The following is a 57,671-nucleotide window of genomic DNA, read 5'->3' as shown; positions in this document are numbered from 1 at the left end:
TTTCCGGGCGCGGCGGGCGTGTCCGCCAGCGGCATCCACAGGAATTTGCCGCGGCGGACCACGTCCAGGACCCGTGCGCCTTCAAGGTTGCCGGCAAAGTCTTCCGGTCCCAGGGCGTGCCGGCGCAGGGAGCGCGGGTCCAGGACCTCGACGGAGGTGATGGTCCGGCCGCGCACCCAGCTCACCAGGCCGCGCCGGACCACCTCGACCTCGGGCAGTTCAGGCAACGCCGGCCTAGCTGCCGGTCTGGGACTGCAGCTGCTGCGGATCCGGCGCGGCCGGGGCGGTCAGCCGGCGCCAGGCGTCGGCGGCGGCTTCCTGTTCGGCCTCTTTCTTGGAGTTGCCGGTGCCGGTGCCGTAGTCCGTGCCGCCGATCCGCAGCACGGCCTCGAACGTCCGGGCGTGGTCCGGCCCGGAGCCGTCGACCGCGTAGTTGATGGTCCCAAGCTGCCGGCTGGCGGCGAGCTCCTGGATGGAAGTCTTCCAGTCGGTGCCCGCGCCGAGGGCGGCGGCGTCCTTCAACAGCGGGCCGACCAGCCGCATGACCAGCTGCCGGGCCGTCTCGATGTCGTTGGAGAGGTAGGTGGCGCCGATCAGCGCCTCCATGGTGTCCGCCAGGATGGAGGCCTTGTTCTTGCCTTCGGTGAGCTTTTCGCCCTGTCCAAGGTAGATGAACTCCCCCAGCCCGATGCTGCGGCCGATGCCGGCCAGCGCCCGGGTGCTGACGACGGCGGAGCGGCGCTTGGCCAGGTCGCCTTCGGGCAGCGTGGGGTTGTCACGGTACAGCGCGTCCGTTACGGAGAACCCCAGGATGGAGTCGCCCAGGAACTCGAGCCGTTCGTTGGTGGGGATGCCGCCGTTTTCGTAGGCGTAGGAACGGTGTGTGAGCGCAAGACGAAGCGTCCCGGCGTCAATAGTGACACCGAGACGCTTCAGAAGCTCTTCAGTTGAAGACATCTTTTTCAGCCTGTTGGCGGATTAGACGTCTGCGACCTTGCGGCCCTTGTACTCAAGGAACAGCGCAGTGCCAGCCGAGTCGGTAACGACCTTTGCCTGGTGCGGCAGGCTGTACGTGACCTGGCCGTTCTCGACAGTCTTCACCAGGTGGGGGGCAGTTGCCTTCCACTGGGAGCGGCGGGCGCGGGTATTCGAGCGAGACATTTTCCGCTTCGGGACAGCCACGGCTAACTCATTTCTCTCTAGAAAAACACTTACAAATCAGTTTTGCCGGTCAGGCTTAGCCAAGTCAGCCAGGGCGGCCCAGCGAGGATCTACGACCTCGTGGTGATGCCCCGGCTCGTCTTCCAGGCGCACTCCACATTCGGAGCAAAGGCCCTGGCAGTCTTCCCGGCACACCGGCTGGAACGGCAGTATGGTGACAACTGCGTCCCGCAACACCGGCTCAAGATCGATCAGATCGTGCTCGACTCGACGTTGCTCTTCTTCGTCTTCTTCGTCGGAGAACACAGCATCCTCGTAGAAGAAAAGTTCTTGCACATCAACCTCTTGGTCATACGCAAGGGGATCCAGGCATCGGCCGCATTCGCCAGTAACTTCGACGTGCGCGGTTCCTGATACCAGAATTCCTTCGTGTACGGCCTCAAGCCGCAGGTCCAGCTCGACATCCGAGCCTTCCTGCACGCCAATGAGCGCCACGCCAAGATCACTTGGCGCGGGTACATGTTCCGTCAGCGTCCGCATGCTTCCCGGACTGCGTCCGAGGTCCTTGACGTCGAACGCCAAGGGCGAACTAGCATCTCGTTTAATGAGAACTCCTGTTGAACATATGACCGACGTACTATCTTAGCCTGAACTTCCGGACGGACTCAAACCGGGGGGCACGCCGGCGGTTCACACCACAAGCGGCCTCGGATTCGGGCCACGCAACCGGCAGCAGACCGCCGAGTACCGGTCAAGCTTACACTTTGCGCGCCCTGTTCGGGACCGGCTCGCCCGGGGCCAGCCGTTTCAGCACAGAGCGGGGAACAAAGTCCGAGACGTCCCCGCCGAGGGCGAAGACCTCTTTGATGAGGGTGGAGGACAGGTGCAGGTAGTGGCCTTCCGCCGGCAGGAACACCGTCTCGACGCCGGTCAGCTGCCGGTTCATCGTGGCCATCGGCAGCTCGTAGTCGAAGTCCGAGGACGAACGCAGGCCCTTGACGATCGCCGACACACCGCGCTGCCGGCAGTACTCGGCCAGGAGACCCTCCCCCACGGGTTCAACCACGATCCCGCGCAAGGACGCGAACGTTTCCCTGGCCATGTCGATCCGCTCCTCCAGGCTGAAGCGGTACTTCTTGGAATAGTTCGTGGACACGGCCACGATCACCTCGTCGAAGAGGCCCGCGGCACGCGCAATGACTTCCAGGTGTCCGTTGTGGATGGGGTCAAAAGAGCCAGGGCAAACAGCGCGTCTCATGCTCCGAACCTACCGTATCCGCGCCGCAGCCCGGGATAACATGACTGAATGTCAGCATCGAACAATCGCGCGACTTCTCCTTTCACTGTGCGGCCTGTCACTGTGTGGCCCGTCACTGCGCCGCCTTTCACCGTGGACGGCGGCGTGGTCCTGGTCACCGGTGCCGCCAGCGGCATGGGCCGGCTCTACGCCCTCCGCGCCGCCCGGGAAGGCGCCGAGGTAGTGATCCTCTGGGACGTCGACGCCGATGCCCTGGCCGGCACCGCCGTTGAAGTCGCCGCTTTGGGCGCCCGCGCCGTCCCCCGCACGGTGGACCTGGCGGATCGCGCCGCGATTGCCGACGCCGCCCGGGAGGCCAGGGCTGAGGGACCGCTGGCGCTGCTGGTCAATAACGCCGGGATTGTCCGCGGCGCGTACTTCTGGGACCACGCCCCGGACCGTGACATCGCCCTGACCATGGACATCAACGCCCTCGCCCCCATGTACGTCACCCTGGAGTTCCTGCCGGACATGATGGCCGGCGCCGGCCGCCCGCGCCGGATCCTCAACGTTGCCTCCGCCGCCGGCACGGTCTCGAATCCGCGGATGAGCGTTTACGCGGCCTCAAAATGGGCCGTCATCGGCTGGAGCGACTCGCTCCGGCTCGAGCTTGAGCAGCAGGGCTACGGCCACCTGAAAGTCACCACCTTCTGCCCCAGCTACATTTCCACCGGCATGTTCGAGGGAGCCCGGGGTCCCCTGCTGACCCCGCTCATGACACCGGAGGATGCCGTGGACAGGGCATGGCGTGCTACGGCCGCCGGGCGGCCGCAGCTGATCGCCCCCGCCATGGCCATGCTGGGGAAAGTACTCAAGGGCATCCTGCCGGTGCGGGCGTGGGACTTCGTGGGCGGAAAGGTCTTTGGGATCTACACCACCATGGACAGCTTCACCGGCCGGGACGAGAAGGCGGGCACCCGATGAGCCCCCGCATGCCGCTGCCGTGGCAGCGCGCCGCAACCGGCGCCAACCTGCTCTCCCCCGATGGCTCTCTGGGCGTGACGATCTTCGAGGAGATGACCACCCTGGCCCTGAGCACGGGCGCCATCAACCTTGGCCAGGGCTTCCCGGACGAGGACGGCCCCGTGGAGATCAAGGAGGCCGCCCAGGCAGCGATCGCCGCCGGAGCCAACCAGTATGCGCCCGGCAAGGGCATCCTGCCGCTGCGGGAGGCGATCTCGGTGCACCAGCAGCGGTTCTACGGGCTGGCCGCGGATCCGCAGACCGAAATTATCGTCACTACCGGCGCCACGGAGGCCATTGCCGCTGCCCTGCTCGCGCTGGTAGGTCCGGGAGATGAAGTGCTCACCTTCGAACCGTTCTACGACTCCTATGGCGCCATCATCGGGCTCTCCGGCGCCACGCACGTCACCGCCCCGCTCCTGGCCCCGGATTTCATGCCGGATCTGGCCGCACTCGAGGCCGCGTTCAGCAACCGCACCAAGGTGGTGCTGATCAACAATCCGCACAACCCGACCGGGGCGGTGTTTCCCCGCGAGGTGCTCGAGCGCGTCGTCGAACTGGCCGCGAAATACGACGCCGTCATCGTCACCGACGAAGTGTACGAGCACCTGACCTTCGGTGTGCGGCACATCCCGGTCGCGACGCTGCCCGGGGCGGCGGAGCGCACGCTGACCATTTCCTCGGCCGGCAAGACGTTCTCCTTCACCGGCTGGAAGATCGGCTGGCTCTCCGGGCCGGAGGTGCTCGTGGCCGCCGCCCGGACGGTCAAGCAGTTCCTTAGCTACAGTTCCGGCACGCCCTTCCAGGCCGCCATCGCGGTGGGCCTGGGGCTTCCGGACGAGTTTTACGCCGGCATCGCCGACACCCTCCGGTACAAGCGCGACATCCTCAGCGAGGGACTGCGCGCGGCCTGCCTCGACGTGCTGACCCCGCAGGGGACCTACTTCGTCAACGTGGACACCTCACCGCTGGGGATCACCGATTCCGTGGAGCTGGCCCGCAGGCTGCCGGCACTCGTGGGCGTCGCCGCGATCCCTGTGCCCGTCTTCTGCCACGCCGACGGCGCCGAACGCACCCGCAGCCTGCTCCGCTTCGCGTTCTGCAAGCAGCTGCACGTGCTGGAGGAGGCCGCCGAGCGGCTGGCGACCTTGCGCGACAGGCTGTGAACATGGCCGGGCAGCAATTCGGGGCCTCGCGGTTCCTGCGAACCACCGGGCACCACGCCGTGATCGAACCGGATGCCTTTACCGACGGCGGCTTCGTGCTGAGCATCGGCGGCGCCGAGCAGTCCCACGTCAACCTGGCCGACCCCGCGGACATCTTCTACGAATACCTGCGCAGGATCGGGCACGTGGTGGACCTCGCCGCCCCGTGGGGCGAGCCGATCACGGCGCTGCACTTGGGCGCCGGGGCCCTGACCCTGGCCCGCTACATCCAGGCCACCCGGCCCGGCTCGGTTCAGTACGCGGTGGAGCTGGAGCGGGAACTGCTGGACTTTGTGCTCGCTCAGCTGCCCCTGCCGGAGGGGACCGAGCTGCACACGGTGATCGGCGATGCCCGCGACGCCCTCGCCGGGCTTCCGGCGGGCCTGCGGTTCGACGTCGTGATCCTGGACATCTTCTCCGGGCCGGAGGCGCCGGAACACATCGCGTGTACCGGGTTCTACCAGGAGGCGGCGGCCCGGCTGACGCCGCGCGGCGTGTTGATCGTCAACGTGGGCGACGAACCCGGGCTGACCCTGGTCCGGAGCCAGATCGCGGCCATGGGCCGGGCCATGGCCGACGTCTCGGCCTTCGCGGAGGCCGGAATGTTCACTGGCCGGTACCCCGGGAACATCATCCTGACCGGGACGCAGGGGCCGTGGCCGGAGGTCTGGACGGCGGCGCTCACGGCGCGCGGTCCGCATCCGGCCCGGCTGCTCACCGGCGTCGATTTGGACGCGCTGGCCGGCTAGTCCCCTGCTTCCAGGTCCGCTGCTTCCACAGCGTCCACTGCCGCCAGGTCCGCTGCTTCCACAGCGTCCGCGGCTTCCACGCCGGGCTCGGTGAACCACAGCCGGGTTTCGCCGTACTTCTTCTCGGCAAACCGTTCCATGCCCTGGGGCCATACCGGCTCGGGGCTCCGGGACGAGCGTTCCACCACCACGACCGCTCCCTCGCCCAGGTGCGGCACCAGCTTGGCCAGCACGGCAGCGAGGGCCGGCTCGTCCAGGGGGTAGGGCGGGTCCAGGAACACCAGGTCCCAGATCGCGGAGTCGGCGGCCCGGTCGAGGAAGGATTCGACCTTGGAGCGGTGCACGGAGACCACCTTGCGGCCCGTGACAGTGTTGACAAGATCGGCGTTCCGCTGGCAGACGGCGCTTGCCTTGGCGTCGAATTCGACCAGGTCCACGGAGTCCGCGCCGCGGCTGCCGCTCTCCACCCCCAGCGAGCCGGATCCCGCGTACAGATCGAGGACGCGGGCGCCGGCGATGACGTTGAAGGCGTCCAGCCGGGAGAACAGGGCCTCCTTGACGCGGTCGGTGGTGGGCCGTGTCAGGTTCCCGGGCACGCTGTTCAGCGTGCTGCCGCCGGCCGCACCGGCAATGATCCGGCTCATGCGCGGACCCCCGCGGACGTGTTTGCCTGGCTCGTGGTCCTAGCCGCGTTCAAGGAACGCCTCCTTCTCGGGGTTCAGGTATTCATCGATCGCGGCCGCAAGCCGGGGCTGGCCCGCCAGCGCGGGATCGGCGGCCACGATCCGCTGGGCGTCCTGCCGGGCCCGGGCGATCACGTCCTCGTGTTCGAGCACGCGCAGCAGCTTCAGCGTGGAGCGCCCGCCGGACTGCGAGGCGCCCAGGATGTCGCCCTCCCTGCGGAGCTTGAGGTCCTCCTGGGACAGTTCGAAGCCGTCCGTGGTGGCGGCGACGGCATCCAGGCGGCGCCGGCTCGGATGGCCCGGCTCCAGGGTGGTGACCAGCAGGCAGGTTCCGGGCAGCCCGCCGCGGCCCACCCTGCCGCGCAGCTGGTGGAGCTGGGAGATGCCAAAACGGTCCGCGTCCAGGATCACCATGAGCGTGGCGTTGTGGACGTCCACGCCGACTTCGATCACGGTGGTGGAGACCAGCAGCTTGGTCTGGTTGGCCGTGAAGGAGGCCATGGTCTCGGACTTCAGCACCGGGTCCTGCCTGCCGTGCAGCGGCGCCACAGCCACCCCGGCCAGGGCCGGTTCGTCCTGGAGATGTTCCACGACGCCGGTGACCGAGGCGAGTTCCCGGGAACCGTTCTCGCCTTCGAGGTCCGCGGCGGACGGTTCGGCCTCGCCCGGGGTGAAGTCGCCGTCGTCGTCCGTGCCGATCTTGGGGCAAACGACGTAGACCTGGTGGCCGGCGTCGATCTCCTCCCGCGACCGGGACCAGATCCGGGTGGCCCACCCCGGGTGTTCCGCGAGCCCCACCACGTGGGTGGAGATCGGGGCGCGGCCGGCGGGCAGCTCATCGAGCACGGAGGTTTCGAGGTCGCCGAACACGGTCATGGCCACGGTCCGGGGAATCGGGGTGGCGGTCATGACCAGCAGGTGCGGCGGTTTGCTGGCCTTGGCCCGGAGGGCGTCGCGCTGTTCCACGCCGAAGCGGTGCTGTTCGTCCACCACGATCAGGCCAAGGTCGTAGAAGGAGACGTTGTCGCTGAGCAGGGCATGGGTGCCGATCACGATTCCGGCCGTTCCGGAGGCGGCGTCGAGCATGGCCTGCTTCCGCGCCGCGGTGGGCATGGAGCCGGTGAGCAGGGTGACCTGGACGGCGTCCGGTCCGAACCCGCCGAGCATCCCGTCCCGGGAGAGCGGTCCGAGCGTGCGCCGGATGGATTCATAGTGCTGGGCAGCGAGGACTTCGGTGGGGGCCAGCAGGGCAGCCTGTCCCCCGGCGTCCACCACCTGCAGCATGGCGCGCAGCGCAACGATCGTCTTGCCGGAGCCCACTTCGCCCTGCAGCAGCCGGTTCATGGGCGAGTCCTGGGCGAGCTCGTCGGAGAGCGTCTTGCCGACGGCGGCCTGGCCGGCGGTCAGCGTGAACGGGAGCTGGCGGTCGAAGGCGGGCAGCAGCCCGTCCGGTGCCGGGCGGCGGGCCGTCGCTTCCTCGGCGGCGAGTTGGGCGCGGCGGCGGGCCAGGGCCGACTGGAGCACCAGGGCTTCCTGGTAGCGGAACCGGTCCCGGGCGCGCTGGTAGTCCGCCGGGGTTTGCGGGGCGTGGATCAGCCGGTAGGCGTCCGCGACCGGCAGGAACTTCTCCCGCGCCGCGATCTCCGCCGGCAGCGGGTCGCCGAGGGTTTCGAGCTCCACGGTGTCCAGCAGCGTCGAGATGACCTTCTGGATGGACCAGCTGGTCAGTTTCGCCGTGGCCGGGTACACCGGGATCGGCATGGCGGCGAGCTTCTCCGGGTCGATGCCCGGCGTTTCGGGGTCCTCGTCCAGCAGCAGGAAATCCGGGTTGGTCAGGCCGAGGGATCCGGCGTAGCGCGTAACCTTGCCGGAGAACATGGCACGCCGGCCCGGCTGCAGCTCGGCCTTGGCCCGGAACCCGTTGAAGAAGCTGACCTTGAGCGTGCCCGGCAGTGCGCCGGCCGCCCGCGTGGAAGCGGTACCGCCGGCGTCGTCGGAGATCACGACGTCGGTGAGGGAACCGCGCCGGGCGCGCATGGGCCGGGTGCTGTTGGAGACCACCCGGGCGATCAGGGTCACTTCCTCGTCCAGCGGGACCTCGCTGATGGGCGTGAGCTCGCCGCGGCTGAGGTAGCGGCGGGGAAAATAGTTCAGGAGCCCGCCGACAGTGGTGATGCCAAGGTGTTTTTCGATGACGGCCGCGGAGCGCTTGCCGATGCGGCGCTCCAGGCCCAGTTCAAGTTCAGCGTGCATGTCCGTCGGGGTTTCGGGTTTCGGCGGCACGCGCCGGGGCAGCAGCAGCAGCGACGGTAGCGTCAACAGGTGCGCCTGCGGTGGCGGCAACCGTGGCGGCCGGTGCCTCCGGGTCGCGCGGGACTGCGAGCTCGCTCACGGAAATGTCCGTGGGCTCGCCCAGGGAACGGATCAGCGCGACGGCGAGGTCCCCATCCAGGACGTGGACGTGGACGCGCCAGCGGTAGAGCCCGGCGGCGTCGGCGCCGCCACCGACCTGGCTCATGATCACCGAGTCGCCCATTTCGTCGAGCCGTTGGCGCATCATGGCGGCGTCCAGCGGGGACAGGGAAATGGTGCACATGACTTCGACACCTTCGTCTCGCGGCATGCCGACGTGGATATGCGGATCCTGGACGTCGTAGCCGTGCAGTCCGTCCAGCAGTTCGCTCTGGAGCTCCTCGCCCAGCACGGCCGAGCGGAGGCAGTCCAGGATCAGCAGCATGCCCACGCCGCCGGCGTCCACCACGTGGGCGGCCTGCAGGGCATCGAGCTGCTCTTCCGTGCGGACCACGGCGGCCAGGGCCGCCTCGACGGCGGCGTCCAGGGCCAGGCCCAGGGTCTGGTTGCTGTCATCGCCGTCGTGTGCGGAGTCCACGGCGGCCGCGGCCCTGGCGGCAGCCTCCATGACGGAGAGCATGGTGCCGGGCACGGGATCACTCAGCGCGGACCAGGCCCGGATCTGGGCCCGGTTCAGGGCCGCGGCCAGCAGGGGTGAGCTGATCCGGGTGTGCCCGGCCAGGGGTTCGGCAGCAGCGCAGAGGAAGACGGCGAACAGGGTTCCCGAGTTGCCGCGGGCCTGTTCCATGGCAACCTGGCCGGCCTGCGCAAGGACGGCGCCAACGTCATGCAGGGTCGGGTCCGGTGCCGCGTGCGCCGCCCCGTCCGGGTGTCCCGGCACGGCGGCGTCCGCGGCGTGGGCCGCGGCGCGGACGGTCAGGTAGAGGTTGGTGCCGGTGTCGCCGTCGGCTACCGGAAAGATGTTGATGGCGTTCAGGCGGTCGCTGTGGTTGCCGAGCGTGGTTTCCGCCTTGCCCAACCACCGCTTCATCGCTTGCGCGTTGGCGGCAATCTTAGTCTGCAAAGTGATCCCATCCCACAGCGTCAGCGGGCCTGCCCGCGATCGTTACTCCCGTGCTTTCGGTTGGTGCAGGGGCCTCTACCGAGCCTATCGCAGTGAACCCGGGAGGGAGCGGAACCCCTGCCGGGAAAGTGGCGAGCAGCCCATGGTCTTCACCGCCGCCGAGGACCCACGCCATCGGGTCTGCCCCCAACAGCTCCGACGCCGGCAGCAGCGGGGCGGCCAGCTCCTTCAGGGCGGCGGCGTCCAGGTTCAGCACCGCGCGGCTGGCGGCCGCCATGCGGTTTCCGTCCCGGACCAGGCCGTCCGAGATGTCCATCATGGCGGACGCCCCCGCCTCACGGGCCAGCGGTCCGGCGGCGAGCGGCGGCTGCGGCCTGCACTGGGTGTCCAGGAGGGAACGCTGCCCGGCGGTCAGGGCGCCCACCGGGACGTTCGACTCCAGCAGCGCCAGCCCGGCGGCGGCCCGGCCCACTGTTCCCGCCAGGGCCACGGTGTCCCCCGGCCGGGCCCCGGAGCGCAGGACGGGCGCCTTGCCGTCAAGAGTCCCCAGGATCGCCACACTGACCGCCAGTTCGCGGCCGCGGCCGAGGTCGCCGCCGGCCACCGTGCAGGCCGAAGCCCCCAGCCCCCTGATGCCGGCCACGAGGCCGTCCGCGAAATCCTCCACCCAGGAGACGGGGGTCTCCGGCGGCATGGTCAGGCTGACCACAACGGACGTGGCCCGGGCGCCCATGGCGTTGATGTCGCTGAGGTTTTGCGCCGCGGCCTTCCAGCCGACGTCGTACCCGGTGGTCCGGTAGCCGTTGTTCCATTCGAGCCGGAAATCCTGGTCCGCCACTTGGGTGTCGATGCTCACCACGGTCCGCCCGTCCGGCGCGGCGACAATCGCGGCGTCGTCCCCCGGCCCCAGCAGCAAGTACGACGCCGCCGCCGGTCCGCCATTGGGCTGCGGAATCGTGAGCCGCGGAAAGATGCGTCCCAGCAGCTGGGACTCCGAGAGGCCGCCAACGGTCAGTGCGGCGTCCGCGGGCAGGGCATCGGGCACAGCGGCTTCAGGCACAGCGGTTTCAGGGACAGCGGTTTCGGGCACAGCGGTTTCGGGCACAGGTTCGGGCACAGTTTCAGGCACAGCCCTACGCTACCGCGAGGGACTGACCGTGCCGGGCCGTGGCTTCACGTGCTGAGTATTTCCTCCAGCCAGGCCTCGCCCGTGGACCGCATATCGAACCGCCCGACGTATTCGGCGGCGGCCCGGGACTCCTCTGCATACGCCTGGGGCGAGCCGTTGAGGGCCGAGACCAGGGCCCGGACCTGGGACGTTGTCCCCCGAGTCCAGCGGTTGCTGAATATTTCATCCGCTCCGGGCCTTTGCCAGAACAGCGGTACGGCGCCTGATGCCATGCCCTCAGCGGGGGCGAGGTGAAAGCTCTCGTCCGAGCTGGGCGATAGGACATATCCGATCTTGCGCAGCCAGGACGCCATGTCGGGGCCAAACGGTTCGAAGACCACGGCATCCCGCAGCGCCGGGGACCTGCCGATACGGTCAAAAATCTCCAGGTACGCCTCGCGTTGGAACGGCTTCTTCCATTCGTACGGATACTCCCACGGCATTCTTCCGCGGACATGCAGGGTGTACCTGGGGTCCTCATCCAACAGCTCCTCGAGCAGGTCAAGGGCGCGGTCCAGGCGCTTGCGCATGGGGACGATGCCCACCAGCCCCAGCCGGAAGCGATGATCCGGTTCCTTGGATCTGCGGAGGTCCATGACGTCCACGGCGTTCGGGATGACCCGGATGGCGGTGACGGTCCAGCCGGTACTTGCACGAGTGCGATCCACGTAGAGCTGCGAGACGCAGATCAGGGAGTCAATGTTTTCGGCGGCCACGTCGCTCATCCAGGGGCCGTTGAGCTCGAACATGTGAAGACGCACAATGAGCTTCTGCCTCCGCCGTTTGTTGTTCGAGTACCAGACGGCGTTGGGCCCGCACCATTCACAGATGATCACGTCGGCCCAGTCCCTGAGCCGCTCGGACTCCTTGACGTCGTGCTGATGAAGTGAGGTCCAGTGGTCGAAGGCGAGTTCGATGTCGTCCCGCATCTCGAGGACGGACACCAGCTCGCCCGCAAACTTTAGGTCGTGACCGGCAATCAGCACCCGCGTCTTTTGCCTGGACCGCGGGCTGCGGGCGTAGTCGCCCTCGGACCGTTCGAAATAGGCTTTCAGCCGGGCCGCCGATGCTGAAATCGAGTAGTACCGGACACGATTGGACACTTCCTCCTTCAGCCCGGCAACGGTTTCCCTCGCCGCCAGAAGGGTGCTGAGAACGCCCTCCGCCGAATCGTCGTCGACATACAGCGGATAGTCCGCGCCGAAAAGCTCCAGGTGCTGCGCATTCCGGTTCACCATCGGCGGCACCCCAAGGGCCGCGTACTCGAGCACCTTGGTCGAAATTTCGAGGCTGGCGTCCATGCTTCGATCCCGCCAGCTCAACCCGACGTCGTGCCGGCTGACTTCCTTTGCGGCCTCATCACGGGACATCCCGCCCAGCCAGTCGATCCCCGGCGAGCTCACCGCCGTCTCCATCGTGGCCGACCACTGCGGGTCCTGGAGGTCGTGCTGGAACTTGTCGCCGATCATCGTCAACGCCAGGGGAAGGTTGTGTTCCCCGGCCGTCGCCGGGAGGGAGCACATTTCCAGGGTCCGCCATTTCCTGGCGAACTTGCCGGAGTAGACCGCACTCAGTTTCCGCCCGGTGCCAGATGAGCCTCCCCGCAGGTCAAAGTATTCATCGGGCACCATGGGCGTGAGGACCAGGGTCTTTCCCGCGGCCTCGGGAATCGTCGCCTCAACGTAGGAGCGTGCGGCCTCAGTCTGCACGAAGAAGCGCCGGCATTGTCCGACGGTCCTTCTGAGCACCGCGCGGTCTTTTTCGGAAAGCCGGGAGCCGGGATGGGCGATGTCCGTGATGTAGAGCCACGACTTGGGGCCCAGGACTTTGGAGTTTGCGACGTGCGCCGCGACCTGGGTGCCGCGGGCGATCACGACGTCGAACGGCCGCTGCGCGTCAAGCTGGGCCATGCGCTGGGCTGCGGTTCGGGGCTGCAGCGCCTCGATGTCCGCGCTCTCGCCAGGTTGGGCGATTTCCACGCCGGGCATGTCAGCTATCCGGTCAAGCAGCCGCGTCTTCGTGACGTGGGTCTTGAGAAGTACGCAGACTTCGGAGCCCGTTCGGGATAACGCCTCGGCCATGGAGACGAGCCAGACGGCGGACCCGTCGATGATGTTGAGGTCGACGTCCCCGTAGAGGAGGATCTTCCGCATGGACCCGGTGGTATCAGGGCGAGCCAATGAGCGCTCCTCTGTTCATTTTGGCAAAAGCTTCCAGCGAAGTGAGCAATCCGAACCGGTAGTCTTCGGTCCACTCCGCCAGGGATGAACGCTCCGAAAACACAACATCCGACGCTGCTTCGAAATCCGTGGTGTAGATATCGGTCTCCAACCGTGTTCTCACAAAATAGGCCGGCATCCCTTGGGACCTGCACTCAGCGAGGGCACGGAGTATTTCGTTGGCAAGCAGCGTCCCTGCAGCGGAATCGGCTCCGAACCAGATTCCGGCCGTGAAGGCGCTGTCATCGATCACCAGCGCGAAGCCCCGGCCGTTCGCGATCTGGGCAGCGATGGTGCTCGGCCGCAGTGGTTCCAGGGCGTGGGCATCGCCCAAGTACCGGTAAAGCTCCTGGCCCATGATTGAGTAGACAACCCGTCCGCCCCACGGCGCCGTTACAGGCGCTCCGAGGTAGCGGAGGATTTTGGCCTGGCGGTCCCGGTCATCTGTCACAGCGGCCGCGAGCCGGCCGACTGCCCGTCCGGCAGTCGGAGCCGCGGTGGGAGCGGACTTTGTGCGCTCCGCCGCGGGATTTGTGCGCTCCGCCGCGGGATTTGTGCGCTCTGCCGCGGGGGCACTGGCCTTCGCCGCCGGTGCGGACAGTCCGCGTACCAGCTCGCGCAGTTCCCTGTTGCGCGAGTGGGCCTTCCGGGCTTCGGTTTCCTGTAGCCACCGCATACTGACCAGCTGCGAGACGGCCATCACCGCCATGAGTGCGAACAGTGCCAGGGGCAGAACCGCGAGCGCCGGCTGCCTGAGCACGAGGCAGAGGATTCCACTGAGTACTGCGGCCGCGCCGCAGAAGGCCATCGCCATGACCACCCGGCTTTTGAAGGCTGTGCGCAATGTCTGAACGAGCCGATCGATCATGAGCTGAAGACTCCCCGGGTATCGACGAGGAGCTTGCCGGCCAAGGCTTCGGCGGGCAGCGCCCGGACGGCGTCGTGGTCGACAAGCACCACCACGAGCGAGGAACGGCTCACTGCTTCCTCAAAGGGCACCAGCCGGACGTTCTCCCGGTGCTGCAGGCGCCCGGGCAGGCTGTCGATGTGGGGCTCGGCGACGTTGATCCGGGTGGCCGGCATCGATTCGGCGATGCCATGGGCAATGTCAATGGCGGGAGACTCACGCAGGTCGTCAATGTTTGCCTTGAACGCGAGCCCCAGGACGGCAATCTCTGCGTTCCTGGGCAAGCCGGCAAACGCGTCACGCACCTGGTCCAGGACCCAGCGCGGCTTCTCGTCGTTGACGGTCCGGGCCGCTCTGATCAAGCGCGACTCGGCAGGTGCTGCAGCGACGATGAACCAGGGATCGACGGCAATGCAGTGACCCCCGACGCCGGGTCCCGGCTGCAGGATGTCGACGCGCGGGTGATGGTTTGCCAGCCGGATCAGTTCCCAGACGTTGATGCCCAACTTTTCGCTGATGACCGAAAGCTCATTCGCAAACGCTATGTTGACGTCGCGGTAGGAGTTTTCCACCAGCTTGGCCATTTCCGCCGTCACGTCGTCGGTGATCAGGATCTCGCCCTGGCAAAACACCGCATACAGGTCTTTCGCGAGATCGGCGGCGCGCCGGGTGATCCCGCCAACAATCCTGTCGTTGGTGACAAGCTCGATCATGACTTTGCCGGGCAAGACGCGCTCGGGGCAATGGGCCAGGAGAATCGCGGGCCTGCCGTCGGCGCCGTCCAGCGATAGGTCCGGCCGGAGCGAGACGATGTACTCGCCCAGATGGCGGGTTGCCCCCGGGGGCGACGTGGACTCAAGGATGATCAGTTCGCCACCTTGCAACACCGGCGCGATCCCGCGTGCGGCCGCCTCGATGTAGCTCAGGTCAGCCCTCTTGTCCGCCGTGAACGGCGTCGGAACGGCGACAATAAACGCATCAGCGGCGGGCGTCCCGGTGGTTGCCTTGAGCCGGCCCTGGCTGACGGCACCGGCGACGTGGATCCCCAGGTCTGGCTCGACGAAGGGCACACGCCCCTCGTTGACTGCGTCCACCGTCCGCTGATTGACGTCAACGCCGATGACGTCAAGGCCGTTGGTCGCCAGTATCGCGGCTGTGGGCAGCCCGATGTACCCCAGTCCAATGACGGCGATGGTCCGAAAGTCAGTCAATCTGGTAACCCCTATCAAAGCGTGATGAATTCACGTGGATTTTCGAGAATGTGAATTTCGCCGTCCGTTGCGGGCTCCCCGGCCGGTACGCCCGGCCCGTTCCCCGCGCCGGGGCGGATCTGGCAGTAGTTGAACCTGTCGGCTGCGTAGATGGAGCCCTGGGACGCCGCGACGGACGCCAGGAAGGCGGTGTCCTCGCCCCGGTCCAGCGCCTCAAACGGGTGCGCCTCGAAGACCTCCCTGTGTGCAGTGATGGTTGGTCCCATCACCCGCCGGCCGAACCGGTGCTCCTGGTGTGCGGCGCGGAGCATGGTGGTCCGGCTGGAACGCAGGTGCGTGTAGTGGGACTGCTTCCCCACCACGTCCGCCCCGGAATAGCTGAGCGCGTACAGCAGATCGGCGACGTAGTTTGGCGCGTAATAGTCGGCGTCGTCCATCCTGGTGAGCACCGCACCCGTCGATGCTTCAACGCACCGGTTGAGGCACTCGCCGAGGGTCAGTGCGGCCGGGGCGGCGAGCACCTGGTACTTCGCCACGCCGTGGGCGTGCGCCAGTTCGGCGCAGAGACCCTCGGCGGCCGCAAAGCCGCGGGTCAGCACGATGAGCTCCAGGTCGACGTCGGCCTGGCCGCCGGCGGTCTGAAATATTTGGTCCAGCTGTTCCGGACGGGTTGTGCTCACCAGCGCACTGACGGAGGGAAGGACGACGGGCCGGCATCGCTCCGGCCCGACCGCCCGGACAATGGATTCTGCCCGGTGCGCGTACGTATGGGCTCCCCAGATCCGGCGCTGGGCCTTGTGGACCACCCGTTCGTTGAACTCCGGGTTGGACGTCAGCTTGCGCAGCATGATTTCCGCCTCCGGCTGGGCTGCGGCGACCAGAACCTCATCGTCCTCGAAGAACTGCGCTATGGCCGCGCTGGGAGCGGAGACGACCGGTGTGCCCGAGGCGGAGATCTCGAAGATCCGGCGGGCGCACATGCTGGGCGATTCGATCACCGAGTTGACGTTCAGGAACGCCTTGTACGCCCGGTATGCCGTCAGCATCTGGGCGTAATTCAATGAGCCGACTACGTGCTGGTCGAACGGCTCCGGGAACTGGTAGTTCTGGTCCCCGCCCAGCTGGCGGGAGAATATTTCCAGTTCGGCGCCGCCGGTTCCGGCTTCGGTCCTGGCCGCGCCCAGGAGCATGTCCATCTGGGCGCGGCGTTGAGGATACTTGTGGGCGAAATACATTCCGGCGAAAGCCACGCCGCGCGAGTGCCATCCGTGTCCTGGCCGGACGGGGTTGTGGAGGGCGGGCTGCGCGGCAAAGGGAAGGGTGCCCACCCCGTGGTGGCCCAAGTCCCTCACGTAATCAGGAATGCGGTCCGAATCACTGGTGAAGACGTGGTCAAACAACTTTGCTGCCGGAAGAAAGTCGTCGTAATGCGGTGGGTCCTCCTTGTTCCAGAAGACGGTCGGAATGCCGCGGGCACGGCACCACTCAACAAGCCGGACCAGCTCGACCCCCGGCCCCTTGGAACCGGTGAGCTGGTATTGCCAGGAGCCGGAATTTCCGTTCCAGGCAGATTCCACGAACAGGAAATCGATGCGGGTCTCCCCCAGTTGGTCACGCCACAGTTCCTTGCGCAGTTCGAGCAGGTTCCATTCGAACGCAAAGGACGTACGGGTGAAATCGTCCAGGATCACGCCCACGCTCAGGTCCGGGCGCCGCGGTCCCGGACCGGAAGCTTCGTATGGGGTGAACTGCAACTGCCGGTTTGGCCCCCGCCCCGCCCACTGGCCCGCTGAACCATTCGTCCCGGGCGGAACGGCGGGGGTCCGTTCTGTTCTCCGGTGTGGCCTCCGCCTTTGAAGATGGGCCTTGCCTCGAATTTTCAACTGCCGCAGGGCTCGTTCTGCGTCCGCCGGGATGCCCATCAGTTCCGGTCCTCCTCCATGATGCGTCCAATACGGCGTTGCGTCAGCGCAGGGGCACCACCGTCGGGCAGCCAACAGGAAGTCCGTCTAAGGGCCAAGAAGCCGCTGAGCCCCCTACCTTCATCGAAGGTAGGGGGCTCAGGTAAAGGGAATGGCGGTCCGAGGTGAACGATGGCCAAACAGCGCCGGGCCAGTCAGCCCGTCAGTAGCTAAGGGACTGGCACCCCAGCGCGGACACCCCGGTCCGCAGGACGCCGGCCCCGGCGCTGGAGACACAGACGGTGTACTTGCCCCGCGCCTTGATGGGAATGGCGGCACGGTAGCCGTGGTTTCCCGGCACGCCCAGCGCGCTATTTACATCCGGCCGGGCCAGGTTGGCCGTGACGCTGTAGCTCTTGGAGCTCGAATCCGGTGACTTCACGGTGACGCGGACCGGAACACTCTGGCTCGTGAAGCCCGGATCCATGGCCCAGCCGGTCGCCACGATCGATTTATTCGTGCTGGTCCCGGACAGGCGGGCGGTGTCGAGGTAACCCCGCACCGGGGCGGCGGGCTGCGCAACCACATCCCGGCAGCCCAGCAGTGTGTTGCCCGCACTCAGCGGGCTCACGGAGATGCCGTAAGCGCACACGCGGTAGCGGCCGGACAGGGTGATCGGGATGCTGTTCTGGAATCCGTGGCTTCCGGTCAGCGAAAACGCGGCATTGACGTCCGGCCGGGTCCCGTTCGCGGTGAAGGGGTAGCCCTTGGTCTTGCCGTCCGGGCCCGTGACGTAGATATGCACGGCGTTGGAGCCCGCCGGTGTACCGGGTTCGTACGTCCAGCCTGACGCCGTGATAACCGCCGACGGCGTCCTGGTCTGCACCACAATGGAGTCCACGTAGCCGACCGGCCGCGCAGCAGGGGTCGCCGTAGCGTTCACGCAGCCCAGGAAGCCGTTGCCCTTGGTCAGGGTCGCGACCGCGATTCCGGTGGCGCAGACGCGGTACGTACCGGCCTTCGTCACGCTCACGGATGTCTGGTACCCGTGCGAACCGGCGATCCCCATGGCGGCATTGACATCGCTCCGGGCAGCGTTGGCGGTGGTGGTCACTGACTTGGTGCTGCCGTCGGGCGCCGTGACACTCAGCTGGACGGGGATCGACGCCGACGGGACGCCGGCGTCGAAGGACCAGCCTGCGACGTCCAGCCGCGCCGAGGCCCCGGCGTTGATGAACGCCACGGAATCCAGGTATCCGGTGGGCGGGTCACTGACGGCCACCGGGACGTTGCGGCAGCCCAGGGTGGTGTTACCGGCAGCAAACGGGGCGACGGGGATGGCGTAGGCACAGACCCGATACGTGCCGGTCTCGGTCGCCGGGACGGTGACCGCAAACCCGTGCGCGCCGCTGACCCCCAAGGCCTGGTTGACGTCCGGGCGCTGCAGGTTTGCGGTGAAGGCCTGGCCGGTGGTGGCCCCTGCGGGGGTGGTCACGTAGACGTGGACCGGGATGGACGCGCCTGCCTGGCCGCGGTCCACGGCCCAGCCCCGCAACTTGATGGACGGTTTGCCAGACACCATGGCGGTGGTGACCTCATCGAGGGATCCCTCGGGAGCGGGAGTGCCGGCCAGGGTGAGGGTCCGGCAGCCCAGCGCTGTGTTGTTGAAGATGCCGATCGCATAGGCGCAGGCCTGATACTGTCCGGCCGCTTTGACGGTGATCGACTCCTGGAAGCCGTGGTTTCCGCTGATGCCCAGCGCCGCGTTGACGTCGGCGCGCGGCTTGTCCGCGGTGAAGGCGTGGCCCGTCGTCGTCCCGTCAGGTGCTGTGACGTAAACGTGCGTCTGGGTGGAGGTGGAGGCCGCCGCCGGATCCACCGACCATCCGCGGACGTTGATGGTGGCGCCGGACGAGGTGACCGCGAGGGCTGCGCTGTCGAAGGAGCCCTTCGCGGGCGCACCCGGCGGACGGATCGTCACGGTGGCCGCGGTGTTGCTGACAGCGTCAATGGAGACCTTGGTGCCCGCGTGCGTTGTAAAAGCCTGACCGGCCTGCCAGGCCTGGGTGTTGCTGTAGTAGCCGTTGAATGCGGTCGCCCGGGTGTTGGGAGGAAGCAGGATCGAGGAGTTGCCGCCGCCCTGCTGGGTGATCTTCACGCCGCGGTTTCCGTCCTGCGCAATGACGGAGTCGTAGCCGACCGGGGTGCGGAGTTCCAGGAAGTACACCTCGCCGGATTTCGGGTCCGTGAACTTCGCCGCGCGGTTGGCACCTGCTCCGGCCCAAGGCTTGAGGTTCACCGTGCGGGGGGCGGATACCGTGCCCAGGTTGGCGATCTCGTTGCCGTTGCCGAACCGGCCCATTTCCCAGAAGCTGGCGCTGATTTCCGGCATGAGGTCGAAGTGCGAAATACCCATGAGATCCAGGTTGTCGCCGTAGGTCTTGATGCTGCAGGTGGCATCCGCAAACCCGGCGAACGGCCCGGAGGCCACGTCCATGGCGCCGCTGCCGCACAGCAGGCTGTTGGCATGGTCCATGCCGAGGGCGTGCCCGAATTCATGTGCCAGGACCGGCGTGGAGAGCCGGCTGTTCTGCGGCATCAGGATGCGGCCGCCAATGTTGCCGTTGCTGTAGGTCATTCCCGCGGCGCCGTTGGTGAGGTAGGCGCCGGGGATGAACATGACCAGCGCCGTGTAGGAACTCTGCGTCCAGCCCAGCTCCTGGGAGACGATGTCCACGATCTGCGCCGGCGACTGCTTGGAGGTCGCGGCGGACTTGTGCAGCTGGCGCGAGGAGGCCAGCGCAATGTCCACCCGGCCCGCGGTGGCGTAGGCCCAGTAGCGGTTAGCGGCGCTGAGCGAGGCCTTCGCCGCGGCCATGGGGACGGCCGCGTCCGTTTCGGCTGCAGTCTTGTCGGCCAGCTGCACCGTCACCAATGTGGTCTTCAACGTGCCGGCCAGCGGCGCGCTGACGTAGGTGTACTCGGACTTTGCCCTGCCTGAGGGAGGTTCCGGGCGCACAAAGTCATCCACCTGCGGCTGCGGGCTCGGGTCCGACACCGCCGGCACCGCACCAGTCTGCATGCCAGCCGACGGCGCCAGTGCGCCGGCGGACACCTGTCCGGCGGGCGGCACCTCGACAGCGGCCTCGGCGGCCTGCGGCAAGGTTGCTGCCAGCATCACGGCGGCAATCACGGTTGCCGCTATGTTTAGTTTTCGCAAGATTGCTCGCTTAGGGGTGAGACCGAAGGTGGAGACCTGTGGTGGGAGCGACGTAAGTTGCCTATAGCATAAACGGCAATCCACATCTGTCACCCCAGTAACTTTGATCTCCAAAATCACAACTGCATCACGCATTCTTTTGTGCAAGTTTTGGCGCAGAACCGGCGCACCATTTCGCCACCTGAAAACCGCGTGCCAAACTCTTAGCCGTGCCTCCTTCCGTCGCCGCGGTGAATACCGCCACCCGCAGGGTGCTCGCCGTCGCCGTCGGAGGCCTCCTGCTGTGGCTGATCATCGCCCTCCAACTGTTCGTCAACGTGGACCCGCTCAGCCTGCACCGGACGGACGCCGTCATCATGCTGGGCGGCGCGGCGTCCGAGCGCCTGCCGGTGGCGCGCCAGTTCCAGGCCGATTTCCACGTTCCGGTCCTCGTGATCTCGCACACGGACACGTTCGGCAACCGGGCGGCGGATGAGGCATGCAATTCAGCCGCCTTCCCCAACGCGGCCGTCATCTGCTTCCGCCCCCCGGACCTGGACACCCGCGGCGAAGCACTGGCAATCTCCGGCCTGGTCAAGGCCAACGGCTGGAAGTCCGTCACCGTAGTGACGTCCAGTTATCACCTCACCCGCGCGGGGCGCCTGATTGGCCAGTGCACGACGGCGGACGTACAGATGGTTGCCTCACATCCGGACCTGGATTTGGGCCAATGGCTGCGGCGGTTTGTGATCGAAACCGGAGGACTGATCGACGCTTCCCTGCGGCCGGAATGCGCCAATCAGTGAGCGAAAATGTAAGAATTGAAGCCGTCAGGTCGAAGCCGGACGATTCATTGAACTGAGGAGGACGATACGTTGGAGAACCCTGCCGACGGCGCTCCCCCACTGACCGCAGCACCGCGGCACTTGCGCCGGCGCCGCCTGCACGAGGACATACCAGATACACTCCTGGTCCCGGACGCCGAGCCGCTTCCGCTGCCCGCAGGCCGCGCAGCGCGTGAACAGGCGGCCGAAGAACCAACGCCCCGGGATCGACCAGCCTCGGCCAAGCGGGCCGCCGAACTGGACCCCACCGACGAAGAAATGGCCTACCGCCGCAAGCGCCTTGCGGCACTGATCGCCGTTCTGGTCGTAGTGGTCAGCGTCCCGGCCCTCGTGATCGCCTTGTTGCTGCTGGGCTGAACCCGCCCGGCCTAGCCGTTACAGCACAACCAACCTTCTGGGGGATAGTCCATGCACAGCATCATGCCGATCTTTGGAACCAGGCCGGAAGCCATCAAGATGGCCCCGATCGTCAGCGCCCTGCAGGAGTCTGCGCACTTCGACTGCATCGTGACTGTCACCGGGCAGCACCGCGAGATGCTGGACCAAGTCAACGAACTGTTCGGCATCGTCCCGGACCACGACCTCAATATCCTGCGGCAGGGCCAGACCTTATCCGCCATCATGACGCGCACCATCGACGGCCTGGAGACACTCTTTGCCGGGTCGAGGCCGGACGCCGTCGTGGTCCAGGGCGATACCACCACGTCCACGGCCGCCGCCATCGCGGCCTTCTACCACGGCATCCCCGTGGTGCACGTCGAAGCCGGGCTGCGCAGCGGCGACCTGCTCTCGCCGTTTCCCGAAGAAGCCAACCGCAAGATCACCAGCCAGATCGCCCGCCTGCATCTGGCCCCCACCTCCACCAGCAGGGAAAACCTGCTGCGGGAAGGCGTCAGCCCCGAGGACATCGTCGTGACCGGCAACACGGTGATTGATGCCCTTCTGGCCACAGTGGACAAACAGCTCCCCTTCACGGACCCCAGGCTGGAAGAGCTGGCCACCAGCGGCCGCCGAATCCTGCTGGTGACCACCCACCGCCGCGAAAACCAGGGCGATGCCATGCGCAATATGGGACGCGCGCTGGCCCGGATCGCCGACGCCGAGCCGGAACTGACGATTGTCCTTCCCGCGCACAAGAACCCGGTGGTGCGCGAGGCGGTGCTGCCCGCGCTGGACGGCAAACCCAACGTGCTCGTCACCGAACCGCTGGCCTACGGCGAGTTCACCCGCCTGCTGTCCGTTGCCCACCTCGTGTTGACGGATTCGGGCGGCGTCCAGGAAGAAGCCCCAAGCCTGGGCAAGCCGGTCCTGGTGATGCGGGAAAACACCGAGCGGCCCGAGGCTGTGCATGCAGGGACGGTGCTGCTGATCGGCACCGACGAGGAACGGATTGTGTCCGAAGTGTCCCGGCTGATCCACGATCAGGGGCACTTCGCCGCAATGGCCAACGCCGTCAACCCGTATGGGGACGGCAAGGCCGCCGCGCGCACCGTCGCAGCCATCGAAGAACTGGTAGGCGTGGGATCCCGGATTGGCGAATTCGACGGCGCGTAGGCGCCCGCCGGATTGCCACCAGGTCGACGCAAAGTTAACCCAGCATTAACGTCGAGTGGCCAGCGCCATTCGGCGCCACCGACGCTGAACCCTTATGCTTGGACGCGGGGGAAGCGCCTCCTGGCCCGTGCACAGGGTCCCGGGGCGATCTCTAGCGATGCAATGGCTCGCCGCTCCCGCCACCAGGATCGCTCGTAGAAGAGGAAAAGACACATGAAAGTCCAGGCCGTAATTCTTGCCGCCGGAATGGGAACGCGGCTGGCGCGCCCACACCCGAAGCCCATGACAGAGCTCAGCGATGGGCGCACCATCATGCACCAGCAGGTCCAGAACCTGCAGAATGCATTCGGCAAAGGCCTGCGCCTCACGATTGCTGTCGGGTTCAAGCTCGAAATGATCCTGGAACACGTACCGAACGCGTCGTTTGTGTACAACGAGAACTTTGACCAGACCAACACCTCCAAGAGCCTCCTGAAGGCAATCCGGAATTCGGCCAAGGGCGGCGTGCTCTGGATGAACGGCGACGTCGTGTTCGATCCGGACATCCTCCAGATGCTGATGCCCTACATCAAGCGCGATGAATCATTCATCACCGTCGATGTGTCCTCGGTTTCGGATGAGGAAGTGAAGTACACCACCGACGCCGACGGCAACATTCTGGAGCTCTCCAAGGCCGTGCCTGCGGACGTTGCCCGCGGTGAGGCTGTCGGCATCAACTACGTCAGCTCCAAGGACAAGAAGAAGCTCCTCAAGCGGCTCATTGAAGTCGATGACCAGGATTACTTCGAAGGCGCGATCGAGCTGACCATCAAGCAGGACGACGTCAAGTGGACCCCGGTGGACATCAGCGAGTTCTACGCTGTGGAAGTTGACTTCCCGGACGACCTGGTCCGGGCCAACGCCAGCATCTAAGGGCAGCATCAAAGGGCCACATCAGCAAGTGCGTGAGCAAAGCAAGAAGGAACTATCGCGACGGGACGCCGCTCGCTGGGCGTTTGGCGGCGCGATCGGTGTCACCCTTTTGGGGATATCGGAGTCCTCCGACGGAACTCCGAGCACACCCCCGCCGGGTGCAGCGGCGCTACGGACAAGTGGCTCGTCAACAACGTTGGACGCCACGGTTGTGCTGGGACCCCGGAGGGTGTCGAAGCTTCCCTACCGGCGGCTCACACGGGGTCCGGGTATCGAAGCACAGGTACGCGAGGAGCTTTGTGCCCGCATACGCCCGGCAAACGGCGCGAGGAGCGGGCTGGCTGCTTTTGGGCACCTGACTGATAGTCATGTGCTGGATGCGGCCAGTCCGGGGAGACTGTCCTTTCTTTGGCAGTACCTCGACTTCTCGGACGGATTTCCGAACTCGGGGAAGTTTCGCCCGCACGACCTTCTGACCGCCCATGTCTTGGACGCGATGGTCCGCAAAATGAATGTCATCGGGCGCGGACCGGTCAGCGACCGGGCTCTGGACTGCCTGGTAATTACGGGCGACCTCACGAACTCCTTTGCCGTCAGTGAACTGTCGGCGGCGATCGGCGTAGTTAAGGGCGGTCCCGTGACGTCGTCTCCGAATGGAGTGTACGAGGGGATCCAGGATCATGGTCCGGCCCCGGTGGAACTGTCCAAATACATCTGGCATCCCGAACCGGAATCCACGCTGAGGTCTCCGGATGAGTGGAAGAGCCGTTATGGGTATCCCACAATTCCGGGATATCTCTCGGCCGCACTGCAGCCGATAGCGGCGGAAGGTTCGGATTTCCCCTGGTACATCGGCGTCGGCAACCATGATGAATCCGGCCAGCCGGCGTCCGGTCCCATTTCTCCAAAAGCCGAGTTCGTCGGTGCTCTTCGAATCGGCGACCGGCTGCCCACCCGGCTGCCGTCCGGCATGGACACGACTGACTTCTGGGAAACAGTCAGGACCTCCAATGACAGTGAACGCCGGAGCCTCATCGCTTCGCTGCCGTCGAGACAAGTGCCGCCATCGAAACTTCGGCGCGCATTCAGCAAGACGGAATTTATGGACGCGTGGCCGAAGGACGCAGGAAATCCACGGTTCCGCTCCGGTTCCGGCAAGGGTTCCCGGGCCGATCCGTGCTACACGTTCGACCTGTCGCCGGATGTTGTCGGCATCATGTTGAACACCGCAAGTCCCGACGGCGGCACTGAGGCGGCGCTGGACGCCGCCCAGGCGGATTGGCTGGAGGAACAACTGCAGCGGGTTTCCGGGAAGTTCTACGATGCCGAGGGCAAACTCGTCACCTCGAAGGCCGGCGACCGTCTCGTAATCCTGTTTGGCCATCACCCGCTGTCAGCCTTTGCCGCCAAGCAGCCCTCGTCCGGCGACGGGCCCACTTTCCTGAGCCGATCGAAGGTCCTGCGACTCATCGCCCGTTTTCCCAACGTGGTCGCCTGGGTGAACGGTCACGGACACAAACACCGGGTGACACCGCACAAAGCCATTTTTGAGCATGGCGGATTCTGGGAAATCACTACAGCCTCGCTGATTGACTATCCGCAGCAATCGAGAATTGTTGAATTGCTGGACAACGGCGACGGGACCCTGTCAATCGTGGCGACTCTGGTTGACCACTCTGAGCCCGACAGCGTGACGTACGGAGAAAGCCAGACTCCGGGTTCCCTTGCGGCCTTGAGCCTTGAGCTCTCCATGAATCGTCCAGGGCTTGATGTCGAGGCCGTGCGGGGAAGCGCCGGAGACCAGAATGTTGACCTTGTCCTGCTGAAACCGTTCTGACGTAGACTGCCCGGCAGCGGTCGGGCGTTTGCGCTCGTGCAACGATTTACTCGGACCAAAAGATCATGAAGCTACAACCACCGGTTGGAACAGACGAAAGAAGCGAATCAGACAATGCCAGGTCACGACCAGAGCCAAGCAATAGCTTCGCTGAAAGCCACGGCTAAGAGGAACCTTCGGCGTGTGTGGCGGGCATTGCCCAAGGAGCAGCAGACCAAGTTCCGGAGAATGGCACACCCCGCGAACCTGGCCCGGGTCCAGCGGATGCTGGGGACAACGGGGGTTGCACGCCTTCAGCTAGCGCGGCTCACTGTTGTCGTCCTGGTCACAGACTATGCTCCCAATCCGGAGGCCACGCTGCGCAGCGTGGTGGGCCAGCAGCCGTCCGCGCTGGACATGATCGTCGTCGACACGTCCTTGGCCGGCCTGGGCAGAACATCCGCACAGGCGTTCGTGCGGCGGGACGGCCGTGTGAAGTACCTCGCCCTGCCCGGCACCGGCGAGGAGGAAGCCCGGAACCGGGCTGTGGCTTCGTCGCGGGCCCCGTACCTGATGTTCCTCACGGCCGGCGACGTGGTCGAAAACCGGGGCCTGGACATCATGTACCGGTCGCTGCGTGAGACAGGCTCATCCTTCGCCGTCGGCATGACAGGAATATCCAAGGGCAAGTCCAGCACCACCCCATCCTGGCAGCGGGAGATCCACGCTGAACCCCGGGCCGCCGCGGCCGTCGCGGACGTGCCGGAGATACTGCTCGATGGTGCACTCGCCAACAAGCTTTTCACCCGTGACTTCTGGATCTCGGCCACTGCCGACGTTGCACTCGCCCGGGAGCACTGGCAGTACGAGGCAGTCGCGACCCTTTACATGCGCGCCAAGTCATTCGACATTCTTGATGCCCAGGTCATAAACACGTCCATTGACTCCGCAGTTCGCCCTCCTGCCCGCGAGCTTCTGTGCCAGACGGAGTACCTCAGTGACCGCTTGCACCGGCTTGAGGCCCTGGCCTCCGTGGTCAGCACGGTCTCGGCTCCTGACCACTACCGGCGCTGGCTATCCGGAGAACTGGGCAATGGGCTCTTCCGTTACTACGAGGTCGTGCCGCGTACGGATCCCGAGTATTGGGATCTGTTGCACGCCACCGTGCTGCGCCTCAGCGACGGCCTGGATCTGGACTGGAATGCCATCCGGATCCACAACCGGCTGATCCTCTCCGCCGTGCTCACGGACTCACGCGCGGACGTAGTCCGAATCTGCAACCACCGGAGCGACTACGGTTCCAGCTTTCCGACGCTGATTACGGACTCCGGGATCCTGGCGCAACCCCGGTACCTGGCTGAGCTTTCAGGCTACGATCCGGATCTGCTGGCCTGCAGCGATGACGATCTTCAAATGGTGAGCAGGATGACTCACTTCGACTGGCAGCCCGACGGCCGGCTGATGATCGGAGGGCATGCGTACATCTCCTCCGTGGACCCGGCTGACGGCAGCCTCTCCATCCATGCGTCCTTGGTCAACGCCAGCAGCGGGGCGACAGTCGCTCTGGCGGTGGAGCGCCACTCCGACAAGTCCATCGACTGGCAGTCCAACGACAACTGGACGTCCTACGCCGAGGCAGGATTCAGTGCTGTCATCGATCCGGCCGTGATGTTGGCAGACGATGAGGCCACGGCGCCCGCCAACTGGCACGTCCTCCTGACTGTCAGCGCCGGCGGCCGGACAATCGCAGCGCCGTTGAGGCTCCGTGACCTGACCGGGTCCACCGGGCAGTTGCCCGTGGGGCCCATGGTGGGCTCGTCCCGGATGGCCGTGGAGATGCGCGCCGCCACCACTGGCCTGACCTTCGTTCCGGTGACGCCGCTCTACGTGGCGACATCCGTGGACCTCACCGGGCGAACCCTGCGGCTGACTGTTGAAGCCGCTGACGGGGCCCCCGTTCCCGCCAAAGTATCCATCGAGAGCCGAAAGTTTGGCATCCGGAAGACTGCGACTTTCCAGGAAGTTGACGGAAACCGGGCTGTCTACGTCATCAACGTCCCGGCGCTGGGCAGTGGCGCCGGGAATACGACCGAATATGAATGGCAGCTGCGCCTGGAAAGCGGCGCCAAGGGCCCGCAGCCGGTGGCGTGGCCGGAGGGAACCGCGGAGTTGGAGTCCCGCTCGGATCAGACGCGAAGCCTCAGGCTGGGACTGACCGGTTACGGCTTCATCACCGTCGAAGAGCGCAAGAGCCGAATCATTGCTTCGACCGTCGAAGTCTCAGCCGACAAGCGGACCCTGCGCATTGCAGGCACAGCGGACATGCATGTCATCCGTGCACCGCGGGTTGTCCTCTCCAGCGGGAAGGCCGTCATCCCGGCGACGGACGTTGTCCTGCAGGTCCGCACCAACGATGGAAGCAATGCGTTCACCGCCGATTTCCTGCTTCCGCAGAACCCGTGGGGCGGCGAGGAAGTGATGCCCGAGGCCGGCGCCTACAGCGTGCGGTTCGTTTCCCCGGGAGTCGCCGACACCCTCGGCCACTGGATCCCGGCGTCATCCGGTCTGCAGAAGCAGATGCCGGCAAGGATGGACGCGGACCGGCTGGAGGTAGGCGTGAGCCGCACCTCCAAAAACGGTGCGCTCACTATCCACCTGCGTCCGCCGTTCGCGGCGGACGAGGTGGGAAGGTTCGAGCAACAGACGCTGCGCACTCCGGTCACGCTGGCCGGGAGCAATGAACTCAAGGACGCCGTTCTGTTCATGTGCTTCGGCGGCCGCCGTGCCACGGACAGCCCGCGACGCCTTCTGGAAGAGTTCCAGCGCAGGAGCAGCCAGTGGCCGATGTACTGGGCCGTCGCTGATTTCTCGGTGCCCGTGCCGGCCGGAACCGAACCGGTGCTGATCGGCTCCCGCCTTTGGTACCAGCTCCTGACCGAGTCCCGGATCCTGATCAACAACAACAATTTCCCGTTCTACTTCCGTAAGCGCGAAGGTCAGGTCTACATCCAGACCTGGCATGGCACTCCGCTCAAGAAGCTGGGCAACGACGTCGCGCGGACGAGCTTCTCCCTCTCCTACTGGAACCTCATGTGGCGCGAGGCGGAGTACTGGGATGCCCTCCTGGCGCAGAATGAATACGCCGCCGGGGTCCTTGCAAATTGCTTCGGCTTCGAAGGGCGGGTAGTAACCGAGGGCTATCCCCGCAATGACAGCCTTACCCCCGAACAGATGGAACAGAGCCGGGCCGCCATCCGGACCAAGCTGGGCATCCCCGAGGGCAAGACCGCGATTCTTTATGCTCCCACCTGGCGCGACGATGCAAAGAACGCCTCCAGGCAGTACGAGATGGTCACGTACCTCGATTTCGAAAAAGCCCAGCAGCAGCTGGGCAGTGATTACGTGCTGCTCCTGCGCGGACACCACAACATCGCAAGCCAGCGGCAGACGGCGGCCAACAAGTTTGTGATCGATGTGACCGAGTACCCGGAGGTCAACGACCTCTACACCGCCGCAGACATCCTGGTGAACGATTATTCGTCCGTCATGTTCGATTTTTGCGTGACGGGCAAGCCGATCATCTTCCTGACCCCGGACATCGCGCAGTACCGTGACTCGACCCGCGGCTTCTACTTCGATCTTGAGGAAAAGGCTCCGGGCCCACTCCTCAGCACGACGGAGGAAGTCGTTCATTCCATCCAGAACATCACGGACGTCTCCCGCCAGTTCGCCCCGAAATACGAAACGTTCGTCAAGATGTTCGCGCCCTACTGCGACGGGCAGGCGACGGCGCGCGTGTTCGATGCCCTCTGGCCGAATGGCCCGAGCGAACCGCTGATGGTGGGCACTGACAGCTCACCGTCCCTCCGCGAGAACTAGTCGCACCCGACAGCACAGGAATACCGGAATGGCCACCGCCAGCCGGTCATGCCACACGGCAGCAACCAATTTAGGACCCATTACAAATGAGCCCAGCGCAAAACACGATTGAACATGGCCTGCTTCTCGAGGAAAAGATGGAGTGGGAGACGGCCGTCGAGGTCTACACCGCCCTGCTCGCCGGGGCAGCAGGCGCCGACGCCGAACTGGCATTCCGTCTTGGGCATGCCCACTTCCACCTCGGGCAGTTCGATCAGGCTGCGACGCACCTCCAAACAGCTACGTCGCTGCAACATGGCATGGCTTCATGGCACTACCGGCTCGGTTACGTCCAGGAACAGTTGGGGCTCTTGGCGGACGCTGCCGAAAACTACGTCATTGCACTTGAGCTGGAGCCACACCGGGACCGCTGGCAGCGAAGGCTAAGCGCCGTGCGGGCTGCATACGCTATATCTGAGCCGGAACTGGCCCTTGTCCTGGCACAGCGACGGAACCCTGACTACCACTCGGAAAAGCTCACACGTCTTCGGGAAAACAAAGGCCCATTGTGGCAGGAACTGGAAATTCTGACTGCTGGAAAAGAAGCCCATGAAGGCAATGCCGCATGGCTTGCCCAGCTCGGGGCTGCACAGTTCGGCATGAAACGCTTCAGGGAGGCTGCGGCGACCTACGCCGAAGCTAACGCAATACTTCCAGGGAACGCCGAATGGTATTTCTACGAGGGACACGCCAATGCTCTCAGTGGCCAGACCCAAAAAGCCGACGAAGCGTACGCCCTGGCCGTTAGTCACGATAAGAATTTCAAATCAGACGTCGTGGGTATCGGTGCATTCTTCCAGAAAAAGGGCGCGTGGGTAGAGGCGCTGGGACATTACCAGGATCAGCTGCGCAGGCAACCGGCCAATGCCGAGGTGGCCTACCGGGTCGGGCTGGCATTTGACCGGTGCTACCGATGGGCCGAGGCGGCTAAAGCGTACGAAGATGCAATCACACTCAAGCCGGATGTCCCGTACTGGCACTATAAGTTGGGGCTTGCCCGTGAGCGCAACTTCCAGTGGCTTGAAGCCGGAGAAGCCTACGGGGACGCGTGGCGGCTGGATGCATCCAAGAAATATTGGGCGTATCGAGCCGGCTACGCATTGGAGACAGCCGGTCGGGCCGAGCAGGCGTGTGAGTATTACCTGGTCTCAGCGTCCTACCCGGTGCCGCCGTCGCCCGCCGGCAGCCCAAACGCCGCAGAGGATAGTGACGGGTCACACCTCAAGGATTTACTGCACCAAATGGTGCCGGCACTGGCGGCGAAACAGTCGTCCGAGATTATGCAGCGTGCCGGCGACTTTTCCGCCCTGCTCGGCGCCTGGGACAGCGCAGAATCCGCGTTCGCTGAGTCCGTTGCCCGGAACAATGACTTCAGTCCCCGCTCCTTTTACTATCTCGGCGTCGCGCGCCACCGGATCGGGGACTTCACATCCGCCTGTGCTGCCTTCCGTCAAATGCGGATCTTCAAGACATCAGATGGCATCGACGTCGAAAGCTACCTGAAGAACAAGGCTCAGAAGAACAGCCTGGAGTACGTTGAGTACTACGAGACCCTTCCGCTGGAGCCGAAAATCATCCTGTGGGAAAGCAACCACGGCTCCTCCATAGGGTGCCACCCCCTGGCACTTTTCGACGAGGTCTGTTCCGATCCGCGTTACCAGGAATTCAGTCACTACTGGGCCATTAACAATGAGGACAACATCCCCGATCGTCTCCGGGGCCGAAAGAATGTGAGGTTTGTCCAGACAAACTCGGACTTGTACAAGAGAGTCCTGTCCTCAGCCGCACACCTCGTGAACAATGTGTCGTTTCCGCCGTATTTCATCCGCAAGGATGGCCAGAAGTACCTCAACACCTGGCATGGGACACCGTTGAAGACCCTGGGCCGGGATATGGCCGGCGGTCCCGTCGCCCACGCCAACATCGCCAGGAACTTCCTGCAGTCAACCCACATGATGAGTCCGAACCGCCACACGTCCCAGGCCTTGATCCAGCGCCACGACATTGAGGGCCTTTTCCGGGGCAAGATTGCGGTCACAGGCTCACCACGAATTGACGGCCTGGTAAACGCTGACGAGTCCAAACGCCTTCAATTGCGGTCCCAGCTGGGCATCGCCGCGGATGACTCGAAGCCGGTGGTTCTCTACGCTCCCACCTGGCGCGGCGCCTCGGACGACAGATTCGTCGACGCCAGCAAACTTCAGGAAGACCTCGCCGCCATGCGCGGAGCCAACCATCACTTGTTTTTCCGGGCCCACCGCCTCACGGAGGGACTCCTCGACGGATTCGATGCCGGCTCCTCGATCGTCCCCGGTGATATCGACACGAATGACCTGCTTTCCGCGGTGGACGTGCTCATCACGGACTATTCGAGCATCTTCTTCGACTTCCTCCCCACGGGCCGGCCTATCGTCTTCTATACCTTCGATCTGGACGACTACTCACAGGACCGCGGTCTCTACTTCGACATGGAGGAGATGCCCGGCACCCTCGTGCGGGAAAGGTCGGATCTCGCGGCAAGCATCCAGAATTCGCTGACTAGTGATCCGGCCTCCGATCCTCGGTATCTGGCTGCCAAGGATCAGTTCTGCCCCTGGGAGGATGGCAACTCCGCCAAGAGAGTGGTCCGGTTCTTCCTCGAGGACGACCCCGACGGACTGGCTGATGAACCTGCCGAGGAGAAGACCACTCTCCTGTTCCACCACGGACTGCTCCCTAACGGCATTGCAACGTCCTTTCGGAACTTGGTCTCCAGTCTGGACACCTCGCGTTTCCGTGCCGTCCTGGTAGTTGAACCTGCAGTCCTGGCAGCCAATCCCGCGAGACTGGAAAAATTCAGGGAACTGCCTGACCACGTCCAGATCATCGGCAAGGTCGGTGTCCAGTCCCACACACCGGAGGAACGCTGGATCGCGCGAAAGTTGACGGCGAACCTGGACCTGCCTTCAGCGGCACAGTGGCAGATCTATCGCTCGTCCTTTGCCCGTGAATTCCGTCGAATCTTCAGTGACAGCCAGTTTGATTCGGTCATCGAGTTCGACGGGTATGCGCCGTACTGGTCAAGTTTGGTGGCCTATGGTCCGGACCATGCGCATAAATCGATTTACATGCACAACGACATGGCCAACGAAAAGCTGATGAAGTTCCCCGTGCTGGAAATCATTTTCCGGCTGTACCGTGATTTCGACGCGCTCATCTCCGTGGCGTCCAGCGTTTCCGACAGGAACCGCCGCGAATTGGCCGGACCCTACGCCCTCGAGAGCACAGCGTTCACGCACTGCGATAACCAGATCGACCCGGGCCGGGTTAACAAGGGAGCCGCGGAACCCCTCGACAGCGACATCGCCGAGTGGTTCGAGGGCGGACTCTACAACTTCATCGCAATTGGTCGGTTGTCCCCGGAAAAGGACCATCGAAAACTGATCAGGGCCTTCGTGCGTTTCCACGACTCCCATCCCGGAGCTAGGCTCATGATCGTCGGTGACGGGCCCCTCCGCTATGAACTCGAGAAGCTGATCGTCGGCCAGAAGGCTTCCGACTACATCTGGCTGGCCGGCCAGCGGGCGAATCCGTACCCGGCGCTGAAGCACGCCCATTGCTTCGTCCTGTCATCTCTCCACGAGGGCCAACCTATGGTCCTCTTTGAGGCCATGATTTTGGGTGTTTCGATTGTCTGCACCGAGATGCCTGGACCGCGGGATGTCCTGCAGGACCGCTATGGCCTGATTGTGGAGAACTCGGAGGACGGTCTGCTTGCGGGGCTGGCAGCAGCCGAGCGTGGCGAGCTTCCCCATGAACACTTTGATCCTTCGACCTACGTTGCGAGCGCGCTGAACCAGTTCTTGACCCACAATCTCACTGAAGGGGACCCGGCCAGGGTCTAATTGGATTGCGGCAGGCCGCGACCACGATACTGTCAGTAGCGAAGTTCCCGGAAGGAATGAGAAGTCCACATGAAGTTGGTTAGTCCCTATACATCCTCCGCGCGTCCCGTAAACTTCAAGTTTCGAGCCGCGCGGAAGGGGGCTAAGCACCTCATTGTCATATTTACCTCCATCCGCGCCGATAGAAGTTGGCTTGACTTCGACCACGACGGTCCACTGCTGGCCCACAACAGGGCCAATCTCCTTTGGATCTACGACGACTTTGGCGCGGAATATTCCTATTACCTGACCGAGAATCGTAACTTCGAAATCGAGGTGGCGGTTTCGCAGCTCATCGCTGAAGTAATAGATCAACTGGGCCTGAGCAGCAGCGACTGCACGATGGTGGGGATGTCCAAGGGCGGTTCGGCCGCACTGCGTCTTGGAATTAGGTGCAATGCCAAGAATATTTTGGCCCTAACACCCCAGCTCGCCATAGGCTCCTACCTGTTGAATCGAAAAAGAACAGCGATCATCGAGTACATGAGCGGCAATACGCTCGCGACGGACATCGAGTGGCTGAATTCATTAGTTCCGGAAGTTGTCCGGTCCGACTCCAACAGAGATCGAAACATATACCTGATCACTTCTCCGTACGATCCCCATTGCATAGATTATCTCGATGAGGTTCTGCCTTATTTCCGCCGTTACTCGAATTTTAGTCTCATTTCGACAGCGTCAGATCTGACCCGAAATCATCTTCAGACGCTCCACTACAATGTTCCGTTCGTCGTTTCCCTCCTAACAATACTTGCCGAGGGACTTGCACCACGGTTTGGAGAGGATTCCAACGGGTTTGGTTTTGACGGAAGCGGCCACAGGGACAAACACTTCAAGCTCGGTCCAAAACACGGAGGACTCCTGGCGGGCCCCGGATAGAAATAATCCAAAGAAGTTTATTCGCGGAGCTGGAAGCCAGGCGCGAAGAACCGTCTGGTCGATTTGAAGAATTTTCACATGCAGAGAGAGAACGAACGCTGTCCATGGCGCGCAAACAAAACGTTCGGATGGTTGTAGAGCCATCCTCAATCACGATGGCCGGGGCGACTCCTCTGGTGCGATCCGCGCCCAGGCCCCTCAATCAGAGACAACACAGCTACAGTGAGGAATTCGATTCTACGACCCTCTTTTACGACGTCTTTCAATCCGATGATAGAATCGTGCTTTCTGGACCACCGCTCCTCAATTTGAAGGCGGCGCTTGATCGCGCTGAATTCACTGACGACAGTGGCCGTGTTCTTCCGGCGCATCTTGAAGATATGGACCGCACGCAACGGTCATTTCTTCCGTCGCCGCAGGGATCCACGTTCATTTCGATCTTGTCGGATGAATTCTCGATTTCTACTTCCGTAGGCCCCGACCTGCGAGAAGTTTTCGCCGGGTTGAATGTCCTGTTCACGAAGTCTAAAGACAACCACTTGATCTGGATCCGCGATTGGGCGGAATTCCACGTCAAGCACCATGGCATCACCGGCCTGCTGATTTACGATAACGGGTCGACTGCCTACTCACCTGAGGAAGTCCTGCAGACTGTCGGATCCGTTGACGGGCTCACGTCAGTAGTAGTCGTGCGCTGGCCTTTCAAGTTCGGCCCCCAGGGCGGCGGTTGGGACGGGTTGAACGATGCCCCTTGGGACTCGGATTTCTGTGAATACGGGATTATGGAACACGCACGGTGGAGATTTCTCCCCTTGGCCAAAGCAGTCATCAACGCAGATGTCGACGAGTTGGTCCTGGCCAACGACAGGAAATCCGTTTTCGACGTGCTGGACTCCTCGTCGGCTCCGGTGCTCCGGTACCCCGGCCGATGGATCGAAAAGACGTCGGCCGTGCCCGGACGCGTCCCCCGGCATTCGGACTTTTCCACGTATGACATTTCGAGGGGGAACGCTACTGCCAAGTGGGCAGCAAGGCCTGCCGATATCCCCGAAGTAGCACAGTGGAAAACACACGGCGTCCCGGGCGCCGACACCACAGAGACCACAGACGTGATGCACCGACACTTCATGGCCATTAGTTCTGACTGGAAGCGGTCTCGAACGGGCACGCGAAAGTTCACGCCAAGTAATCAAAGGACCGATCAAGCCCTCGTAGATGCGGTGAGGCATGCCTTTGACCTGGATTCAGCTGAGGTTGACGGTCCAGTCGCTGCGGAGAGTCCCATGCTGGTGGTCCCCCACAAAACCCTGGTTGCACTTCAGGGGATACTGGAGCAGGACAAGACACTCGGTTTGCATGCCACAAAGCTATGGTTCTATTCCACTCGCTGCCTGGTCCTGGACATGGAATGGAGCCGTCGGCGAGTCGCGATCGATATGGTACTGACCGACGATGACATCGTTGTCAAATTGCATGCCAGAGATGCGGTCGGCCAGAAGCTACTGGAGAGAGTGGTTTCCCAAACCGGCTGCCTTTTTAGGTCGGGGAAATATATCGTCGCGCGAGTTCGACTTGAGGCGGTTCCGAGCGCGACTGCTTCGGCGCTTCTCCGGATTATCAATAATCTTTATGTGAGGGGCCAGGAGCCGGACGACAATCCCGCTGTCGGACTCGTGGCTGAGGGCCTAGCTTCCAACTAGCTCATCAGCGGAAAAGATCGAAGGGACGGTGTCCGGAATCTCGTTCATTTGGAGATGCTTGCGGACCCAATTGATTTTTTCGCGATGAACCGTGGCCGGCGACCCCAGGGCGAGAGTGAACGGCGGGACTGGACGCGACCGTGTGACAACACTTCGTGCCCCGATCACGCACCCGCTGCCGATCGTAGAGCCAGGCATCACGAAAACTTCCTGGCCTATCCACACATGGTCACCGACCGTGATGGACTCGGAATGGTTGATGCGCTCACCCGTGACGCCGTCATAGATCGGGTGGGAATCGTCAGCGCGGATGCGGCACTGGTTGGCGATCAGCACATCATCGCCGAACGTAATGTTTGCGCCTTCCGCCGTCGTTATCTGCAGGTCAAACCCGCTGTAAAACTTGTCGCCCATTGAAACAGTGCAGTCCAGGCCCAAGGTGATCCGGCCCCGGTACCAGGCCCACACCCCCATCGTCACCGATGAGTTGTCCCGGTGAAAAACAATTGATCCGCCGAACTTGGATCCGCTTCCAAAGACGACCAGGCAATTGGAGCCCTTGAACTCTATCGAGGCGCCAGGGGAGCAAGCGGGCGACCCTACAATTCTGTTCCCTTTTGCGTCCGAGTACTCCCGGATGTCCTGGCCCTTCAGTATTACCGTCATTGCTGTCCCTCAGTGTCTCTAATGCCCGCTCTCTGGACCATCAGCAACCTTACCGCAGTGCGGTCCCAGGCACGTGCTGGCCGAAGGAGAATGGGAGTCGGCAAACCTCAGGTGAAACGCAGTTTTTCCGCAATATGGCCCGCGAATGGTCAACGAGCACTTATCATCCAAGAGCAGGGTGTGAGCAATTGAGGGCTAAATCACAGTATGGCCTTGCGCGTTGTGCTGATGGATTAGCGCGTGCCAGACTATGGTGTCCCACAGCACCTTGCATCGCCTAAGCGCAGCATTTACTCGCACCGTCTCGTGCCTTTCTGGTGCCAACGTCCCATTGATAAGGTCTCGCATGCCAACAAACAGTCGCGGCTCAACGTTTCGTCTTCGTCCGCTCTCTATTCTGATCATGGCAATACTCCTCCTTCCTTTCGGCGCCGCCGGTGCAAATGCCGCCACTCCGGCCCCATCTGGTCTCAAGTCGCCCGCTCAAACAAGCACGTCCGTCTTCCTTTCCTGGAACGCTGTTAGCGGCGCGCCGAGATATCGTGTCCAGTACTCCGCCAAAGCCGACTTTTCGGACTCGACCTACAACCGGTACACAACCACTTCCACCGAGATGCGCGGACTTAAAAGCAACACCACCTATTACTTTCGGGTCAGGGTCATCTCTGCGGACGGCACTACGAATCTAAGCCCGTATTCAGCCTCCATAACCGCCAAAACAAAGGCTGCACTCGTGATAGCCCCCGTGGTCAATCCACTAACGATTGCAAGCTACAACGTGAAGTGTGCCAACTGCTTCGCGGGAGCCGCCAATGAACTGACGTGGGCTGGTCGCCGGGCCTCCGTCGTCGCCAATATCAAGGCGCAAATGCCAGACGTGATGGGTGTACAGGAAGCTTCCCAGGGGTGGCTCAAGGATGACTCAAGGCCAGGTGGGGTCTCCCAATTTGAGGATCTCCAAGAGCGGCTCCAGGCGGCCGGCGCCAACTACCAGCTGGCCAATAACAAGCGCAATAACTGCGTGAAGGACACTACGCCCACTGCCTGCGTGTACGCCGATAAGGGCGCTTCGCAGGGCACGAAGCTTTTCTACAATGCTTCCAAGGTGTCCCTGGTCAGCCAGGGTTCCCTGGCACTTCCGGTAATCCGGGCAACAGACAACCCCCGCTACTTGGCCTGGGGCATCTTCACCCAAAAGTCGACAAACAAGAAATTCTTTGTCGGCGACACGCACCTGGAGCCCGGCGGCGGAACTGACCTCCAGGATCTGCGTAAGCGGCAGACACAAGCCATCACAGCGGAAGTCAAGAAACGGAATCCCAGCAACTTCCCCGTGCTCTTGACCGGTGACTTGAACTCGCACAAGTGGACAGCACCGACAAATGCCCCTTACGACGTCCTGACTGCAGCCGGATATATTGATCCGCTCGGCAACACGTATGCCTCCGATCTGCCCAGTGGAACGGCGACAGCTGAGAAGACGGTGGGTGCGAACTACGACAGCTTCAACGCTTTCAACCGTCTCGCGAACGCGCGCAACTCATGGGGCAACGGCACCTACTTGGACTATATCTTCACGTCCAAGATGCGCGTGGTCGAGTGGCGCACCGTGGTCAATGTCGATTCGAGTGGGAACTTCATCGGCACCATTCCCTCTGACCACAACATGGTCAAAGCGACAGTCCAGCTCCCCTAGGAGACAGTTCCCGCGCACGTAAATTGAGGACCCGTGGTTCTGTTCGGCTGGATTTCAACTACATCCAGGCCAGATTAACAGGACCACGGGTCCTCTGCCTTTTGCTCTTGACGTTATGCGTAGAGCGATCCCGCCATCTGGTGCAGTTTGCGGTCAACGGCCTGCGACATCACACGGCCCCATTGGAGTGTCACGGAGCGGTCATCAAAGCGCTCAGCGGTCTCCCTGGCGGCATGCCGCATGGCTTCCATTTCCACGCTCGAAAGTGATCCCTGCCGGGCGATCCGCTTGGCCAGCCCCTCGATATCCCCGGCCTCGACCAAATATCCATTGACACCATCAACAATGATGTCGGCCGGTCCGTAGGGCATGTCGTACGCGATCGGAATGCAGCCAACGCTCATCGCTTCCAGGAGCACCAGCGGGAGGCCTTCCATGCGGCTGGTCAGAAGCATGAACGAAGCCTGCGAGAGCCGCTCCCTGGGCTCGCTGTCAAAGCCGCCAAGGTGGACACTCTGGTTCAGGCCCAGCTTGGAGATGAGTGTCTCCAGCTGTTTCCGGGCCGGGCCTTGGCCATAGATGGTCAGGTCGAACGGCGCTCCGGCCAGGGCATTTGCCTTCCCAATTCCTCGTATGGCGTGGTCTATGCGCTTACGGTGCGTAAGGCCCGCCAGCATCACCCCGTGGTCCTGGGAGCGTCCGGCCGAAGACGGCAGTTGTTCCGGTAGTTCGGTGCTGTTGGGCACCACGAATGTGTTGCCGGGCCCGAACGCCGCATCCACATCATCCTTCTGGCGCTCAGTCAGCAGCACGATCCCGTCATAGGTATCCAACCGCTCAAAGACATAACGGCGTACGGAGCTCAACTCGCCGTTCGGGGGTACCTGGCCGGATGCCATGTGCGAATTGTGGATAAGGTGCAGGGTCACCACATTGTCGCGGCGGAAACGCGTGATGAAATTCGCGGTGGTCTTACTGTCCACGATCATAAAGGTCTCCTGGGTGCCCACAACCATGTCCAGCCAGAAAAGGTACAGAGGCCACATCTTGTTCCAGCCTGCTACAGGCTCCCCGTTGTGGTCACAAAGGGTAATAAGCCGGCCGCCCTCCACACCCCGGTCGTTGATGTCGCGCTGATCCGAGACGAAAAGACTCCCGTCCGCACGGAAATAATCAATTTGAAGCGTTTTTTCCGCCGCGGCATCGAGGCGTATTCTCCGTCCGAGGGATCCCCGGGAAATTTCCGCAGTACAGGGCTCCTCGTCAGAGATTGGCGCGAAATTTCCCACAAGGTTCTTGTCTCCGCGGGCCGCAGACACGTCCGGGTCCGGCAGGGCTGCCAATTCTTCCCAGAGGTTCCGCAGACGCATGCCCGGAACCAGTTCGCCCGCAACCTGCATCTCGCAGCGCAAGTCGTCGAGTCCGCTGTCGTATTCGAAGGTGAGGACGTCGACCGGCACTCCGGCTTCACGGACAAAGGCCCTCGAGCGTCGCAGAAGAGCGCTGGTCATCCCGCCGAAGTCCGCGGGTATCCCCCACGTGACGGCACAGTGATACCCCGACGGTAGTTCTATCGGCGAACGCAATTGGTCATTTGTTGAAGACATTTGTGACTCGTATCTGTGGTTTTCAAGTGTGAGGTCAGGCGAAGCTGATACTCATGTTGCCGTGCACTGTTGCATACACACGGGGAGCTGCTTTGACTTCCGCCAACGGCATCCGTGTCACCGTAGTAGCCTCGCCGATTCTCGTCTCAAGAAAGACGTCGGCCGTGCTGCCGCCCATGGCGTTAAGAACGTCCGACTCGAACGGGAATCTGACGGCATACCTGCCCGATGCGTCTTTGCTAAAGCCTGTTGATGCAACGCGGAAGAATGCTTCACCAGGCCGGAGGCGGAGCCTGCAGTAGAAGGCCGGGACGCGTTCCTGCCAAATCGGCTGCTGCAGGTGCAGCCTTAAGGTGGCGCGCACCTCCAGGCCACCACCCGCGCTGTACAAACACGCTGAGTCTTCTATCTCTACCGTGTGGTCGATCCCTTTGGTTCGCTTGCCCTCAGCTGCATGATTCATGGCCTCCACCCATTGCCGCACGACATTCGCATCGGAGAAGTCGTCGGCCCTGGTTCGCGCAGCCTGGCGCATCTCCTGGACTTGCAACGGAGGCATGTCGACGAACTCGGCTATGCAGCGTGCAAGTTCCTCCACGTTGCCATACTCGACAAGAAAGCCATTGACGCCATTGGTGATGATAGAGGCGGGTCCGTACGGCAGGTCATAAACGATAGGGATGCACCCGGCGGCCATGCTCTCCACAATTACCAGGCCAAACGCCTCGGACGTGCTGGTCAGCAGCGAAAAGGACGCGTCTTTGAAATGAGATTGGGCGTTCGTGACATGGCCCATCAGCTGAACATTTCCGGTTTCGTTGAGATCGGTGACCAGTTCTTCCAACTGGGACCGCTGGGACCCATCGCCGAAGATCTTCAACCCGACAGGGGCCGACAACGTGGTGTTCGCCAAGTGGATGGCCCTGACAGAATGGTCAACGCGTTTCCGGTGGCTGAGGGTCGCGGCGTGCATTCCGGTTCGTTCGCTGCGCGCACTGTCAGCTTCCGGCCCGGCGGCGAGGGACCGTCCGTTCGGGATCACGTACCAGTTACCAGCCTGCGCATACCTCCGGCGCACGTCAACAGCTTGTTGCTCGGTGAGGAATACAACACCGTCGAAGCCTTCCAAGCGAGGGAACACTTCCTCAGCGGACGCGGTAAGCTCCGAGGCGAAGCCTGCGGAGGGGTCTTCCAAGTGGTTCTCATGGACTTGATAGAGCACCACGGCGTGTTCACGCTGGTAACTCGCCATGAAGCGCGCCGTGTTCTTGTTGTCGACCACAAAGTACGCTTGCTCCCCCGCCAGCACGTAGTCGAGCCACGATCGATACAAACCCCAGGCCGATCCCCACTCCTGAAGCGGAAGGCCTGCAGCGTCACAAAGTGTTAGCGACCGGCCCCCGTGCACCCCGAGCAGCTTCGCATCGTGCCGATCCGATAAGAGGAGCGAGCCGTCCGAGCGAAAATGATCGACCTGCAACAGCGTCTTCCCGTCGTCCGCATAGCGGGCCAGACGCTTATGAGGGCCCTCCAGCTCGACAAGCTTCGCGGAAGGCTGCATGGCCAACGGAGAGTACGAAGCAAAAGCGCCCTCTTCGTATTCCGAGTCAAGCGCCGGCTGGGAGCCGATGAATTGAGCCATGGCTGGGAGGTCTTCCCAGAGATTCAGGATGCGCGTGCCTTCCGACAGGAAACCCCGGTCTGTCAACACTCCGCGGAGTGTTGAATAGTCCCGGAAGTCGTCGAAAGTCAGGATGTCGACAGGAGCCCCACCCTCGGACGCGAAGGATCGTGAACGATGCAACATGGCGTTCGTTCGTCCCGCAAATTCCGATGGCAGGCTCCACGTCACCGCGAAATGCCTGCCGGCGGGAAGCAGCCTGGCAGTTGGATCAGAATTCAATTTGTCCCCATTTTCTTTATTGCACGCGAAACCTCTGCCTGAACATCGAGTGTCAGTTTCGCCTGTTCCGTCAGCGCCAGAAACCGCGGGTATCGATGAGCCGCTTGCCTTCGAGGCTGCTGGGCTCGATGTCGCGGAATTTGTCGTGGTCCACCAGCAGCACCACTACCTGGGCAGCCTCAATGGCTTTGTCCGTTTCCACCAGCCGGATATTCTCAATCACGGCTAGTTCCTGCGGCAGGTGATCCTTGTGCGGTGCTGCAACCAAAATCTCGGCATCCGGATGCTGCATAGCCACACGCCGGACGATCTCCACGGCCGGAGATTCCCGGACGTCGTCGATATTTGCTTTGAAGGCCAGGCCCAGGCAGGCAATAGTCGGACGGCTGTCGTCGCCGACAGCCTTCCGGACCTGTTCCACAATGTAGCCAGGCTTGCCGTCGTTGACCTCGCGGGCAGTCCGGATCAGCGTCGAATTCTCGGGGTCGGCGGCCACGATGAACCAGGGGTCCACGGCGATGCAGTGGCCGCCGACGCCGGGGCCGGGCTGGAGGATGTTGACCCGGGGATGGTGATTGGCCAAGCGGATGAGTTCCCACACATCGATGTCCAGGTTGTCGCTGATGACGGACAACTCGTTCGCGAAGGCAATGTTGACGTCGCGGTAGGCGTTCTCGACGAGCTTGGACATTTCCGCCGTTGCGGCGTCCGTGAGATGGATTTCGCCCTGGCAGAACACTGCGTACAGGGCGGCGGCGGCTTCCGCAGCCTCAGATGTAAGACCGCCGACCACCCGGTCGTTGGTCACCAGCTCGATCATTATCCGGCCCGGCAGCACCCTTTCAGGGCAGTGCGCCACCAGAAGCTTCGGCTTCCCGTCGTGGCCGTCCAGGCTGAGGTCCGGGCGCAGCCCAAGGATCAGCTCGGCGAGGCGGCGCGTGCTGCCGGGAGGCGACGTCGACTCGAGGATTACCAGTTCCCCGCCGCTCAGCTGCGGGGCGATAGCGCGGGCGGCGGCAGCAATATAGGACATGTCGGCCGACTTGTCCGCCTTGAACGGGGTCGGCACGGCCACGATGTAGGCATCCGCGGCGGGCGTTTCGAGCTGGGCCCGGAGCCTCCCCTGGCTCACCGCGCCCGCGACGTGGACGCCCAGGTCAGGTTCCACGAAGGGCACGTCGCCGTTGTTGATGGCGGTCACGGTGATCGGATTGACGTCGACGCCGATCACCTCGAGACCATTGGTGGCCAGGATGGCCGCCGTGGGCAGCCCGATGTAACCGAGTCCGACGACGGCGACTGTCCTGATGGGTGCCTCGGTCTCGGCAGCCTTAGATGTCAACATGTTCATTTAACTTTCCATAGAATTTCAAGTCTCCGGACGCGAGCAGCTCTGCGTCCTCCACCTGCCAGGTGTGTCCGTCACCGGTGCGGACCTGGAAGTAATTGAAGCGGTCCGCCGAGTAAATGATCCTACCGGCGGCATGGGCGGCACGGAGAAATCCTGTGTCCTCGCCGATGCTGACCTGGAGGAAGGGGTGGTCCGTGAAAACTTCCCTATGGGCCATGATGGTTGGCCCCATCACGAAGTCGGTGAACCGGTGTTCCCGGGCCGCGAACCGCAGGATCGCGGCGTTCGTCGTCTCAAGATGCATGTAGTGGGCTTGTTTCCCCACAACATCGGCGCCGGAGTAGGACAGGGCATGGAGCTGGTCACTCAGATAGTGCGGGCCGTAGTGGTCGTCGTCGTCCATCTTGGTGAGGACCTGCCCGCTGGCCGCGGCGACGCACATATTCAGGCACTCCCCCAGTGACACGTCCCGCGGTGCCTCAAGGAGCACGACGTTGCGGAGCCCGGACTTTTCGGACAGCTCCGCCAGGCGTTCGGCTGAGAGCTGGAAGCCGTGGGTGAGCAGCACCAGCTCCGGCTCCACGCCGCGCTGGCCGGCCAGTGTCCGGAAGACCTTTTCCAGGTTTTGGGGCCGGATGGTCGGCAACAGCACGGACAGGGACGGCCGCGGCGCGCCCGCCGCGATTGCTGGCACGGCATGGTGCAAGACAGTGGCCGCCCGATGGGAGTACGTGTGGTGCGACCAGATGGTGCGTTGGGCCAGGTGGGCCGTGCGGTCGTTCAGCTCCGGGTTGGAAACCAGCGCCCGGGTGAGGTGCTCCGCTTCCTTGCGGGTGGCGGCCACGGGCACGGCCGCGGGGGTGAAAAACTGTCCCATGGCCTGGCTGGGCGCGGTGATCACCGGTGTCCCGGACGCCGAGATTTCAAAGATGCGCCGGGCGCACATGCTGGGCGAGTCCACAACCGAATTGACGTTGAGGAAGACCTTGTAAGCCTTGTAGGCGGACAGCGTCTGCGCGTACGTCAGCGAACCGACCACGTGCGAGTCCAGCGGTGCCGGGAACTGGTACTCGGCGTTGCCGCCGAGCTGGCGGGAGAAGATTTCCAGCCCTGTCTTCATCCGGGTGGACGCGTCCAGCGCCCCGCCGAGCAGGAGGTCCATCTGGGCACGGCGTTCGGGATATTTGTGGGCAAAGTACATCCCGGCAAAGGCAACGTCCCGCTGGTGCCGGCCGTGTCCGGGCCGCACGGGGTTGTGGATGGCCGGCTGGGCCGCGAACGGGAGCACGGCTACGCGGTCATGCCCGAGATCCTCGGTGTACTGGGCTATGCGGCCGGAGTCAGAGGTGAAGACGTGGTCAAACAGCCGGGCAGCGGGCAGGAAGTCGTCATAGTGCGGCGGGTCCTCCTTGTTCCAGAAAACTGTGGGAATCCCCTGCTCCCGGCACCACTGGACCAGCGCGCGGAACTCGCTGCTGGGCCCGCTGGGGCCGGTCAGCTTTCCGCGCCACAGGCCGCCGTTTCCCGCCCAGGCCGACTCCACGAACAGGAGGTCGACGGCGTCGGATGCAAGATCGCTGCGCCAGGTGTGGGGGTGTACGGCGCTGGTGGTCCACTCATAGCCGAAGGCCAGGGCGGAAAAGTCGTCCAGGATCACCGCGGCCCGGACGTCGGGCCGGGACGGTTGGTGCTGTGGAAGGGCGGCCGGAATGAGCGAGAGCCGGCGTTTGCGCCCCCGCCCCGTCCAGGCCGCTTCCACGCCCTGCACGTTGCGGGGCGCGGCGAAGCCCTGTTCGGTCCGCTCGCGGGACCGCCAGGTCTTGTACTGCGCCACACCGCCCCTGCGCAGATGCCACAGGCCTTTCCGGACCTCCCGGAGACCCGGCATCAGCCTCGGCTCCGGCGTGAGGACCGCCCACGGACCTCGGTTGCCACAAGATTCGCTTTGGCGTCGTCGAGAATCTTGGCGGCTGAAATGTTGTTGCCTTTGGACAGGTGACGGGTGAAGTCCTGATAGGCCTTGATCGCGATTTCCGGCTCATCGTCCATGATGAGATCGCCCTTGTCGAGCCAAATCACGCGTGTGCACATTGCCTTGATCGTGTCCAGGCTGTGGCTGACCAGAAAGACGCAGCCGGCCTGCTCGCGGAGTTCGTCCATCCGCAATTTACTGCGGTCACCAAACTGGGCATCACCGGTATTGAGCGCCTCATCCACCAGGAGAATCTCGGGATCGACGCTCGCGGCGATGGCAAACCGGAGGCGGGACGCCATGCCCGACGAATAAGACTTCATCGGTAAGTGAATGGACTTCTCGAGTCCGGACAGTTCGACAATACTGTTGAACTTTTCGTCCACTTCGGCCCGGCTCATGCCCATGGCAAGGCACCCCAGGATGACATTCTGGTCCCCCGACAGGTCTTGGACCAAGGCTGCGTTGACGCCGAGCATGATCGGCGTGCTGGAGGCATACACGGCCCCCGACGTCGGCTTGGATTGACCGCTGATGATCTTCATCAGCGTGCTTTTTCCGGACCCGTTGCGGCCAATGATACCGACGGATTCGCCTCGCTCCACCACCAGGGAGAGCTCGTTCAGGGCCTGCACGGTCACCATGTGCGGCTTGTTGACGGCGCGGCGCAGGAACCGGGGCTTGGCGGTGTCGGCGTCAGTGTCCGAAGCAGCGCTTGAGGCGACGCGATAACGCATCCGCACGCTGTCCACGACCACGCATGGATGTCCCTCGATGAAGATTTCCCTTTCACCCGCGTCCATAGGATTCCTCCCCCTTCCAGAAGTAGACAAGCCCAACAGCCAGCGCTCCCAGGGCCCAGGCCGCAAGGATTGCCCACGACTGCCACTGGGGAACCCGGGCGTAGAGGACGCAATCCCGGATTATGTCAATGACGTTGAACAAGGGATTGAGCTTGATGGCGGCGAGCATTTGGGGATGCGTGACAAAACGCTCGTAGGTGTAGAAGATCGCGGATCCGTACATCCACGCCCGCAGCGCGAAGGGCAGCAGGTGCGTGACGTCGTGAACGCGGGAGATAACCCGGGCAAGGATGAGCCCCACTCCGAGGTTGAATAGCGACTGCAGGAGTATGGCCGGTACCACCAGTACCCACAGCCAGGTGATGTTCTCGGCTGGAGGCAGCACCACCACGATCAGGAGCATGGCGAGCATGAGGGGCACAGCCGAAAGCAGTTCGCGCACGTTGGCGCCGATGGGGAGTGCGGCGCGCGGGAAGTTAAATGCCTGAACAATCGACTTGTTGCTCCGGATCGAGCGTGCGCCGGAGGTGATGGCACCGGAACTGAACTGGAACACGAAGATTCCCACCACCAGGTAGCCCACGTAGTTCTCAACACCGCGGCTGGTCTTCAGCAACAATCCGAAAATCAGAAAGTAGGTCAGGCCGTTGAAAATGGGGTTCAGGAGCAGCCATGCGCTGCCCAGTCGATCTCGCCGCGTTCCGCTTTGCACCCGGGCGCGGGCATCGTAAAAAATGAACTGCCGGAAGTCCCAGAGCTGAACAAGATAGTCCAGGAAGTTGGGCCGCGAACCGACACGGGTCAGCCGCCGCATGTCCACGGAGAGAGGCTGAACAGCCACCGGCTCCGGGTCTATTGCACTATCTGCGGACACTACTCGATCTCCTCATGTTCATGGTGCAGCCCAGCGTAACGCGCGGCCAGCGCCTCGGCGTTGGCCGCCCAGGTCCTCTCGGCCAGGACTGCGGCCCGGCCAGCGCGCCCCATCGACGCCCGTCGGCTCGCGTCGAGCAACAGCGCCGAGATCGTGCGCGCAAGCTCGACCGGTGACGCGGCAGGGACCAGAAGCCCGTTGCCGCCGTCGTCTATTATCTCCCGAAGTGCGGGCAGGTCGCTTCCAACCACCGGCCGTGCACTCGCCAGCGCCTCGACCGGCTTGAGCGGGGTCACGGCACGGGTCACGTCCAGGTCCTTGCGCGGCACCACGAACACGTCCAGGGCCTGATGATAAAGCGGGGTCTGATCCCGGGGCACCCTGCCCGTGAAGATCGCCCGCTCGGCCAGGCCGAGGCCCCGGACTTGCTCCCGCAACGCGGGACCGGCCACGCCGTCCCCAACAATCAGCAGGCGCAGCTGCGGAAATTCCGGCGCCAGGAGCGCGAACGCGCGGACCAGGTCATCCAGGCCTTCATACGCGACCAGGCTGCTGACCGTGCCGATGTAGAGTCCGTCCCCGGGCAGGCCGAGTTCGCGGCGCGCTTCTGCGGCGCCCCCGGGCTGGTCGAGGAACGCCCCGCCCACGGCATTGGGAGCGATGACGATCTTCCCGCCCGGAATGCCCGCGGCCACAATATTGGCTTTCATGGCATGGCCCAGCGTCACCACCAAATCGGCGTCGCGCATGACTTCGGTTTCCCGGGCCTGGAATTGCGCGTACTTTTCGCTGTCCCGTGCCGCAGGTCCCCGCGTGGCGGCCCACGTGTCTGCCAGTTGGCCGCGGACCTCGTACACCCACGGGATGCCCAGGGCCTCGGCCACGGCCCGGACCACCAATCCATTGACGAAGTGTGTGGTGGTGTGCAGGACGGTCGGCCTGAATTGCAGGGCCACCCGCAGTAATTCCTCAGCCTGTTGCTGCAGACGCGCGTCCATGGTGAGGGCCAGCCGCGACGGGAGGAGACGCCGGTAACGGACGCCATCCACGACGTCGGTGGCCCGCGCCAGGAATTTGCCGACCTGCACGGGGTACCCGAGCCTCGTGACCGCCAGGACGCCCCAGCCCGCTTCCCGCTGGGCCACCATGATGGAGTGGGATCTCTGGGCGTAGCCGCTGGCAGTGTGCGGCAGTGAATTCGTGAGCAAATGCAGGACCCGGCCCGGAACCGGTTCGAAATCCTGCCGACGGAGCACCGGGGCTGCGCCGGCGTAGACCGCCGCCTCACCGGCGAGGCGTGCCTGCTGCCGCCGTCCTGCAGCGCCGGAGCCGTCGAGGGCCTTGACGGCCCCGCTGAGGTCCCCGTCATGCCACAATCTGCGGGCCCGCGCAGACTTCAGGCCGCGAGCATTTCCTGCCTTGGCCAATAAGTCGTCCGATATCTCCAGCAGGCCGGCGGACAGGGCAATGTCCGCAAGGCGCCGGGCCGGTTCCCCCTGGGTGGGGCCATCCGCGGCCAGTTCGAGGCGGCGCTTGGCATCGGCGTCGTTTCCGTTGCTGAGCGCGGCGAGGATGACGGGAACCGCCACCGAGTTCCTCGGAAAGGCGGCGGTCACAACCCGGCCGAAAGGGCGCACGACGGCGGGCAGACGGCGGGCAGCTTGCAGGTACAGGAGTACCGGGTCATCAACCAGGTGTTGGCTGATGACACTCGCGGCCAGCCGGGCATTCTTGAGGAGCTGGATCATTTGCTGGGAACGTCCGCCAGAAGCTCAGAGATGAGTTGCATGTAGCGGCCGGCGAGGTGTCCATATTCTGCGTTGGATTTAACCCACTGACGGCTGTCCCCGTTGCGGACCAGCCTGCTTCGGTCGGCTGCGAGCTCGCGCCACAGATCCGCCACAGCTTCCGGAGAGCTGGCAACAATGTCCCCGGCTTCCGCGTCCATGACAATGCGGGCCGCTTCGCCGCGCACCACAGCAGTGATGTGGCGGCCGATGGCCAGAACTTCGTAGGTCTTGGATGGAACGGTGGTGTCGAAGGACTTCCAGTCGTCTCGAAGGGACACCAGGCAGGTGTCGGCCGACGCATAGCGCTCGAGCATGGCGTCCCCGGTCAGGGGTGCGTGAAACGTGACCGGGGCCTTCAGCTCCCGCGCCAGCTTCTCCAGCGCCGGCCGCTGAGTCCCGTGGCCCACCAAGTGCAGGTGCATGGAGTCGCCCACGAGGGCGCTTGCCCTGATGGCCACGTCCAGCCGCTGGCTCTCGCCGTGGTTCCCCAGGTACAAAGCTTCAAAGACGTCGCGGTCGAGTTCCGGCGGTCCCATGACGGGGATGGAGTCCAGGTGCACGCCGTTGCTGACGGTCGCTACGTTGCGGATGCCGCGCGCCCGAAGCGTCGCGGCGAATCCCTCGGTCACGGTGACCACGAGGTCGGCGCGGTGCTGGACAAAATCCACAACGCGCTCAACGACGCCTTTCACGCTGCCCTGGACCAGCCGGGCGTCGCGGGCCAGGTCGGGCCACGCGTCCCGCATTTCCACGATCAGGGGCACGCCGCGGGCCTTGGCCAGAATGTAGCCGGCTGCCAGGGAGGGCAGCCCCGGCGCCGTGACAATGACGACGTCGGGCTTGCGGACCATGAAACCGGCCGGAATCGACAGTGCCGCGGAAAAGCACTGGTCCAGCAAACGTGCAGCCCGGGAGTTGCCGTGGCGGAGGTAGGGGACGCGGAGTATCTTCTCGGTAAACTGCCCTTTTTGCGGCTGGAAAGGCCTCCCGGCCATCTTGCGCGGCAGCGCCCGCCGGCCGAAAGGATAGTGCGCTACGGGTGTCACGACGTCGACGTCCCAGCCGGATGCGGAAAACTCCTTGATCATGGCGGTCCAGCGGCGCTGGGGAGGGCTCTGTTCCGGCCAGTAGGAGTGGGTCAGCAGCGTTATCCGAAGGCCCTCGGCCTGCGTCCCTTGTGGTGTGCGGTCAACGAAGTCGTGGCGCATGTCTAGAGTGTTACTTTCCCGCCTTGGCGGGGACGGACCATGGTCTTCCCGCCGAGGAAACGGAAGTAGGCCAAACCCGCGCCGAGCAGGATCAGGACTGTGATCAGCTGAATCCCCAGCGGGCTGCCGGTGGCTACCGCAACGGCGGCCTTGACTTCAGACTTCACCATGACGGGGGGCTCGCTGGGGGTGGCGATCACCGCAGGGGCCGTCGACGGCGCTGATGTCGGCGAAGGTGTGGGCGTCGGTGTTGCCGACGCTTCGGCGGGGGCCTCTTCCACTGGCGCGGGGTTGGCAGCGGGCGGCGCGAGGGCCGGCGCCAGCGCCGGCGGTGCGGTTACTCCGGGAACCGGCGCGGGACTTGCGGCGGTGGGCACGGTGACGGGGGCAGGAGCGGGAGCGGGTGCGGGCGCGGGTGCCGGGGCGGGTACCGCGGGGACGGGAGCGGGCGCGGGGACTGGCACGGGTACGGGAGCCGGCTCGGGCGCGGGGTCAGCAGGCTGCTCCGGGGCAGGCACGGGTTCAGGAACAGGATCGGGAGCCGGAGCAGGAGGCGGCTCGGCCGGCGATACTACTGGTGGGACCGGAAGACCCAGATCATCAGCGTGGGCAGGAACAGCCGTTCCCGCGATGGAGAGGGCCAGGAGCAGCGCTCCCAGCCCGACGCGTGCTGACTTCAGTTTTTGGCTGCGCGACGTCATCGACAGGCCCTCCCCCAGGTGCGAGATTGAATCAAGTTTGTGCGGTCGTGGCCATCACTAACGTCGTTGTCGGCAAAACCCCAGCGGTGCACGGTCCCCCCAGTCTACTTGACGGCAAGACAAGCTGTTCACCTCAGTGCCACCGGGCCATGATATAGGGCAGTCCGGGCCGTGACCATAGCGCCACGCGGACCGGGATAAGCTGGATCAATGCTCCCTCTCAGCCGTCCGGTTTCCGCGCGCCTGTCCTTGACTGTGGCGGCCGCCGCAGCCGGCCTGGCCTTGACCTCATGTTCCCCGGTTGTCGACGTCACGCCCGCCAAGGATGCCGCGAACGCGGCGTGCGCGCCAATGATGCTTGCCCTGCCGGACGCGATCGGCGATGCCAAGCTGCGGAAGACCAATGCCCAGGCCACGGCGGCCTGGGGCGATCCGTCCCAAGTGATTCTGCGCTGCGGCGTCAACGTTCCCGGCCCCACGACGGACCGCTGCGTCAGCGTCAACGACGTCGACTGGGTCATCAAGGAAGGCGACCCCGTGTGGACGCTGACCACGTTCGGCCGCGAACCGGCCACGGAAATCCTGATGGACCCGGACAAGATCAGTTCGGCCACCGTGCTGGCGGACCTCTCCGCCGCCGCGCTGAAGATCCCGGCAACCCGGAAATGTGTGGGTCAAGAGGACCTGCAGAACCTCCCCACCAGCAAGTAGAACCGGGCAGGCGCGTCCGCGCCCGCCCCGTTCTAGCGCAGGCCGGTCTTGCGGTTCAGGGCCAGGTGGATCAGCTCGTCAATCAGGTCGGCGTAGCCCAACCCTGAGGCCTTCCACATCTGCGGGTACATGCTCTTGGGCGTAAACCCGGGCATGGTGTTGATCTCGTTGATGATCAGTTCGCCATCAGGGGTGTAGAAGAAGTCAACCCGGCTCAGTCCCTCGCCGCCGACGGCGTCAAAGGCGAGCGCAGCCAGTTCCCGGACACGGGTGATCGCTTCTTCGGGGAGGTCGGCCGGGCAGCTGAGGGCCGCGGCGTCGTCCACATATTTGGCGTTGAAGTCATAGAATTCATGGCCGCCGCCCGCGACCGAGATCTCGCCCGGCATGGACGTCCGGGGAGCATCGGTCCCCCGGCCCTCCAGCACGGCACATTCGATCTCGCGGCCCGTGATGCCGGCCTCGATGACCAGCTTGGGGTCGTGCTCGCGGGCGATCTCTATGGCGGCGTCGAGGCCCTCGAGGGAGTCCACCTTGGAGATGCCCATGGAAGACCCTGCCCGGGCCGGCTTGACGAATACCGGGAAGCCGAGCTGGTCCACGCGCTTGCGGACGGTCTCGGGATCGTTGCGCCACTGCCGGTCAGTCACGGCGATGTAGGGTCCCACGTGGAGCCCGGCCGATTCAAAGACAACCTTCATGAAGTGCTTGTCCATGCCGACGGCGGACGCGAGCACTCCCGCGCCCACGTAGCGGGTGTCGGACAGTTCCAGGAGGCCCTGGATGGTTCCGTCTTCGCCGAAGGGCCCGTGCAGCAGCGGGAAGACGACGTCGACGGCGCCCAGCTCCTGCGGGACGGTGTTCGGGGCTGCGACGATCAGCTGGTGCTCGCCGCCGATCTCGGCCAGGGTGACGGTCTGCGCCGAGGGGGCCACCTCGGGCAGCGACGAGGCAGAGAGCGACCACTCGTCGGTTCCGCCGGACGCCAAAACCCACTGGCCGGTCTTGGCGATCCCGATAGGGATCACGTCGTATTTGTCCTTGTCGATGGCTCCCAGGACGCCGGCGGCTGTCACGCAGCTGACGGCGTGCTCGCTGGAGCGGCCGCCGAACAGCACCGCCACGCGGGGTTTGGACTGGACCGGACGGTCTTTTGTGGTCATGTTCCCTGACACTCTCAGTGGTCGCCTTCGGCTTTCAGGTCCCGGGACAGCAGCAGCGGACCCAGTTCATCGACGGACAGTTTTCCGGCAAGGACCGCGACGACGGCGGCCGTGATCGGCATGTCGACGCCGAGCTTTCCGGCGAGTTCGTTGACAGCCTGGCTGGACTTGATGCCTTCAGCCGTCTGCTTCATTTCGGCGGTGACCTGGTCAAGGGTCAGCCCCTTGCCGAGCAGCCTGCCGGCCGTGTGGTTTCGGGACAGGGGCGAGGAGCAGGTCGCCACGAGATCGCCCAGGCCTGCGAGCCCCGCCATGGTCCGGGCTTCGCCGCCCAGGGCGAGGGTCAGCCGTGAGGTTTCGGCCAAGCCGCGCGTGATGACGGAGGCCTTGGTGTTGTCCCCCATCTTCTTTCCTTCGCAGATTCCCACGGCCAGTGCGATCACGTTCTTAACGATGCCGCCGATTTCGACGCCGATCACGTCGCTTGTGGTGTAGGGGCGGAAGTAAGGGGCAGTGCAGCTGCGGGCGATCCAGCCTGCCGTGATCGGGTCCGTGCAGGCTACCACCGAGGCTGTTGGCTCCTCCCGTGCGATCTCCATGGCCAGGTTGGGGCCGGAAACCACGGCGACCCGGTCGGCAGGCAGGTCCAGCTCCGCACTGATGACCTCGCTCATGCGCGCATCGGTGTGGAGCTCGAGGCCCTTCATGAGGGACACCACGACGGCGCCGGGCGCCAGATGTTCTTTCCAGGCCTGCAGTTGCGGCCGCAAGGTTTGTGCCGGCACGGCCAGGATGACCAGCTCCGCGCCCGAGAGGACCTCGGAAACATCTTTCGATGCAGTGATGCTGGACGGCAGCGTGATGCCGTTCAGGTACTGCTCATTGCGGTGCAGGGTGTTGATCTGGTCCACGATTTCGGGGCGCCGTCCCCAGAGGCGGATGTCTCGTTCGACCCCGGAGGCCGTGGCGGCGTCAGCAACAACCTTGGCGAAGGTTGTACCCCAGGAACCTGCCCCCAGAACGGCCACTGTGGTGGCGGATGCTGCTCGTTCAAAGTTAACCGTCATCCGGTGCTGTCCCCAATGTTCTCGTTCGATGCGCCACCCTCTTGGATGGCTTTATCTTCGGCGCCGCCCCGTTCGACGAAACGGCCCTGTGTGGACTGGTTGTGCGCCGCCGGGTTCCACCGTTGCGCGGGCGGTTGCTCTTCACGCAGTCCTGCCAGGAGGCCGGTGATGGCGTCCATGATGGCATTCGTGGCTGCGTCGAGCGTCGCCTTGTCCAGCGGGTGGCCCTCAAACGCGCTCAGGTCCACGGGATCCCCGACCACCAGGCGGGAGGTCTTGCGGGGGAAAATGTAGAAACGTTTCGCATACCGCGGGAAGACCTCTTGGGCACCCCAATGGGCGATGGGCACGACGGGAATGCCGCTCTCCAGTGCCATCCGCGCGGCACCGGTGTGCCCTTTCATCGGCCAGAGTGCCGGGTCCCGGGTCAGGGTTCCCTCTGGGTAGATGATGATCGCCCCGCCTTCGTTCACGATCTCTTTGGCGAGTTGCAGCGAACGGTTCGCCCCCGTCGTCGAACGTTCCACCGGGATCTGCTTGGTGGACCGCAGGACGGCGCCAAGGACCGGCACCTTGAAAAGGCCGGCCTTGGCGAGGAAATGCGGCATCCGTTTCTGGTTGTAGAGCATGTGCCCCACCACCAGCGGGTCGATTTCCGTGCAGTGGTTGGGCGCGGCGATGAAGCCCCCGGCGGGGAGCTTTTCGAGGCCTTCCCACTTCTTTCCCATGAGGAGGTTCATCACGGGCCGGATGATCCCGGCGACTGTCACGAACGTGGCGTGGCTCTTGGCCGATTCCTTCACGGGACCCCCGCTACTTGGCCGAGGTGATGTCGAAATCGGCGCCGAGGCCCGCGAGCTTCTCGGTAAAGCGCTCGTAGCCGCGGTTGATGATGTCGATGCCCGTGACACGGGAGGTGCCAGTGGCGGCCAGGGCGGCAATGAGGTGGCTGAATCCGCCGCGCAGGTCCGGGACGTCGATGTCGGTGCCCTTGAGCTGCGCCGGACCGGAGATGACGGCGGAGTGCAGGAAGTTGCGCTGGCCGAAGCGGCACGGCACGCTGCCGAGGCACTCGCGGTGGACCTGGATATTGGCGCCCATGCGGATCAATGCATCGGTGAAGCCGAACCGGTTCTCGTACACGGTCTCGTGGACAATCGAAACGCCCTCGGCCTGGGTCAGGGCGACGATGAGCGGCTGCTGCCAGTCCGTCATGAATCCGGGGTGCACGTCTGTTTCGAGGACCAGGGGGTTGAGCTTGCCGCCGCGGTGGTAGAAGCGGATGCCGTCGTCGCCGATGTCCATGCCGCCGCCGACCTTGCGGTACGTGTTCAGGAAGGTCATCATGTCGCGCTGGGTGGCGCCTTCGACAAAGATGTCGCCGCGGGTGACCAAGGCCGCGGAAGCCCAGGAGGCGGACTCGTTACGGTCCGAGAGGGCGCGGTGGTTGTAGCCGCCGAGATCCCTGACGCCTTCGATGCGGATGGTGCGGTCAGTCTGGACGCTGATGATGGCACCCATCTTCTGCAGCACCGCGATGAGGTCCACGATTTCCGGTTCGGTGGCCGCCCCGGAGAGTTCGGTGATGCCTTCTGCGCGCGTGGCGCTCAGCAGGACCTGCTCAGTGGCGCCCACGGACGGGTAGGGCAGCGCAATCTTGGCGCCCTTGAGCCCGTTGGGCGCGGAGATGTGGATGCCGCCGGGGCGCTTTTCCACGACGGCGCCGAACTGGCGCAGGACATTGAGGTGGTAATCGATCGGACGGTCGCCGATCTTGCAGCCACCCAGGTCCGGGATAAAGGCCTCGCCGATGGCGTGGATCAGCGGCCCGCACAGCAGGATCGGAATGCGCGAATCGCCGGCGTGGGCGTCGATGGCCGTACTGGACGCGGTCTTGGCGCCCTTCGGGTCAAGCGTCAGATCGCCGGTCACGGGATCCTTGTCGACCCTGACACCGTGGAGCTGAAGCAGGCTCGTAACAACCTCAACGTCCTTGATTTCAGGGACGTTGCGCAACACCGATGGCTCGTTGCCCAAAAGGGCAGCAACCATGGCCTTGGGGACAAGATTCTTGGCCCCGCGAACGGTGACGCGGCCAGTTAGCGGGACGCCTCCGCGGATTGTCAGAACACTACTCATATACCGGTTTCCTCACGACTACTCGCCCCCAAATCCTTACAAAGGCTCCAGCTAAGCATAGGAGCATCCGTTACCGATCTGAAATACGGAGCGGTTCCAGGGGCCCCGTGTTGGCCCTTTCGGCACGGATGCGGCGGCGCTTTCGGGCCTGCGGACGTTGCATCGGGTGGGCGCTGAGGGTTTGCCGGGTGGGACCGAAGACCGGACCGACTCCTGAGAAAAGGAGAACCCTTCGAATACGATCGTGTGATGCCTCGCCTTATCGCTCCGGACGTCCGTTATCACGCCTCCTGGTTGGAAGGATCCGCCGAATTTGACGGCGCGCACCGGGACGGCGCGGGTGCGGAGGACTGGCCACTGGAAGAACTCGAAGATGACCAGTCGTTCCGCCGCTTCGTCGATGCCCTCGTCAACGATGCCAGGCCGGAGAGCCCGAGGAAACCAGGGTACGTGCCCTGCACGTACCTGTGGATCGTGGACGGTGACACCTTCCTTGGCTCACTGGCCATCCGGCACGAGCTGAACGATTTCCTCCTCAACCAGGGTGGGCACATCGGCTACAGCGTGAGGCCCTCCGCCCGGCGCCGCGGCCACGCAGCTGCCGCCTTGGCCAACGCCCTGCCAATTGCCCGGGAGCTGGGCATCGCCCGGATTCTCCTCACCTGCGATGAAGATAACGCCGGTTCAAGGGCCACAATCGAAAAGAACGGTGGCGTCTACGAAGACAGCCGCAACGGCAAACGCCGCTACTGGTTCGTGCCCGACTAACCGGAAGCTCAAGTAGCCGGAAGCTCAAGTAGAAGGAACGGATCCCAGCGCCCGCGGCCTTGGTACACACGAGTTCTACGAGCACCCAGTGACGGTCCAGCTCAGTCCCAGGCACCGTTCGGCGGTCTGCTCAGGGGTCGGATTTGCGCGTAGATTGTTCACATCCGCTGAGGGCCCGCATATCAGCGAAACGACGTGGACAAGGATCCGGATGGGCCGGCCGTACCGCATTGACACTCACCAGCACATCGTTCCGCCCGGGTATGCGCGCTGGATGCTTGAAAAGGGCATCCGCCCCGGCGGCATTGGCCTGCCGCCGTGGTCCGAGCGCTCAGCGTTGAAGTTCATGGACAGGCACGACGTGCAGACCGGCATCTTGTCCCTGTCCACTCCCGGCGTGTACTTCGGGGACGCTGCGGAGGCACGGCGGCGGGCGCGGGAGATCAACGAATACAGTGCAGAGGTGGTCGCTGCCCGGCCTGAGCGGTTCGGGTTCTTCGCGACGCTCACGCTGCCGGACGTGCAAGGCGCCCTGGCGGAGGCCGAGTACGCCCTGGACACCCTGCTCGCGGACGGGATCGTATTGCTGGCCAACAACGCCGGCCGCTATCTGGGCGATCCTGGCTTTGAGCCTTTGCTGGAGTTCCTGCACCACCGCCGGGCCGTAGTGTTCATCCACCCCGCTGAACTGCCCGGTCCGGCGGTGCCGGGCATACCCGCCTTTGCCGCAGATTTCATGCTCGACACGACCCGCACCGCTATCAGCCTGATCCTGTCCGGTGCGATGGAAAAGTTCTCGGGAATCAGGTTCATCCTGGCCCACGCGGGCGGCTTCGTGCCTTACATCGCCTACAGGATCCTGCTGACGATGCTCAACGATAAGGACCTGGCTCTCAGTGCACTGGCGGCGCTGGGAGATAAGAAGCAGTCCATCTTGCGGCGGTTTTATTACGACGTGGCCCTATCCGCCAGCCCGGCGGCCCTGCCCAGCCTGCTCGAGGTAGCTGACCCGGGCCGCATCACATACGGAACTGACTTCCCGTTCGCACCCTCTGCGGCGATCGACTTCCTGAATATGGAGTATGAGAATTATCCGCTGGACCCCTCCGTGCGCACGGCGATAGACCGCGGCAATTCCGAGGCGCTCTTTCCCCGGCTGAGGCCTGAGCAGACTTAGTTCATATTGTGCGCGTTGCGCTCCCTGGCAGGAGGGGTTCCGGTGGAGGACGGTTGAGCCGGTGGAGCGGGCACGTACGATCCGGAGGAAAGAACCTGATTGTCAGAGGTCCCTGAAACGCTGGGTTCATGGACGGCAATCACGGGCCCGAAGTGGCTCCGGCGGGACACGGCGACACCGGCTTCGGCCGTGCCGCGGGCGATGCCGCCGCCATTCCGGGCACCGCAGAGGCAGCCGTCGCGGACGTGGCGGGCCGGCTGGCCGCCGGACCGCTGGGCTTAGGCTGTCCGCCCACGGACAGTGCCGGGATCATTGACCGGATCCGGGAACTGGAAGACTGGAAGTCCGCCGCGTCCGCGGAACAGGCCCGGCACGCCGTGGCGTTCGACCTGCTCCAACGCCGCGAACAAGCCGCCGCCGGGGTTCCGGCCAAGGAACTCGGGACCGGTGTCGGCGCGCAGATCGCCCTCGCCCGCCGCGAATCACCCG

The 57,671-nt window shown here is 64.1% G+C and carries 44 protein-coding genes and 1 pseudogene (1 of these 45 running past the window's edge); 17 read left to right on the top strand and 28 right to left on the bottom strand.

Annotated elements, in window-relative coordinates; translation table 11 throughout:
* The 5 genes from mutM to coaD form a co-directional block, all read right to left on the bottom strand.
* Positions 1–227, bottom strand: the beginning of a protein-coding gene (mutM, locus tag AC1D0A_RS13195; protein ID WP_476946004.1) for a bifunctional DNA-formamidopyrimidine glycosylase/DNA-(apurinic or apyrimidinic site) lyase. Its footprint begins 745 nt before the window's first position; the window shows 227 of its 972 coding nt (coding positions 1–227); it begins with the start codon at positions 225–227; the stop codon falls past the left edge of the window.
* 7 nt (positions 228–234) lie between these two features.
* Positions 235–957, bottom strand: a complete 723-nt coding sequence (rnc, locus tag AC1D0A_RS13190) for a ribonuclease III (protein WP_243177156.1) — start codon at positions 955–957, stop codon at positions 235–237.
* A 21-nt stretch (positions 958–978) separates the two neighbouring features.
* A complete protein-coding gene (gene rpmF / locus AC1D0A_RS13185; RefSeq protein WP_009356569.1) occupies positions 979–1,182 on the bottom strand; it encodes a 50S ribosomal protein L32 in 204 nt (67 codons plus the stop codon).
* Positions 1,183–1,218: 36 nt separating this feature from the next.
* A complete protein-coding gene (locus AC1D0A_RS13180; protein ID WP_079553424.1) occupies positions 1,219–1,743 on the bottom strand; it encodes a YceD family protein in 525 nt (174 codons plus the stop codon).
* A gap of 175 nt (positions 1,744–1,918) precedes the next feature.
* Positions 1,919–2,419: a pantetheine-phosphate adenylyltransferase gene (gene coaD / locus AC1D0A_RS13175; protein WP_028277957.1), complete on the bottom strand. Its 501-nt coding sequence runs from the start codon at positions 2,417–2,419 to the stop codon at positions 1,919–1,921.
* 87 nt (positions 2,420–2,506) lie between these two features.
* Between coaD and AC1D0A_RS13170 the strand changes: the two genes are divergently transcribed.
* The 3 genes from AC1D0A_RS13170 to AC1D0A_RS13160 are packed head-to-tail and all read left to right on the top strand — an operon-like array spanning position 2,507 to position 5,375.
* Positions 2,507–3,382, top strand: a complete 876-nt coding sequence (locus AC1D0A_RS13170) for an SDR family NAD(P)-dependent oxidoreductase (protein WP_476946003.1) — start codon at positions 2,507–2,509, stop codon at positions 3,380–3,382.
* A complete protein-coding gene (locus AC1D0A_RS13165) occupies positions 3,379–4,587 on the top strand; it encodes an aminotransferase class I/II-fold pyridoxal phosphate-dependent enzyme (RefSeq protein WP_476946002.1) in 1,209 nt (402 codons plus the stop codon). Before AC1D0A_RS13170 ends, AC1D0A_RS13165 begins: the two co-directional genes overlap by 4 nt.
* A 2-nt stretch (positions 4,588–4,589) precedes the next feature.
* A complete protein-coding gene (locus AC1D0A_RS13160; RefSeq protein WP_476946001.1) occupies positions 4,590–5,375 on the top strand; it encodes a spermidine synthase in 786 nt (261 codons plus the stop codon).
* Here AC1D0A_RS13160 and rsmD read toward each other — a convergent pair.
* The 9 genes from rsmD to AC1D0A_RS13115 form a co-directional block, all read right to left on the bottom strand.
* Positions 5,372–6,019, bottom strand: a complete 648-nt coding sequence (rsmD, locus tag AC1D0A_RS13155) for a 16S rRNA (guanine(966)-N(2))-methyltransferase RsmD (protein WP_476946000.1) — start codon at positions 6,017–6,019, stop codon at positions 5,372–5,374. The genes AC1D0A_RS13160 and rsmD overlap by 4 nt on opposite strands.
* Before the next feature lie 39 nt (positions 6,020–6,058).
* Positions 6,059–8,311 carry an ATP-dependent DNA helicase RecG gene (locus tag AC1D0A_RS13150; protein WP_476943872.1) on the bottom strand — a complete coding sequence of 751 codons (2,253 nt, stop codon included), beginning with the start codon at positions 8,309–8,311 and terminating at the stop codon, positions 6,059–6,061.
* The gene (locus tag AC1D0A_RS13145; protein ID WP_243177964.1) at positions 8,301–9,401 is read right to left on the bottom strand and encodes a DAK2 domain-containing protein; all 1,101 of its coding nucleotides are present in this window, start codon (positions 9,399–9,401) and stop codon (positions 8,301–8,303) included. Before AC1D0A_RS13145 ends, AC1D0A_RS13150 begins: the two co-directional genes overlap by 11 nt.
* Positions 9,402–9,423: 22 nt before the next feature.
* Positions 9,424–10,449, bottom strand: a complete 1,026-nt coding sequence (gene thiL, locus AC1D0A_RS13140) for a thiamine-phosphate kinase (RefSeq protein WP_476943871.1) — start codon at positions 10,447–10,449, stop codon at positions 9,424–9,426.
* Positions 10,450–10,607: 158 nt separating this feature from the next.
* Positions 10,608–12,782, bottom strand: coding sequence for a glycosyltransferase family protein (locus AC1D0A_RS13135; RefSeq protein ID WP_476945999.1), 2,175 nt, complete (start codon positions 12,780–12,782; stop codon positions 10,608–10,610).
* Positions 12,769–13,689, bottom strand: a complete 921-nt coding sequence (locus AC1D0A_RS13130; RefSeq protein ID WP_476943864.1) for a hypothetical protein — start codon at positions 13,687–13,689, stop codon at positions 12,769–12,771. The genes AC1D0A_RS13135 and AC1D0A_RS13130 overlap by 14 nt, the downstream gene beginning before the upstream one ends.
* The gene (gene wecC, locus AC1D0A_RS13125) at positions 13,686–14,939 is read right to left on the bottom strand and encodes a UDP-N-acetyl-D-mannosamine dehydrogenase (protein ID WP_476943863.1); all 1,254 of its coding nucleotides are present in this window, start codon (positions 14,937–14,939) and stop codon (positions 13,686–13,688) included. Before wecC (AC1D0A_RS13125) ends, AC1D0A_RS13130 begins: the two co-directional genes overlap by 4 nt.
* Positions 14,940–14,953: 14 nt before the next feature.
* Positions 14,954–16,693 (bottom strand): glycosyltransferase family protein, encoded by a 1,740-nt coding sequence (locus tag AC1D0A_RS13120; protein WP_476945998.1) that lies wholly within the window; start codon positions 16,691–16,693, stop codon positions 14,954–14,956.
* A 370-nt stretch (positions 16,694–17,063) separates the two neighbouring features.
* Positions 17,064–20,060: a hypothetical protein gene (locus AC1D0A_RS13115; protein ID WP_476945997.1), complete on the bottom strand. Its 2,997-nt coding sequence runs from the start codon at positions 20,058–20,060 to the stop codon at positions 17,064–17,066.
* 209 nt (positions 20,061–20,269) lie between these two features.
* Here AC1D0A_RS13115 and AC1D0A_RS13110 point away from each other — a divergent pair, with 209 nt between their 5' ends.
* The 9 genes from AC1D0A_RS13110 to AC1D0A_RS13070 all read left to right on the top strand — a co-directional run bounded on the left by AC1D0A_RS13110 (position 20,270) and on the right by AC1D0A_RS13070 (position 35,586).
* Positions 20,270–20,845 carry a YdcF family protein gene (locus tag AC1D0A_RS13110; protein WP_243177146.1) on the top strand — a complete coding sequence of 192 codons (576 nt, stop codon included), beginning with the start codon at positions 20,270–20,272 and terminating at the stop codon, positions 20,843–20,845.
* A gap of 69 nt (positions 20,846–20,914) precedes the next feature.
* A complete protein-coding gene (locus AC1D0A_RS13105; protein ID WP_243177145.1) occupies positions 20,915–21,241 on the top strand; it encodes a hypothetical protein in 327 nt (108 codons plus the stop codon).
* A 51-nt stretch (positions 21,242–21,292) separates the two neighbouring features.
* Positions 21,293–22,438, top strand: coding sequence for a non-hydrolyzing UDP-N-acetylglucosamine 2-epimerase (gene wecB / locus AC1D0A_RS13100; protein WP_476943859.1), 1,146 nt, complete (start codon positions 21,293–21,295; stop codon positions 22,436–22,438).
* 213 nt (positions 22,439–22,651) lie between these two features.
* Positions 22,652–23,350: a phosphocholine cytidylyltransferase family protein gene (locus tag AC1D0A_RS13095; RefSeq protein ID WP_243177143.1), complete on the top strand. Its 699-nt coding sequence runs from the start codon at positions 22,652–22,654 to the stop codon at positions 23,348–23,350.
* Between the two features lie 229 nt (positions 23,351–23,579).
* Positions 23,580–25,187 (top strand): TIGR03767 family metallophosphoesterase, encoded by a 1,608-nt coding sequence (locus tag AC1D0A_RS13090; protein ID WP_476945996.1) that lies wholly within the window; start codon positions 23,580–23,582, stop codon positions 25,185–25,187.
* A gap of 228 nt (positions 25,188–25,415) precedes the next feature.
* The gene (locus tag AC1D0A_RS13085) at positions 25,416–29,045 is read left to right on the top strand and encodes a bifunctional glycosyltransferase/CDP-glycerol:glycerophosphate glycerophosphotransferase (protein ID WP_476945995.1); all 3,630 of its coding nucleotides are present in this window, start codon (positions 25,416–25,418) and stop codon (positions 29,043–29,045) included.
* Between the two features lie 86 nt (positions 29,046–29,131).
* Positions 29,132–32,968, top strand: a complete 3,837-nt coding sequence (locus AC1D0A_RS13080; protein WP_476945994.1) for a CDP-glycerol glycerophosphotransferase family protein — start codon at positions 29,132–29,134, stop codon at positions 32,966–32,968.
* Positions 32,969–33,037: 69 nt separating this feature from the next.
* Positions 33,038–33,886, top strand: coding sequence for a hypothetical protein (locus AC1D0A_RS13075; protein WP_243177138.1), 849 nt, complete (start codon positions 33,038–33,040; stop codon positions 33,884–33,886).
* A gap of 281 nt (positions 33,887–34,167) precedes the next feature.
* Positions 34,168–35,586, top strand: a complete 1,419-nt coding sequence (locus AC1D0A_RS13070) for a hypothetical protein (RefSeq protein WP_243177137.1) — start codon at positions 34,168–34,170, stop codon at positions 35,584–35,586.
* Here the strand turns inward: AC1D0A_RS13070 and AC1D0A_RS13065 are convergent.
* Positions 35,572–36,252: an acyltransferase gene (locus AC1D0A_RS13065; RefSeq protein ID WP_243177136.1), complete on the bottom strand. Its 681-nt coding sequence runs from the start codon at positions 36,250–36,252 to the stop codon at positions 35,572–35,574. The genes AC1D0A_RS13070 and AC1D0A_RS13065 overlap by 15 nt on opposite strands.
* A 346-nt stretch (positions 36,253–36,598) precedes the next feature.
* Between AC1D0A_RS13065 and AC1D0A_RS13060 the strand changes: the two genes are divergently transcribed.
* Positions 36,599–37,948 carry an endonuclease/exonuclease/phosphatase family protein gene (locus AC1D0A_RS13060; protein WP_476945993.1) on the top strand — a complete coding sequence of 450 codons (1,350 nt, stop codon included), beginning with the start codon at positions 36,599–36,601 and terminating at the stop codon, positions 37,946–37,948.
* A gap of 113 nt (positions 37,949–38,061) precedes the next feature.
* On the opposite strand, the gene AC1D0A_RS13055 is transcribed toward AC1D0A_RS13060, so the two are convergent.
* The 9 genes from AC1D0A_RS13055 to AC1D0A_RS13015 all read right to left on the bottom strand — a co-directional run bounded on the left by AC1D0A_RS13055 (position 38,062) and on the right by AC1D0A_RS13015 (position 50,157).
* Positions 38,062–39,408, bottom strand: a complete 1,347-nt coding sequence (locus AC1D0A_RS13055) for a glycosyltransferase (RefSeq protein ID WP_476945992.1) — start codon at positions 39,406–39,408, stop codon at positions 38,062–38,064.
* Between the two features lie 181 nt (positions 39,409–39,589).
* Entirely contained in the window at positions 39,590–41,458 is a 1,869-nt protein-coding gene (locus AC1D0A_RS13050; protein ID WP_243177133.1) for a glycosyltransferase, read from the bottom strand.
* Between the two features lie 70 nt (positions 41,459–41,528).
* A complete protein-coding gene (gene wecC, locus AC1D0A_RS13045; RefSeq protein ID WP_476945991.1) occupies positions 41,529–42,809 on the bottom strand; it encodes a UDP-N-acetyl-D-mannosamine dehydrogenase in 1,281 nt (426 codons plus the stop codon).
* A complete protein-coding gene (locus AC1D0A_RS13040) occupies positions 42,790–44,697 on the bottom strand; it encodes a glycosyltransferase family protein (protein WP_476945990.1) in 1,908 nt (635 codons plus the stop codon). Before AC1D0A_RS13040 ends, wecC (AC1D0A_RS13045) begins: the two co-directional genes overlap by 20 nt.
* Positions 44,697–45,584 (bottom strand): ABC transporter ATP-binding protein, encoded by an 888-nt coding sequence (locus AC1D0A_RS13035; RefSeq protein WP_243177130.1) that lies wholly within the window; start codon positions 45,582–45,584, stop codon positions 44,697–44,699. Before AC1D0A_RS13035 ends, AC1D0A_RS13040 begins: the two co-directional genes overlap by 1 nt.
* Complete coding sequence (locus tag AC1D0A_RS13030) at positions 45,571–46,425, bottom strand: ABC transporter permease (protein WP_243177129.1); 855 nt, start codon at positions 46,423–46,425, stop codon at positions 45,571–45,573. The genes AC1D0A_RS13035 and AC1D0A_RS13030 overlap by 14 nt, the downstream gene beginning before the upstream one ends.
* Positions 46,426–46,457: 32 nt before the next feature.
* On the bottom strand, positions 46,458–48,206 hold the full coding sequence (locus AC1D0A_RS13025) for a glycosyltransferase family 4 protein (RefSeq protein WP_476943636.1): 1,749 nt from the start codon (positions 48,204–48,206) through the stop codon (positions 46,458–46,460).
* Entirely contained in the window at positions 48,203–49,456 is a 1,254-nt protein-coding gene (locus tag AC1D0A_RS13020) for a glycosyltransferase family 4 protein (RefSeq protein ID WP_476943635.1), read from the bottom strand. Before AC1D0A_RS13020 ends, AC1D0A_RS13025 begins: the two co-directional genes overlap by 4 nt.
* Before the next feature lie 2 nt (positions 49,457–49,458).
* Positions 49,459–50,157, bottom strand: coding sequence for a hypothetical protein (locus AC1D0A_RS13015; RefSeq protein WP_476945989.1), 699 nt, complete (start codon positions 50,155–50,157; stop codon positions 49,459–49,461).
* 210 nt (positions 50,158–50,367) lie between these two features.
* Between AC1D0A_RS13015 and AC1D0A_RS13010 the strand changes: the two genes are divergently transcribed.
* The gene (locus AC1D0A_RS13010; protein WP_243177126.1) at positions 50,368–50,868 is read left to right on the top strand and encodes a DUF3515 family protein; all 501 of its coding nucleotides are present in this window, start codon (positions 50,368–50,370) and stop codon (positions 50,866–50,868) included.
* Positions 50,869–50,900: 32 nt separating this feature from the next.
* On the opposite strand, the gene AC1D0A_RS13005 is transcribed toward AC1D0A_RS13010, so the two are convergent.
* The 4 genes from AC1D0A_RS13005 to murA are packed head-to-tail and all read right to left on the bottom strand — an operon-like array spanning position 50,901 to position 55,237.
* Positions 50,901–52,031 (bottom strand): D-alanine--D-alanine ligase family protein, encoded by a 1,131-nt coding sequence (locus tag AC1D0A_RS13005; RefSeq protein ID WP_243177125.1) that lies wholly within the window; start codon positions 52,029–52,031, stop codon positions 50,901–50,903.
* Between the two features lie 14 nt (positions 52,032–52,045).
* The gene (locus AC1D0A_RS13000) at positions 52,046–53,098 is read right to left on the bottom strand and encodes an NAD(P)H-dependent glycerol-3-phosphate dehydrogenase (protein ID WP_243177124.1); all 1,053 of its coding nucleotides are present in this window, start codon (positions 53,096–53,098) and stop codon (positions 52,046–52,048) included.
* On the bottom strand, positions 53,095–53,901 hold the full coding sequence (locus tag AC1D0A_RS12995) for a lysophospholipid acyltransferase family protein (RefSeq protein WP_476945988.1): 807 nt from the start codon (positions 53,899–53,901) through the stop codon (positions 53,095–53,097). Before AC1D0A_RS12995 ends, AC1D0A_RS13000 begins: the two co-directional genes overlap by 4 nt.
* A gap of 10 nt (positions 53,902–53,911) precedes the next feature.
* Positions 53,912–55,237, bottom strand: a complete 1,326-nt coding sequence (gene murA, locus AC1D0A_RS12990) for a UDP-N-acetylglucosamine 1-carboxyvinyltransferase (protein WP_028278332.1) — start codon at positions 55,235–55,237, stop codon at positions 53,912–53,914.
* Between the two features lie 249 nt (positions 55,238–55,486).
* Here murA and AC1D0A_RS12985 point away from each other — a divergent pair, with 249 nt between their 5' ends.
* The 3 genes and pseudogenes from AC1D0A_RS12985 to AC1D0A_RS12975 form a co-directional block, all read left to right on the top strand.
* On the top strand, positions 55,487–56,005 hold the full coding sequence (locus AC1D0A_RS12985) for a GNAT family N-acetyltransferase (RefSeq protein ID WP_476945987.1): 519 nt from the start codon (positions 55,487–55,489) through the stop codon (positions 56,003–56,005).
* Positions 56,006–56,216: 211 nt separating this feature from the next.
* Positions 56,217–57,182 (top strand): amidohydrolase family protein, encoded by a 966-nt coding sequence (locus AC1D0A_RS12980; protein ID WP_476945986.1) that lies wholly within the window; start codon positions 56,217–56,219, stop codon positions 57,180–57,182.
* A 128-nt stretch (positions 57,183–57,310) separates the two neighbouring features.
* Positions 57,311–57,671, top strand: a pseudogene (locus AC1D0A_RS12975) (HNH endonuclease); the annotation flags it as partial.

The organism is Arthrobacter sp. P1_D4 (assembly GCF_056406115.1).
Note: the sequence above shows the minus strand (reverse complement) of the source record. Positions and strands in the feature narration are given on the sequence as shown.

Bases quoted from the DNA above. Each gene is read 5' to 3' on its own strand.
- rnc (WP_243177156.1), bottom strand. From the start codon at position 957: ATGTCTTCAACTGAAGAGCTTCTGAAGCGTCTCGGTGTCACTATTGAC.
- coaD (WP_028277957.1), bottom strand. From the start codon at position 2,419: ATGAGACGCGCTGTTTGCCCTGGCTCTTTTGACCCCATCCACAACGGA.
- AC1D0A_RS13165 (WP_476946002.1), top strand. From the start codon at position 3,379: ATGAGCCCCCGCATGCCGCTGCCGTGGCAGCGCGCCGCAACCGGCGCC.
- AC1D0A_RS13160 (WP_476946001.1), top strand. From the start codon at position 4,590: ATGGCCGGGCAGCAATTCGGGGCCTCGCGGTTCCTGCGAACCACCGGG.
- rsmD (WP_476946000.1), bottom strand. From the start codon at position 6,019: ATGAGCCGGATCATTGCCGGTGCGGCCGGCGGCAGCACGCTGAACAGC.
- AC1D0A_RS13150 (WP_476943872.1), bottom strand. From the start codon at position 8,311: ATGCACGCTGAACTTGAACTGGGCCTGGAGCGCCGCATCGGCAAGCGC.
- AC1D0A_RS13145 (WP_243177964.1), bottom strand. From the start codon at position 9,401: ATGAAGCGGTGGTTGGGCAAGGCGGAAACCACGCTCGGCAACCACAGC.
- AC1D0A_RS13130 (WP_476943864.1), bottom strand. From the start codon at position 13,689: ATGATCGATCGGCTCGTTCAGACATTGCGCACAGCCTTCAAAAGCCGG.
- wecB (WP_476943859.1), top strand. From the start codon at position 21,293: ATGCACAGCATCATGCCGATCTTTGGAACCAGGCCGGAAGCCATCAAG.
- AC1D0A_RS13095 (WP_243177143.1), top strand. From the start codon at position 22,652: ATGAAAGTCCAGGCCGTAATTCTTGCCGCCGGAATGGGAACGCGGCTG.
- AC1D0A_RS13085 (WP_476945995.1), top strand. From the start codon at position 25,416: ATGGCACACCCCGCGAACCTGGCCCGGGTCCAGCGGATGCTGGGGACA.
- AC1D0A_RS13080 (WP_476945994.1), top strand. From the start codon at position 29,132: ATGAGCCCAGCGCAAAACACGATTGAACATGGCCTGCTTCTCGAGGAA.
- AC1D0A_RS13075 (WP_243177138.1), top strand. From the start codon at position 33,038: ATGAAGTTGGTTAGTCCCTATACATCCTCCGCGCGTCCCGTAAACTTC.
- AC1D0A_RS13065 (WP_243177136.1), bottom strand. From the start codon at position 36,252: ATGACGGTAATACTGAAGGGCCAGGACATCCGGGAGTACTCGGACGCA.
- AC1D0A_RS13060 (WP_476945993.1), top strand. From the start codon at position 36,599: ATGCCAACAAACAGTCGCGGCTCAACGTTTCGTCTTCGTCCGCTCTCT.
- wecC (WP_476945991.1), bottom strand. From the start codon at position 42,809: ATGAACATGTTGACATCTAAGGCTGCCGAGACCGAGGCACCCATCAGG.
- AC1D0A_RS13040 (WP_476945990.1), bottom strand. From the start codon at position 44,697: ATGCCGGGTCTCCGGGAGGTCCGGAAAGGCCTGTGGCATCTGCGCAGG.
- AC1D0A_RS13035 (WP_243177130.1), bottom strand. From the start codon at position 45,584: ATGGACGCGGGTGAAAGGGAAATCTTCATCGAGGGACATCCATGCGTG.
- AC1D0A_RS13025 (WP_476943636.1), bottom strand. From the start codon at position 48,206: ATGATCCAGCTCCTCAAGAATGCCCGGCTGGCCGCGAGTGTCATCAGC.
- AC1D0A_RS13020 (WP_476943635.1), bottom strand. From the start codon at position 49,456: ATGCGCCACGACTTCGTTGACCGCACACCACAAGGGACGCAGGCCGAG.
- AC1D0A_RS13015 (WP_476945989.1), bottom strand. From the start codon at position 50,157: ATGACGTCGCGCAGCCAAAAACTGAAGTCAGCACGCGTCGGGCTGGGA.
- AC1D0A_RS13010 (WP_243177126.1), top strand. From the start codon at position 50,368: ATGCTCCCTCTCAGCCGTCCGGTTTCCGCGCGCCTGTCCTTGACTGTG.
- AC1D0A_RS13005 (WP_243177125.1), bottom strand. From the start codon at position 52,031: ATGACCACAAAAGACCGTCCGGTCCAGTCCAAACCCCGCGTGGCGGTG.
- AC1D0A_RS13000 (WP_243177124.1), bottom strand. From the start codon at position 53,098: ATGACGGTTAACTTTGAACGAGCAGCATCCGCCACCACAGTGGCCGTT.
- murA (WP_028278332.1), bottom strand. From the start codon at position 55,237: ATGAGTAGTGTTCTGACAATCCGCGGAGGCGTCCCGCTAACTGGCCGC.
- AC1D0A_RS12985 (WP_476945987.1), top strand. From the start codon at position 55,487: ATGCCTCGCCTTATCGCTCCGGACGTCCGTTATCACGCCTCCTGGTTG.
- AC1D0A_RS12980 (WP_476945986.1), top strand. From the start codon at position 56,217: ATGGGCCGGCCGTACCGCATTGACACTCACCAGCACATCGTTCCGCCC.